Genomic DNA, 57671 nt, shown 5'->3' on the forward strand with positions numbered 1-57671 from the left:
ATCGCAGCGCGGTGCCGGTGCAACTGCCGGTGCAGGAACAACTGCTCACCCAATTGAAGGCCTTCGCAATTGCTCCGAACGACATTCGCACGGTGATCATTTCGCACTTCCACAGCGATCACATCGCCGGGCTACGAGACTTCCCCCAGGCTTCGTTCATTGCCCTGGACGCCGACCGTCGACACATCGAAAGCCTGCGCGGCCACCGCTGGCGCGCCACCCTCGGTGGTCATTTGCCCGCGTTGCTGCCGGACGATTTTAGCGCTCGCCTGACACTGGCCGACGCCTGCAAAAGCACCGCACTGCCGGAGTGGATGGCGCCCTTTAGCCAAGGCCTCGACTTGCTCGGTGACGGTAGCCTGATCGGCGTGCCGCTGCCGGGGCACAGCGAGGGCCAGCTCGGTTTGTTCATCCCGGATGCTCAGGGTCGCCCGGTGTTTCTGGTAGCGGACGCCTGCTGGTCGGCTCCAGCTTGCCGCGCCGAGCGCCTGCCCGCTCCACCTGCGTTATGGTTGGCCAGCCACGATGCCAAACAGTACCGCCAGACCTACAGCGACCTGGGCACGCTGATCCGCCGTGAGCCGGCCGTGGCGGTGTTGCCGTCCCATTGCACGCAGGCCTGGGAGACGTTCAGCAATGAGAAGTGAACGGTTAATCGGTGCGTTGCGCAGCGCACTCAGCTTTATCCACAGCCGCTACCGGCTGCGGTTCACCCGTCGCGAAAAACTGGAAGCCTGGCAGGCCAAACAGTTGAAGCACTTCCTGCAACGCGTCTTGCCCAAGGCCCGACGCTTCAAAGACCTGAGCGCCACCGATCTCACCGACTTGCCGCTGATGGACAAAGCGACCTTGATGGACGACTTCGCCGGATTCAACACACGTGGCCTGAGCCTTGAACAGGTGTTGCCAGTAGCGCGTCAGGCAGAAAATTCCCGCGACTTCAGCACGACGCTGGGCGATATCACCGTTGGGCTGTCGAGCGGCACCTCGGGTAATCAAGGTGTGTTTCTGGTCAGCACGCTGGAGCGCCAACGCTGGGCCGGCATCTTGCTGGCGCGCACCTTGCCCAGCCATTTGCTGCCACGCTTGCTGTGCCCTTGGCGCGCACCGCTGCGGATCGCGTTTTTTCTGCGTGCCAACAGCCGCCTCTACACCACCCTGTCCAGTCGCCGGATCGACTTCGCCTTTCACGACCTGACCCTTGGCCTGGATGTGTCGCTTGAGCGTCTCAATACACAGAGGCCCGATGTGCTGGTGGCCCCGGCCACCGTACTGCGCGGCCTCGCCCAAGCGGCGCTGGCCGGGCGCCTGACAATACGCCCCACGCATATCCTGTCGGTGGCCGAAGTGCTCGAAAACGCTGACGCCGATGCTGTCAATACAGCGTTCGACGTCGCACCGCAGCAGATTTATCAGGCCAGTGAAGGCTTCCTCGGCTACACCTGCGAGCAAGGCACCCTGCACCTGAACGAAAGCCATCTGCACATCGAGCCAGACTGGCTGGACGCCGGGCACACACGGTTTCAGCCGATCATCACTGACTTCTCCCGGAGCACGCAGATGATCGTGCGCTACCGCCTCAACGATATCCTGCGGGTTGCCGAAACGCCTTGCGCCTGCGGGCGGGTCGAACGAGCGATTGCAGAGGTCGAGGGCCGCGCCGATGACGTTCTCTGGCTGCCTGACCTGGCCGGGCGTCAGTTGCGGGCGCTCTATCCCGACGTGTTGCGCCGCGCCTTGCTGATGCACGGCGCCTCATTGCAGGAATATGAAATCCACCAGCAAGGCCTTCACTGGCAGATCAACCTGCGCACCGCTGACGACCACACCAACCTGTGCGCGGCCCTCAGCGCCAGCGTCCATGCGCTGTGTGCCCAACAGGGCCTGCGACCTCCGGCGCTGAGCTTCGGCCATTGGCAGGCGCCGCCGCTACACACCAAGCGCCGACGCCTGAAACTCCTTCAATTGCCCGAGGGTCTGCCATGCACGTACTGATTCTCGGTGCACGTGCGCCTGCCTGCCTGGAATGGGCGCGAGCCTTTGACGAAGCCGGATGGGCCGTCAGCGTCGGCGATTCGCTGAGCCAGCCGCTCAGCCGTTTCAGCCGCTCGGCGCAGCACTACGTGCGCTTGCCCGAGCCACGACAGGACCCAGCGGCCTGGGTCGAAGCCCTCGCGACGGTGATAGAAACCCAACACATCGACCTGCTGCTGCCAACCTGCGAAGAAGTGTTTTACCTGGCCCACGGCCGGGAACGCCTGGCACCGTTGTGTCGGGTGCTGACCAGCGACTTTGCGCTGTTGCACCGCGTGCATCACAAGGGCCACTTTGCGGCCATGACCGATGGCTGGACCCTGGCCGCTCCCGAAACCCGTGAGCTAACGGATCGTCAGGCATTGCTAGCACTCGCCGACGAAACCGCGCTGTGGGTGTTCAAACCAGCGTACTCGCGCTTCGCCTCGCAGACTTTGATTCGCCCGTCGGCCCAACAGATGAACAACGTGCATCCCACTCCCGTCGCGCCGTGGGTGGCGCAGCGATTTATCGAAGGGCGGGAGCTTTGCAGTTTCAGCGTGCTGATCGACGGCGAACTTCGCGCCCACAGCTGCTATCACCCGCGCTACCGAGTGGGCCGTGGTTCGGGGATCTACTTCCAACCGAGCGCGCCGGAGTCGGTACACAGGTTCCTCGAACAGTTTGGCCGCGAAACAGGCTACACCGGCCAGGTGGGTTTCGACTTTATTGAGGACCACGACGGCCGCTTCCATGTGCTGGAGTGCAACCCACGAGCCACCAGCGGCGTGCATCTGTTCGACAACCAGCGCCAGCAGTTGGTGAGTAGCTTGAACGACAAACCCGAGTTTTTGCTTAAACCGACCATGGAACCGCGCATGATCGCGTTGGCGATGCTTTTGCTGGCGGCGCCGCAACGCGCCTTTAGCGCTCCGTTCTGGCGAGACTACGCCAGCGCCCGCGATGTAATCGTCCAGAAAGGCGACTTCTGGCCGCTGGTCGCGCAGGTGTTGAGCCTGGGAGAAATCATCGCCCGGGCTGCGTCCCGGCGCTGCGGATTGCTGGCCGCGTCCACCGCGGACATCGAGTGGAACGGCCAACCGTTAAGCGAGCGCACACCATGAAGCTGCTGCTCGCAGAGCAACTTCTCAGCGAACCTGCCACCCCCAATGACAGCCTCGCCCGGCGCTATGTTCGCACCTGCGCCGGCGAGGCCTTGATCGGCAATGTCAGCGCCCGCATGGCGCTGCTCGACACCGGCGCGCAGCAGTTTCCAGTCAGCATTACCGAAGGCAACGAACCAGACGACAACTGCTATGTGGTGTCGCCCCAAACAACCTACAGCGGTTATGCCCGCGAAGAGCTCAAGCGCCTCGGTCGGCCATGGCTGACCTGGCCACTTAAGCTACTGACCCAAGGCATTGAACGCCTGCTGAGCGCGGCCAAGGTCGACAAACTGGTGCAGATCAACAACTGGCTGCTGTCGACCAACCTTTACCCAGCTGACTGGAACGTCGCCGAACTGCCAGCGATCACCGCGCTGATGCGGCAAACCTTTCCCGACCACGGGATTGGCTTTCGCTCGCTCAATGACTTCAGCAACCGGGAATTGCGCCAATGCCTGGAAGCCCTCGGCTACCTGAGCATCCCCAGCCGCCAGGTCTATCTGTTCGACGGTCGGGCCGGGGCGCAGGCGCCGTTTCTCAAACACCACAACTCTCGGCTGGACGCCACACTGTTGCGGCGCAGCCCGTATGACGTAGTGCCGGGCACAGCGCTGAGCGACACCGACTTCCAGCGCATCGAACACCTCTACAACCTGCTTTATCTGAACAAGTACTGCACACTGAACCCGCACTACAGCGCCCAATGGATGCAACGCGGCCAACACGAAGGCTGGCTCGAATTGCGTGCATTACGCAGCCCTGAAGGGCGTATCGACGGCGTGCTGGGCTGGTTCGCACATTCGGAGATCATCAGCACCCCGATAGTCGGTTATGACACTGCATTACCACAGCAGGCCGGGCTCTATCGGCAACTGACCCGCCTATGCCTGCAAGAAGCCGTCGAGCGCCGCCAAGTGCTTAATTTCAGCTCCGGCGCCGCCGAGTTTAAACGCTTGCGCGGCGGGCAGCCGCAGATCGAATACAGCCTGATCCACGTCGCTCATTTGTCCTGGGGCCGACGGCTGGTATGGACGGTGCTAAGCCGCCTGCTGCATGGCATCGCCGTGCCCATGATGAGGAAGCTCAAACTGTGAATCCGCTTGATCACTGGTGGCCAGTGGCACTCAGCCACGAACTGCTAAACACACCGTTGGCGTGCCAAGTGCACGACATGCCACTGGTACTGTTCCGCGCCAGCGAGGGCCGCCCTGCCGCACTGCCGGATCGCTGCCCGCACCGCTTCGCGCCATTAAGCGCGGGCCAGGTCCGCGACGGGCAGATCGAGTGCCCTTATCACGGCTGGAGGTTTGCCGCCGACGGGCGTTGCACCCGCGTGCCCGGCACCGACTTGGCGCCGTGCAGCAAGCCGCTGCTCGACAGTCTGCCCAGTTGCGAAGCCCATGGGCTGGTATGGGTCAGCCTGAACACCGAGAGCCCGTTGGCGCCGCCCGTTGCACCCGCCGAACACCGGCACAAACTCGATACGTTCTGGATCACCGATCAAGTGCAGTGTTCGATGCAAGACGCGGCGGAGAATTTCCTCGACGGCTTCCACACCCATTTCGTCCACTCCGGCTGGATCCGTCATGACAAAAAACGACAGAAAATCAGTGCCTGGGTTCGCCCGCTCGTCGATGGAGTCGAAGCCCAGTACAGTGAAGAAGGCAAACAGTCAGGGCTGATTTCACAACTGCTCGAAGGTGAGCGCGGCACCAGCATGGGACGTTTCCGCCTTCCGGGCCTGGCGGAAATAGAGTATCTCGACCGCAAGGGCGACCTCAATCTGCTAGTCAGCGCCTGGCTAACGCCTTCTGCTGACGGCCAGCTACGCTTGTTTGCACGGATCGCCACAGCGCGTGGCTGGATTCCTGCGATGCTCAAGCGCTGCGTATTACGCAAGTTGTTCCGGCAAATACTGCGCCAGGATCAACAGATCCTGGAACAAGTCAGCACCAATCATAGGCGCTTCCAGACAATGCCAGCCAACCCGCTGGACGGCCCGCAGGACCTGCTCGGGCCGAGTATTCGGCAATTGCTCGAGCACGGCCAGCCGCAGGCTTTTGAAGCACGTCAGATCGACATCTGGCTCTAAAAGGCAAGCGAGTTAAAATTAAATAGAACTAGAAGATCCATCCTGTATGGTTAGCGCTTTGTGAAAATTGGTTTCAGCTTATTAATACTTCTCTGCACTCTACTTGCTCGTTGGGCCAATGGCTTGGTCGTTATGTTGGGCGGAGGAATATTGCTGGTGAATCCACTGCACAAACAAGAAGGTTCCTAACACACCAGGCGCGCTGAAACGCAAAGACGCGCTGTGGCCTTGCCCCTTCAAAACTGCACTCTGCACCCACCTGATTCAGCCGGAACTGATTTGATGGAAAGTACACACCCGACCGATGCCAAGGAGCGTTTGCTGGAAAGCGCCCGGCGTTTGTTTTGCCGCGAAGGCATTCACGCGACAGGCGTTTCTCGCCTGCTCGGTGAGGCCAAGGTCGCGCGGCGCACGCTGTATGAAAGTTATGGCTCCAAGGAGAACCTGCTGCGCGCGGTGTTTGATCGTGAGGCGGCGATGTGGTTTGGCTGGTTTGATCATTCCCTGCCCCAGCACACGGATGACCCTGAGCAACGTCTGATTTTTCTGTTCGATCTGCTCGAAGAATGGTTCGCCAGCGGGCGGTTCTTTGGTTGTCTGTTCACTAACGCGGTGGCCGAGCACGATAAGTCGTCCAGTTGGGTACGGGACTTGGCACAAGCGCATTTTGATCGGGTGCATGCCCGCATCGAGGCGCTGGCCGCAGCGTGTGGGCTGCGTGATCCAGACTGGGTTGCACAGCAGATCTCGCTGCTCATAGACGGCGCTATCGCCACCGCCATGGTCACGCGCAATGCACAGAGTGCGCAGGTGGCACGCTCGATTTTGTTGACCCTGCTGCGCGAGGCGAAAGCCGTCTAGGCTGAGCCTCCCGGCATCACTTATTCCATAAAACACTAAGCTAAGCTGAAAATGTTAGTTCTGCTTATATTGCAGATCTCACATACTTCACACACCTGCCGAGAACGATCGGTCTACCTATTTTGGGATGCGTGTGATGAGAGATTTTTTTCAGCGGTTGTTCTCCACTTCTGACGCTCAAGCGACGTCCGCACTCCAGCCCAATCTGAGTCGCCGCTCGTTCATGTGCGCCTGCGGTTGCGGGATGCTGGCGTTGAGCAGTGTCGGCACTGCCCTGCTGGCCGCCGCCAGTAAAGTCGAGGCCGCGACCGGCGGGCCGCTGCTGCGTGTCGGGCATATGCCCGCAGGCTGTGTCTCGCATTTGCTGCTGGCGAAGTTGCGCGGTGATTTTGCAGCGGCAGGCATTCAGGTCGAACTGACCCAGTTCAACAGCCCGAGTGATGCCTTGCAGGCCTTGCTGGCAGGCCGTCTGGAGCTGATGCACGGCCCTTGGACGATGACTGCCGCCGCTTATGCCAAAGGCACTCAGGACCTGCGCATCATCGGTGGCTCCGGCCAAGGCGGCATCGAGCTGGTAGCGCGCAACGGCTCGGTCGCCAACCTGGACGAGTTCATTGCCGCCGCCGGTAGCGGGTTGCGCGTGGGCACGCTGCGCCTGGACACCCTGGAGCTGGTGGGTTACGGCTCCATGGCGCGCCACGGCAAGTCCTATAACGATTACCAAATGACTTTTTTCCCAAGCATGGCGGGCATGGGCGAAGCCATCGCCAATGGCCGCCTGGACGTCTGCACCCTGGCGCAGCCGTATGCGCAGAACGTGGTCAGCACCACCGGTGCGCGTTACTTGAGCGACTCCAATGCGGTGTGGGGCCCGGAAGCGGCCGACTGCGTGATCACCACCCAAGTGCGGACCAGCGAAGAGCAAGCACCGCTGCTTAAGCGCTATCTGGAGTTGCTGCAAGCGTCAGCCAACGCGATGAAGGCCGACTTCGACGGCGCCATTGAGCAGTTGCAGCCGGTGTACGGGGTGTCCAAAGACGTGCTCAAAGTGGCCCTGGCGCGCCAGTCGCCCAACCCGGTCATCAGCCCGGTGGGCGTGGCGGGTCTCAAGCGCGGCGCGGGCTATCTGGTCGAGCTGGGCTACTTCACAGACAACCCGATCGATGCAGTGCTCGACCTGCGCCATCAACCGGCAGCTCAGGTGACGGGATGAGCGAAAGCATTTTGACCCTCAACCCGCCGCTCCAAGCGCGACGCCCCTCGCGGTACTTGCACGCGCTGCGCGACACGTTGTGGTTCTTGCTGGCCTGGGCGTTGTTGATCGGCGCATGGGAACTGGCCGTGCAGGTCGGCTGGCTGGACGGCCGCGTGTTGCCGCCGCCCAGCGTGACGCTGCCCTATGCCTTTTCCGGTGAAGCGGTAGTGGGTTTCGGCCAGCAGCGCAGCGGTTTGCTGGAAGCCTTGCTGGTGACCTTGATGCGGGTCAGCGGCGGGTTGCTGGCGGGCAGCCTGGCGGCGTTGTTGATGGCTGTGGTGATCACCGAAGTGAAGCTGTTGCGGCGTCTGCTGCTGCCGCTGGTGCAGACGCTGGCGCCCATCTCGCCGGTGGCCTGGGTGCCATTCACCATCGCGGTGATCGGCATTGGCGGCCAGGCCGCAGTCTTCGTGGTGTTCCTCGCCGTGCTGGGCACCATGACGCTGTCACTGGTGGCCGCGCTCGACGCCATCGACCCGCAGTACCTGAACATTGCCCACAACCTGCGTTGCACCCGCCAACAAATCTGGCTGCGCGTGCGTTTGCCGGCCATTGCGCCGAGCGCGATGACCAGCCTGCGCATGGCGTTTTTCGGCGCGTGGATGGCGGTGTTGGCCGGGGAAATGGCGGGGATCAATTCCGGGTTGGGCTACATGATCATCATGGCCCAGCAGATGTACAACATGCCGTTGGTGATGGTGGGTGTGATGACCATTGGTGCCGTGGGTTTCGTGGTAGATCGCTTGTTGCTGTTGCTCGGGCGCCGCTTCACCGGGTGGACGTCATGAATCGGGGCGCCACGCTGAGTTTTCGTGGCCTGAGCAAGCAGTTCGAGGGCGGCACCCGAGTCGATGTAGGTGACCTGGACATCAAGCCCGGCAGCTTCACGGTCCTGTTGGGGCGCAGCGGCTGCGGCAAAAGCACCTTGCTGAACATCGCCGCCGGCTTGCAGCAACCCAGCACCGGGCACCTGCTGTATGACGGTCAGCCGTCCACCGGCAACCAGCCCGACAGCGCGCTGATCTTTCAGCAAAACAATTTGTTCCCGTGGATGAGTGCGGCCGAGAACATCGCCATCGCCCTGCTCAACCGCGGGCTGAATCGCCAAGACGCCCACCGGCGCGCCGAGCAACTGTTGGCGGAGGTCGGTTTGGCTGACTTCGCCCACCATCGCCCTGGCGCGCTGTCCGGTGGCATGTGCCAGCGCATTGCCCTGGCCCGTGCACTGGCGCTGGAGCCGCGCCTGCTACTGCTCGACGAGCCGTTTTCGGCACTGGACGCCCAAACCCGGCGCCTGATGCAAGAGCAGCTGCTGCGTGCCTGGAGCACAAGTGGCGCCACCGTGCTGATGGTCACCCATGACCTGCAAGAAGCGTTGCTGCTGGCCGACCGCATCGTACTGATGTCCAGCACACCCCATGGGCACATTGCGCAGATCCTCGAAATCGACCTGCCGCGCCCCCGCCTTGGGCGCTCGGACCCATTGCTTGACCTGCAAGAACGGCTAGACGCGTTCCTGACTCACGAAACCCGGCTGGCCGAGCATTTTTAGTTAACACGGGACCTCCCGACTTACTTGATTGGCAACCGGTCATTCGACCGACACGCCGCCCCTTGAAGAGCAAAGACCATGAGTGAAACCACACACCGCGTGACCATCAACGGACTTCAGGTCAACGCAGGCCGAGACGTTCGCGAACGCATCCGCGCCGATGGCGAAGGTGACATCGCCCGCCCGCTCTACCAGACCTCCGTGCAGTGGACCCAGGGCTACCAGACCGAAACAAAGGTCAAGTCCGGCGCCGTGCTGCACGGCGACGAACCCTGCGCCTACGGTGGCGCCGGGCTGGGTGCGACACCTCAGGAACTGCTGCTGGCCGGGATCGGCAACTGCCTGGCGGCCACCTATATCGGCGGCCTGTCGGCATCCGGGGTCAAGGTCAACAGCCTGGTGCTGGACGTCTCAGGGCGCGTGGATTTTCGTGCAGCGTTTGGCGTGACCACCGGCAACCCGGGGTTTGAGAGCATCCAGGTGCAGGTGAAGATCGACACCGAAGAGTCGGCCGAACGCGTAGAAAGCTTGCTGGCCAAGTTGCTGCCGACCGCGCCGATCCCCGACACCATCATGCGCCCGGTGCCGCTGACGGTGGAGGTGAAACACACGGGCGGCGCCAGCCATGGCTGACCACGAGCACTCGGTTCTGGTGGTGGGTGGCGGGCCTGCAGGGTTGTCTTGCGCTTTCGAACTGGTGCGCGCGGGCCTGAGCCCGCTGGTGCTGGAACGCACTCAGGCGGTGGGTGACGTGTGGCGCAACCACTATGACGGGTTGCGCCTGAACACCGGGCGCTGGTTTTCCGGGCTGCCGGGCCTGCGCTTCCCGTGGGCGGCGGGCCGTTGGCCGAGCCGTGACGACCTGGCCAAGGAGCTGGCAGCACTGCCAGCCCGTGGCGGCTTTAATGTGCTGACCGGGTGCGAAGTGGTGTCTGTCCAATACCTGGCGGCGCGCGGGCTGTGGCAAGTGCGCTGCCGTGATGACCGGGTGTTCAGCGCTTCGGCGCTGGTGGTTGCCACTGGCACCTCGTGCGTTCCGTCGATTCCGCAGTGGCCGGGGGCGCAGCAGTTTACCGGGCAGATCGTCCACGCCGCGCACTTCGGCAATGCCCGCCGCTACGCGGGTAAGCACGTCGTGGTGGTGGGCAGTGGTAACTCATCGTGCGAGATTGCCAGCCGTCTGGTGCCGCATGCGGCGTCGGTCACGTTGTCGGTCAGGCGTGCGCCGCACTTTCTGCCCAAAAGTCTGTTCGGCGTACCGCTGGCGGCGCTGGGCACGCTGATCCGTCGGCTGCCGACCCGCTGGAGCGATGCGGTGCTGAGCGGATTGTCGCGGCGCTGGGTCGGGGATTTGTCCGCCTATGGCCTGCCGCCTCCGGCGCAAGGTGTCTCCGGCCTGGGCAGCGTCACCCCGACGCTGTTCATGCCGGTGATCGACGACCTGAAACAAGGCCGTATCAAGGTCGTCGGGCCGTTGCTGGAACTGAACGAAAAAGGCGCCGTGGCTTACACAGGTCTGGATCGGACGCAGCGGAGCACGCTGAACCTGGACGTGATCGTGGCAGGCACCGGTTACACCACGGGCTTGGAATCACTGATCCACTATCCGGAGCCGATTACTGCGGACGGCAAACCGATGGTCGATGCCAACGGTCAGTCGACCGTTGCCAATGGGCTGTTTTTCATCGGTTACCGCAACCCCATCAGCGGGCAATTACGTGAAATCGGCTTACAGGCACCGGGCGTGGCTGCGGGCATCAAGCGTTATCTGGAACCCCAGCTGAAACCTGTCGTCGCTGCCGAAAATTGAGGCCGCGTTGGGTTCAACCTGTAGAAGCGAGCTTGCCTCGCGATCTTTTAAAAGATAAAAAGATCGCGAGGCAAGCTCGCTCCTACAGGGGTCAACAGCTGTCTGCTAAACGCTCGAACGCTTGCAGCACTTGCTCCGGGCGTTCGAGCATGAGTTGATGGCCGCACGCCAACACCTCGTAGTGCGCGTTGGGCAGTTGCCGTGCCAGGGCTTCGCCGCCGCTGGCAGGGGTCAGGCCGTCGGTTTCGCCAGACACCACTTGCACCGGCAAGTCCAGCCCGGCAAGGGCTTGGGCATCGGGCCATTGCGCGTTGTTCATCAGGGCCTTGAAAACGTCCAGCCGGTTGCGCTGGGCCAGGCCGTCTTCATAGTCGACCAGTGCCGCGTCGGCCTGCGGATGCCAGGCGCGGGCGCGGAAATCCTTGGCCAGGATCGGGCGTAAAATCTTCAGCAGCCAGTTCGGCAAACTCAGGATGCCCCCCGTCACAACCGGTCGATGCAATACGCTGCCCAGCAGCATGGCACCGTCGATGCGCAGTGGCGGCTGTTGGTGCGACAGTTCAATCAAGGTGCTCATGGCCAGCCCGGTGCCGTAGGAGTGCGCCACATACAGGTTGCGCGGCCCGGCATAGCGACGCAGCACCGCCAGGTTGTCGGCCACCAGTTCGTTCCAGGCGTAAGCGCTGGCGCCACGGGGTTTGTCACTGTCGCCGTGGCCGAGCAAGTCCCAGGCCACCAGGGTGTAGCCCTGCTCGCTCAAGTTGCGCCACAGCTCGCGCCATTGGTCTTTGTTGCCGCCGCTGCCATGGCCCAAAAACACCACGGTGTCGCGGTTGCCCTGATGCACGGCCACGCTCAGCCGTCGTCCGGGGCGCACTTCGATGAGTTGGCCGCGCACCAGCGGCAGGTGGGCGAATCGATTCGGGTCAGCCATGGGCACCTAAGGCCTCCTGAGGGGCAAAGTAGTCGGGACGGGGCAAGCCCAAATGATCGCGCAAGGTGCGGCCCTGATAAGCACGTCGGAACAGCCCGCGACGCTGCAACTCGGGGACCACCTTGTCAACAAACGCATCCAGTGAGCCGGGCAAAAACGGCGGCATCACGTTGAAGCCGTCGGCAGCGCCTTCGACAAACCATTGCTCCAGAGTGTCGGCGATCTGCCGGGCATCGCCCACCAGCACCAGATGCCCGCGTGCCGCCGCCATGCGCAAGTACAACTGGCGAATGCTCAAGCCTTCTTCGCGGGCCACACGAATCAACAGGTCACGGCGGCTGACACCCGACTCGGTGGCTGGCAGCTCAGGTAGCGGGCCGTCCAGCGGGAAGGCCGACAGGTCGGTGCCTCCGGCGATATCCGCGAGCAGCGACAGGCCGACTTCGGGCTGCACCAAGCCCTGCAACTGGTCAAACAGCGCCTGGGCCTCGTCCACGGTGTCCGCCACAATCGGCATCACGCCCGGCATGATTTTCACCTGCCCGGCGCTGCGCCCGTACTTGGGCAACAAGGCCTTGAGTTCACGGTAGAAGCGCTTCGCGCCCGCCAACTCAGGTTGGGCGGTGAACACCACTTCAGCATGGGCCGCCGCCAACTCACAGCCTTCGCGCGAGGCACCGGCCAACACTTGCACCGGCGCCACGCCCGCGCTGGCCCAGCGTTGCTGCACGTCCGCCAGAAAACGGTAAGCCAGCTCATAACGCCGCGCATGTTCAAAATGCCCGTCGCGGCCGAAGTTGAAGGCTTCGTTGGCATTGCTTGACGTCACCAGGTTCCAGCCGCTGCGCTGGCCGCTAAGGGCTTGGAGGGAAGTGAAAGACTGCGCCAGCGTCTCGACCTGGTTGTATGAGGTGGTGACGGTCGCCACCAGGCCGATGCGCTCGGTGACCGCGGCCAGCGCCGCCAGCAGCGTCAAGGGCTCAAAGTGTTCGGTGCGCGACATCCGGCTCAGCGTCTCCAGGCTACCCGGCAACATGGCCAGGGTGTCGGAGAGGAACAGCGCATCAAAACAACCGCGCTCGGCGGTGCGGGCCAGTTGCTGATAGTGGGCGAAATTCAGCCCGCCATCGGCCTGCGCACCGGGGTGCCGCCAGCCAGCGATATGATGCCCGGTGGCCATAAGAAACGCGTTGAGGCTCATCATGCGCTGGCTCATGGCGTGGCCTCCAATGCGGGGGCATGCACGGCAAAATCCTGCAGCAGCCTGCGGGTGTAAGGATGGCTCGGATGCCCCAGCAACTCAGCCGTCGCGCCCTCTTCCACCACCTGCCCGGCCTGCATCACGGCGATACGGTCACTCAGGCGCGCGGCCACGCGCAGGTCGTGGGTGATAAAGACGATGCTCAACTTGAGCCGTCGTTGCAGGTCTTCCAGCAGCTCAAGAATCTGCACTTGGATCAGCGCATCCAGGGCCGACACACACTCGTCGGCGATCAGTACTTTAGGTTCCACCGCCAAGGCTCGGGCAATGCCGATCCGCTGGCGCTGACCACCAGAAAACTCATGGGGATAACGTGCCAGCGCGGTTTCTGGCAGGCCCACCAGCGCCAGCACCTCGCGGGCTTTTTCGGCGGCTTGCTCCGGGCTGCGACCTTGAGCCAGCGGCCCGGTCATCAGTTGCGTGCCGATGCGCTGACGCGGGTTGAGCGAGGCAAACGGGTCCTGGAAGATCATCTGCACCTCACCCCGCAGCCCGCGCAACTGCGCTTCGGGCAGATCGGTCACTTCGCGTCCGTGCCATTGCAGGCTGCCGCCATCGCTGCGTAACAGCCGTACCAGACAGCGGCCCAGAGTCGACTTGCCCGAGCCGGACTCGCCGACGATGCCCAGGGTTTCGCCTTGCGCCAAGTGCAGATCGACACCGGCCACTGCCCGCGTAGTCCGACGCCCCCACCAGCCGATACGGCGGCTGAAGTGTTTTTCCAGTTTCTTCGCGTGCAGCACCGGCTGCCCCGGTGCCAGCGTCGGGCGCGGATGCGCTGACGTGGCCGAGACAGCTGCAATCAACTGCCGCGTATAGTCTTGCTGCGGCGCGCCCAATACCTGAGCCGCCGAGCCTTGCTCCACCAGATGGCCCTTTTGCAACACCAGCACGCGGTCGGCAATCGCCTGGACCACGGCAAAGTCATGGGTGATAAACAGCATGGCCATGCCCTGCTCACGCTGAATGCGACGCAGCAAATCCAGAATCTGCCGCTGAGTGGTGACATCCAGTGCCGAGGTCGGCTCGTCAGCGATCAGCAGCTTGGGCGCAAAAGCCAACGCCATGGCGATCACCACGCGCTGGCGCTGCCCACCTGACAGCTCGAACGGGTAAGCGTGATAGAGGCGCTCCGGGTCCGGCAGGCCAACATAACCGAGCAGTTCGAGTACCCGCGCCCGGCGCTGGGCGCGGTCTTTCACGCCGTGGGCCTGGAGCGTCTCGTCGATCTGTCGGCCCACGCTGAGCAGCGGGTTGAGCGCGCTCATCGGCTCCTGAAAGACCATGCTGATGTCTCGCCCGCGCAGCGCACGCATGGCCGGCTCGTCCAGTGTCGCAAGGTCCTGGCCACGCCAGCGCAGCCTGCCGTGTTCGACTTTCAAGGGCGGCGGTAGCAGGCGCAGCAGGGCTTTGGCCAGCATTGACTTGCCCGAGCCGGACTCGCCGACCACGCACAGGCATTCGCCTGCGCGCACCTGCAGCGATAAATCATGCAGCGCATGGCTGCGGTCGCCGCCCGCAGGCAAGGCAATACGCAGATGCTCGACGTCGAGCAAAAGGGGTTGGGCGGCACTCATGACGATTCTCCAGGGCGGCGAGCAGGTTCCAAAGCAATGCGCAAGCCTTCGCCCACGCGGTTAACCGCCAGTACACAGAACAGAATCGCCAGCCCCGGCATCAGGCTCATCCACCAGGCCTCACGCAGCATGCCGCGCGAAGCGTTGATCATGTAGCCCCAGCTCATCGCGTCCGGATCGCCCAGGCCGAGAAAGGCCAGTGCCGCCTCGGTGAGAATCGCCGTGGCCATCACAAAACTCAGGGTTACCAGCAACGGTGCCAAGGCGTTGGGCAGGATTTGCCGGAACACGATTGCCAACGGCGATTGCCCCAGCACCCGTGCTGCTTGCACAAACTCACGCTGGCGCAGGCTGAGAAACTCGCTGCGCACAAGGCGTGCCACCGCAGGCCAGGCGACCAGCGCAATGGCCAACACGATGGTGCCCAGCGACGGTTCCAGCACCGCCACCAGAATCACCGCCAGCACCAGTTGCGGAATAATCTGGAAAAACTCGGCAATACGCATCAATACCGCGTCCACCCAGCCGCCGAAATACCCGGCCAATGCCCCAACCAGCAAGCCGGTGAGCAAGGTCGCCAGGGTCGCCAGCACCCCCACCGACAGCGACACCCGTGCGCCATACAGCAAACCGGTGGCCAGATCGCGGCCCAGCAGGTCACTGCCCAACCAATGCGCAGCCTGAGTAAACGGCGCGAGCATCGGCGTGGTGTTCATCTCCCAGGGCGAGCCGGGGGAGATCCACGGTGCTGCGATTGCCAGCAGGCCCAACAGCAACAAAAAGACCGCACCGACCAGCGCCGCGGGCTGCGCGCTAAAACGTTGCCACACACTTGAATCCTTCATCGCGCTGCCCCTTCGGCGCCAATCCGCGGGTCGATCAGACGGCACACCACATCCGTCAGCAGGTTGAAACCGACCACCAGAATCGAGATCAGCAAAAAGCCGCCCAGCAGTACGCTGTAATCGCGCTGGGACAAGGCGTCGTACATCAGTCGGCCAATGCCCGGCCAGGAATACACCACTTCGATCAACAAGGCGCCGCTGGCCAGTTGGCCGAGTTGCAACCCGGCGAAGGTCACCACCGGCAGCAACGCATTGCGCAGCACATGGGCGAAGACAATACGGCTCGGCGCCAAGCCCTTGGCGCGGGCGGTATAGACGTGCTCTTGCTGCAACGCTTCAAGGGTCGCGGCGCGGGTCAGGTGCACGTAAAGGGCCAAAAACAGAAAGCTCAGCGACAGGCACGGCAACACCAGATGTCGCAGTCGGTCGCCCAGCCAGGCCAATCCGCTCAGGTCGGTGGCGACGGTCTGCATGCCAAACGCTGGCAGCCAGTCGAGCTTGACCGAGAACAACACGATCAACAGCATCGCCAGCCAGAACGGCGGCGTGCCGTACAACAGCAGCGCACCGTTGGAAATCAGCCCATCGAGCCAGCGTCGGCGCTGGCGGCTGAGCGCGGCGAGCGCACCCAGTGCCACGCCGAACACCGAGGAGATGACAAACGCCGAGCCCATCAGGCTCAAGGTGGCGGGCAGGCGCTCGGACAGCAGATCCCACACCGGCGCCTGATTGCGGTAGGAGTAGCCCAGATCCAAATGCGCCACTTGGCCCAGGTAGTGCACCAACTGTTGTGGCAGCGGCTTATCGAGCCCCATGTCACTGCGCAGCTTGGCGATGTACTGGGCATCGTCGACGCCCGCCTCACCCGCCATCAGCAACGCCGGATCACCCGGCGCCAGGCGCACCAGCAAAAAGCTCAATACCATCACACCCAGAATCATCAGCAGCGCACGCCCAAGACGTGCGCCGAAGAACCACACGCCACTCATGGCGTCGGGGCGTCCAGGTAGACGCTCTCGTAGTCTTCGTTGAGGCTGGTGGCGGTTTGCAGCAGGTTCTTCACCTGGCTATGGAACAGCGTCGGGTAGCGCATTTCAAAGATCGGCGCGACCGGCAGATCATCGTTCAGCACGCGCTCCAACTGGTTGTACACCTGGGTGCGCTGCGCCCCTTCCGGCGTATCAGCGACCTTGCTCCACAGGCTGTCGACTTCGGGGTTGCTGTAGCCGCCAACGTTAGCGAACGGCGAGGTTTTGAGGATGTAGTCAGAGCGGTACAGGTAGGCGTTGGTCAGGTACGGGTCGCCAATCTGGAAAATAAAGTTGTAGGTCAGGTCGAAATCCCAGTCGCTGACGCGCTGGAACCAGGTCGCGGCATCGGATGTCACCACCTGCACCTTGAAGCCCAGCGGCTGCAAGGCCTGACGGGTGTACTCGGCCAGGCGCTCCCAGGCGCCGCCCTTCTCACCGTTGAGCAGACGAATACGCACCGCGCCCACGTCCACACCGGACTCGGCAATCAGCGCCTTGGCCTTGGCCAGGTCATAGCTGTACTGCGGCAATTGCGGGTCGTGGTAAGGCGAGCTGGACGCGAACGCGCCAGGCGAGACTTTACCGGCACCGAAGAAAATGTTGTCGACGATAAACGGACGGTTCAGCGCATACAAAATCGCCTGGCGTACTTTGGGGTTGTTCAGCGGCGGTTTACGGGTATTGAACTGCAAATAGGCCAGCCCGGAATACAACTCCCAGCCTTTGTCCGACGACTCCACGCCCGGCAGCGCGCCCAGTCGCTTGAGGTCGGAATAATCAGCATCGCCGCTGCGCAGCACCTGCACGTCATTGCGCTCGAAAGCCGCTGCGCGTGAGGAACCGTCCGGGATCACGTGAAAGACAATCGCATCCAGGTGCGGCAAGCCTTTCTTCCAGTAGTGGGGGTTTTTCACCAGCTTGATAAAGGCGCCACGCTTCCACTCCTGGAAGACAAACGGCCCGGTGCCCACAGGCTTGAGGTTGTAAGGGTTGCTGCGAAAATCCGTGCCCGCATAAAGGTGCTCAGGCACGATCGGACGCAGGCCGCTGCCCAGCATGGAGAGGAAGGGCGCGAACGGTTTTTTCAGGTGGAACACCACCTTGTCCGGCTGGCTGGCGTCAATGTTGTCGAGGTATTCCTCAAGCACGCTGGCAATGCGTTTGTCGACTTCGGGGTAGAACGTGCCAAAGCTGAACTTCACGTCTGAAGCCGTGAATGGCTTGCCGTCATGCCACTGCACGTCGGGCTGCAAATCAAAGCTGTAGGTCAGGCCGTCGGGGGACACTGTCCAGCGACGCGCCAAGACCGGCTGGGGCTTGAGATCGGTATCAAAGGTCAGCAGCCCCTGCATGATCTTGCCACTGACGTATTGGGTCGACACGTGGGTGACCACCCCGTGCATCAGCGACGGGGGTTCAGGCTGGGCGATGAGGTTCAGCACCCCGCCGTCCTGCGGTGCGGCATGAACACTGGCCGCAAAAAGCGCGGCACTGGCCAGCAGGCCCAGGCGTTTCAGGGCAAGGCGCAGCGGCCCGGGGCGAGGCGGATGGCGGTGGGCTTGACTGGGCATGGGAACTCCTGGCGTTAATTGCTCGGGGCTCGCGGCCCCACTGTCAGCGGTTTTGCAAGGGGTGTGCCACTCGCCTGCAGGCCGGTGTACAGGCGGTACAGCGGCACAGGGCATGGCGCCATTGATGAAAAAACCACAGCCCCGGGCCTGACTGTGGAAAAAGCAACAGTGTCTCTGGCCCCACTTTTTGTTCAGTGCAGCAGATACCGAAGGTCTGCGAACTGGCACAGCCCTTGCCCTGTACAACGCATCGACCTTTGACCGGACACCTCGCATGTCACACGACTACCTTGGCACCCCCATCGACACCGATCATCCCCAGGCCCGTCAGGCACTGGATGATTTCACTCTCGGTTTTCTCAGCTACCACCCGCGTGCCGAAGGGATTCTGGCCAGTGCCGAGCGCCATCCCGAATCGGCATTGAGCAATGCCCTGGCCGGCGTTTTGCTGATGTTCAGCGAGTCGCCCCAAGGCCCGGTACTGGCCGAGCGTTTCCGCCAGCGGGCCGCACTGGTGGCCGATCCGCACCCACGGGCGGCACTGTATCTGACGCTGTTGCAGGCGTGGATCGACGAAGACCTGGACCAGGTGCTGCACTTGAGCGAAACCCTGCTCGACCGCTACCCGCATGACCTGTTCGCGGCCAAGCTCAACCAGTACGTGGAGTTCAACCGCGGCAACTGGCCGGCGTTGCTGCGCATCGCGCTCAAGGCGGTGGCGGCCAATGATGATGTTGCCTACAGCCACGGCATGCTGGCCTTCGCCTACGAGCAATGCCATTTGCTCGACGAAGCCGAAGCCAGCGCGCGCCGGGCGCTGGCGCTGCAAGCTGATGAGCCGTGGGCGCAGCATGCGTTGGCCCACGTGATGCTGACCCATGGGCGGATTGAAGAAGGCATCGGTTTTCTTGAAAGCGTCAGCCACCATTGGCAGGGGCTGAACTCGTTTATGTACACCCACAATTGGTGGCATCTGGCGCTGTTCTATCTGGCGCGCGGCGACCAGGCGCGCGTGCTGGAGATCTATGACCGGCATGTCTGGGGCGTGTTGCCGGTGTATTCGCAAGACCAGATCGGCGCGGTGTCGCTGCTGGCCCGCCTGGAGCTGGCCGGGGTTGATGTGGGCGAGCGCTGGCAAGCTCTGGCACCTTATTTACAAGCACGGCATGCCGACACCGTGCAGCCGTTTTTGAGTGTTCAATACCTCTACGGGCTGGGCCGCGCGGGCAAGCCCGAGGCCGATCAACTGCTGGAAGCGCTGCGTCAACGTGCATTGGCAGCGCCGGACTTCAGCCGTGCGGTGTGGGCCGAAGTGACCCTGCCGCTGGCCGAAGGCTTGCTGGCCCATGCGCGGGGCGAGCCTCGGCGGGCGCTGGAGCGTCTGGGCGTGGCGCTGCCACGGCTCAACGACATTGGCGGCAGCCATGCCCAGCGCGACCTGTTTGCACAGATCGAACTGGATGCACGGCTGGCAGCAGAGGACTGGGCGGGAGCGCAGCAGGTGCTGGAATTGCGCCGGCGTTATGACGCGCAGGACGTGCCAACCAACCAAGCGCTGACCCGGGTGTATCAGGCGCTTGGCTTACCGACATTGGCGCACGCCGCCGCAGAGCGGGTTAAGGCGGTGCTCATAACGCAGTAGGAGCTCGCCTCGCAATCTTTAAGGATCAAAAGATCGCGAGGCAAGCTCGCTCCTACAGGGGGTGGTGATCTTTATTCCGCTAGAGGCGTACCACCCTCAATACCCGGCAAAAAACCCGCAAAGCTGCTGCGGCATCGGCGGCACAGGCGTGATCTGACGCCACATACCTTGTAGGAGCGAGCTCGTCTCGCGATCTTTTGATCCTTTAAAAGATCGCGAGGCAAGCTCCTACAGAGTGGTGTTTCAACGGCGGGCTTCGTACACGCCGCGGGCAATCGCGCGGGCGACGCAGGTAGCGGCTGCGGAGCCAATGCGGCCGATATCGACCTGGCGCCGCGGCCCTGGGCTCAACTCAACCTCACCGCTGGCCAGGGCAAACACGGTGTCGCCATCGAACGGCAAATGCGCCGGGCGCACGGCCATGGCAATGCCGTCCTGAGCCATGATCGCCACGCGCTTGCAGTCCGCCGTACTCATCTGCGCATTGCTGGCGACCACCACCAGCGTGGTGTTGGCCCCGGCCTGCAAGCGCCCCATCGAATCCAGCCGCGACAATTCCGGCATCGGGTCATTGCATGCCTGTTCACCTTGCGGCCTTGCTCCACCCGCCTCGCCTTCGATCTCCCACGGCCACGCCCAGAAGGTTTCGCCATCGGGCATGTACACCGAACCAATCGGGTTGGCCACCACCAGCGCCGCGACAACAAGCCCGTCGCCCAAGTCCAGCGACGCCGAACCCAGCCCGCCTTGCAGCACACCGGCCATGGCACCACGCCCAGCGCCCGCCGCGCCCAGGGCGAAATCAACGCCGCAGTTGTCCAGCGCTTCAAAGCCCAGCCGACGATAAGGCGGCTCCAGCCCCCAGTCCTTGTCGCCGTCGTTGGCCAAATCATGCAGCACCGCCGCCGGGACGATGGGGATGGCTGGCGCGCCCGCCTTCAAATGCAGGCCAACACCTTGCACCGACAACGCCGCCGTGACCGCATCCGCAGCGCCCAAGCCAAACACCGAGCCACCGGAAAACACCATGGCATGCAGTTGGCCCACCATGTTCTCCGGCTCCAGCGCCGCCGACTCGCGCCCGCCCGGCCCACCGCCACGAATATCGACGCTGGCTGTCCAGGCACGTTCGGTACGGATCACCGTGACGCCCGTGTCGACACGCTCATCGATGGCGTGGCCGACCAGCAGGCCAGGGATGTCAGTGAGCAAGTTGCGGGGTCCGGGATGTGGCATTGAATCGCTTCCTGAATAGGTGGTGGTGCCTGAGGTGGAGCAAGTCATGTGCCAACGCCCCCCAAGCCGTCAAGCCCCCGGTTCGCCCCTCATCCCCCCTGTAGAAAAAGCAACACCCTGATCGGCCATTGCTACAAAAACACCACTACCCGCTGCACGAAGCCTGCAAGCCGTTGTTAACAAAGGCTTTTCAACAATGGCACAGGCCTTGCTCAAGGGACCTGTACCAGAGCTTGAGACCGATGACCCAGAGCATCCGCAACAAGCCGCCTTTACCTACTTTTTCGCGACGCTGACCCCGTCGCCTTACCCAAAAGGTTGGCCACCCAGCAGGGCGCGAACCGGGGAACATACTGGAGCCTTCGTACCATGACTTCTTCACGCATCACTGGTTTACGCCAGCCGCGCAAGACCTTCGCCCACAGCCTGCTGTTTCTGGCGCTGTGCGAAGCCGCGACTGCCGGGAGCCCGCTGCTGGCCGCCGAGACCAAGACCGATAACCCGCTGGACACCGTGGTGGTGGTGGGCAACCGGGGCCAGGCCCGTACCCTGGCAGAAAGCACGGCGCCGGTGGATGTGATCTCCTCCCAGCAGTTGCTGGCCACTGGCGAGCCGGACCTGACCCGTGCCCTGAACCGCGTGTTGCCGTCCATCAACCTACCCGCCTCGTCCGGTTACGGCTCGGCCTCGGTGGTGCGCCCGATCAGCTTGCGCGGCCTGAACGGCGACCAAGTGCTGGTGCTGGTGAACGGTAAACGCCGCCACAACAGCGCCCTGCTCAACAACGGTACGTCGCTGAACTCCGGCTCGCAGCCGGTCGACCTGGACATGATCCCCACCGCGTTGATCGATCATGTCGAGATCCTGCGTGACGGCGCTTCAGCCCAGTACGGCTCGGATGCCATCGCCGGGGTGATCAACATCGTCCTCAAACAGACCGACCACGGTGGCAGCCTTAAAACCACCTACGGCCAGAACTACCAAAACGGCGACGGCGAAACCATCCGCCAGACCGGCGACGTCGGCCTCGCCCTGCCCAACGACGGTTTTATCAACTTTGGCCTGGACGTCAGACACCAGAAAGTCTCCGACCGCTCCGACAAAGCCCCGTACACCGACAGCGCGGGCAACACCAGCCTGGAACACACCTACTACGGCACCGGCCTGCCGGAAGCGCGCAACTTCAGCATGGGCTACAACGCCGAATTGCCGGTCAGCGATGACCTGACCCTGTACTCGTTCTCGACCTACACCCGCCGTAACTCTGAAAAACCTCTGGCATTCCACCAGCCTGCAAGCTTTGACGGCATTGCCACGCCATTCCCGGACGGGATTGAAGACACCCTGCGCTTTATCGAAAACGACTTCCAGGTGGCGTTCGGTGGCAAAGGCACCGTGGCTGGCTGGGACTACGACCTGTCCAGCACCTACGGTCAGGACCACGCCGAAGCGACCCTGCGCCATACCTATAACCTGAGCTACGGCCCCGACTCGCCGACCTCGGTGGACACCGGCGTGAAGACCTTCAGCCAATGGACCAACAACCTCGACCTGACCCGCTCATTTGACTTCGGCCTGGCCAAGCCGACGCAAATTTCCTGGGGCCTCGAGCAGCGCTACGAGAACTACAAAATCGGCAAGGGTGACTACGCCTCCTACGCCAGCGGCCCGTTCGACACCGGCGCCAGCGGTAACCCGATTGCACCGGGCACCATCTCCGGGGCCGGTACCACGCCCGCAGATGCTGACCAAAAAGGCCGCACCAGCCTGGCCGCTTATGGCGAGGTCGGACAGGACCTGACCGATAAATGGCATGTCGATCTGGCAGGCCGTTACGAGCACTACAACGACGGTTCGGGCACCACCACCAACGGCAAGATCGCCACTCGCTACCAGTTGACCCCGATCCTCGCCGTGCGCGGCAGCGTCAGCACCGGCTTCCGTGCACCGTCGCTGGCCCAGCAGATCTACAGCTCGACCTCGCAGACCAGCGTCAACGGCAACCTGTTCAACTACCGCAACGTGGCGGTCGACTCTGACGTGGCCAAGGCCTTGGGCGCCACCACCCTCAAGCCAGAGAAGTCCACCAACTTCGCCTTGGGCCTGACCCTGCAACCGACCGATGCCACCAGCATCACCCTTGATGCCTACCAGATCAAAATCAAAGACCGCATCGACCAGACCGGCTACCTGGGCGGTACGCCGCAAATCGACGCGATCCTTGCCGCCGCCGGGCTGCCGACCAACCAGGCGGTGACTTACTTCACCAACGCCCTGGACACCACCACCCGCGGGATCGACCTGATCGGTGACTACCGCCAGAACCTGGGCGCCTACGGCAACCTGCGCTACACCCTGGGCTTTAACTGGAACACCACTGAAATTGACGACATCCACGCCTCGCCACTGGCCCAGGCAACCCTGGGCGCGGACGGCGGCTACAACCGTCAGCGCCAGGGCAACCTCAAGCACGGCAACCCGGAATCCAAGCTGATCCTGGGCACCACCTGGACCATCAACAAGTTCGATGTCGGCCTGAACTTGACCCGCTACGGCGAGTACACCCAGTACGGCACCGCAGAAATCTACGACCGCACCTTCTCGCCAGCCTGGATCACCGACCTGAACGTGGACTACCACCTGACCTCGAGCCTGACCCTGACGGCGGGCGCCAACAACCTGTTCAACATCTACCCGGAACGCACCCACCTGCCGAGCAGCTCGGGCGCCTTCCCATACGGCAACTTCTCGCCGTACGGCACCACGGGTGGTTACTGGTACACCGGCGTGACATACAACTTCTGACCCATTGCCCTGCCGCCCCAGCGGCGGCAGGGTTTTGCCGAACACTTGCACGGAGGCTGTCATGACCCGCCGTACCGACCCACTGATACTGGGCGCTTGTTTCACCAGCAACAGCCCTGGCCTGGACGTCGAACGCCTCAAGGTCCTCGTCCGCAGCGCCGAGCGCGGCAAGTTCGATGCACTGAGCTTCAACGCACTGCCTGACTATTTTGAAGCGCTGACCTTGCTGTCAGCCCTGGCCGCCGTCACCGATCGCATCGGCCTGATCGCCACCCCAAGCGACACCGAGCCTTTCCACATCGCCCGTAAACTCGCCTCCCTCGACCACCTGTCCCAAGGCCGCGCCGCCTGGGGTGTCAGCGAACTGCATCGCGAGCGCGCTGAAGAGCTCCATGATGTGGTCACCGGCTTGTGGGACAGCTGGGATGACGAGGCTTTTATTCGCGACAAGGCCAGCGGTCGCTACTTCGACCCGGCCAGGCTGCACACCCTGAATCACCGGGGCGAACACTTTTCGGTACGCGGCCCACTGAACGTCGCCCGCCCGCCACAAGGCCATCCCGTGCGGGTGCAGGTCGTCACAACAGAAACAGACATCGCTCTGGCCGCCCGCGTGGCAGACGTTATCGTCACCGCGCACGACGCACTCCCTGCCGCCCAAGGCTTCTACCAAGCCATCAAACAGCGCGCTGCCGCGTTGGGCCGTGACCCGAAACACCTCAAGATTCTGATCACTGACCACTCACTCTCGGGCACGCCCAGCGAGGTCGCCGAACGCTTCGAGCAGTGGTTTCAGGCCCGCGCCTGCGATGGTTTTCAGGTGCACTTCCCCTCTTGCCCTGATGCCCTCCACCGCTTTGTCGATGAGGTCATCCCGCTGTTGCAACAACGCGGTCTGTTCCGCCACGACTACACCGCCAGCACGTTGCGCGAACACTTGGGCCTGCCGCGTCCGGCCAACCGTTTCAGTGCCAGCACACCGGCGCAGGCAACGGTAAGATGACGCCAGCGCACCCTTTTTCACCCTCGACGGAACCTGCCCATGGCCCTTGAATTTAGTTGGCAACTGCCGCTCTGCGAATCGGGAGCGAGACCCGACTGGACAGTGCAGCCGGGGCACTGGATTCAGGTGGCCCAGGCCGTCGAATACGCCGGGCTTGATGGCCTGTGGATTCCCGGCGGTGCTCAGTGTGCCGACAGTCTGGGGGTCGCCGCCGCGCTGTGCGCACATACCCGGCGCCTGCACCTCACCGTCAGCGTGCCGCCGCAAGTGATGCTGCCCGCCGCGCTGGCCAGCACCGTGCAGAGCCTGCAATCAATCAGCGCCAATCGCGTGCGCCTGCACTTGCCCGACAGCCAGCAGAGCCATTTGCGCCACACCTTCGACGACTGGCTCAACCGTGACCAGCGCAGCGAAAGTATCGGCGAATACCTCGACATCCTTAACCGTCTGCTGCGTGGCAGCGAACGTGGCTTTACCTACAGCGGTCGCTATTTTCAGCTGGAAAATGCCGGTTACGCCCGACGCGATCTCCCGGCTCCGGCCATTATTCTCAACGACAGCCAGAGCCCGGCACTGATCGCCAGCCAGGCCCAGATGTGCCTGTTGAGTGCCGCGCCTCCGGGGCGCTTGCGCCAAGCCATCGAGCGTCAGCGCGACGCGAACCCCTCTGCGCCACTGACGTTTGCCTGCACCTTGGGGCTGATCCTCGCGGACACCGAGGCGCGGGCCTGGGAAGCAGCCGCCCGACAACTGTCAGCGCCGCCTGCCGTCGCGGCCAGCAGCGATGACAGCGTGTTGCGGTTGCAACGCGACGCTCATCCGCTGCGCCGTTTCGAGGTCCATCCCAACCTGCTGCAAGTGGAATCAGGGCAGCCGGTCTATCTGATCGGCACACCCCAGCAACTCGCGACCCGCCTGCAAGAGCTGCACGGCCTGGGCATCGAACACATTGTCATTCAGGGCCAGCCGTCGGTCAGCGACGTGCTGCGCTTTGGTGAACAGGTCCTGCCCCTGCTGGCGGCCCAGGGCCTGCGCAAGGAGAACACCTGACATGACCACATCGGTTAACGGCCCCATCGAGCTCAACTGGTTCCTGCCCACCAACGGCGACGGCCGGCACCTGACCAGCAGCGGCCTGCCCAGCGTCGGGCTGTTCCAGCAAGGCGAACGCGCGCCCACCCTCGACTACTTGCGCCAGGTGGTGCGCGCTGCCGAACTCGGCGACTTCGACGGGATCATGGTGCCGACCGCCAGCGGTTTTGAAGACCCTTGGCTGATCACCGCCGTGCTGGCCCAAGAGGTGCGCCGCCTGCGCTTTCTGCTGACGTTACGGCCAGGGCTCGAACTGCCCGCCTACAGCGCCCACCGTGCGGCGACCCTGCAGTTGCTCAGCGATGGCCGTCTGGACCTGCACGTGGTCAGCGGTTCAAGTCGTTTCGAGCAGCGCTCGCTGGGAGATTTTCTTGAGCACGACGAGCGTTATGCGCGCACCGCCGAGTTTCTCGAGGTCTTCCAATCGGTCTGGCGCGGCCGCAGCCAGCCCTTCCATGGGCGCTTTTACCGCAGCGGTGGCGGCGGCCCGATTGCGCCCCAGGCCCAGGCGCCGGCCATTTACTTCGGCGGTGCTTCGGACGCTGCCGAGCAAGTCGGCGCAGCCCATGCCCAGACCTACCTGATGTGGTGCGAGCCCCCGGCGATGATCGCCGAGCGCATCCAGCACATGCGGGAACTGGCCGCCGCACGCGGGCGTGCCCTGCGTTTCGGTCTGCGCGTGCACGTGTTTGCCGCGCCTACCGATGATGCCGCCTGGGCGCATGTCGAGCGGTTGCTGGAAGAGATCCCCAAAGAGGCCATCGAACAGGCGCAGTTGCAGATGGCGACCTATGAATCGGTGGGGCAAACACGCCAGACCGGGCTGGTCAAAGGGCGCGGACGACGCGCGCGGGAACTGGAAGTGTCGGCCAACCTCTGGGCCGGGGTCGGTCTGGTGCGCGGCGGTGCAGGTACTGCGCTGGTGGGCAGCTACGAACAGGTGGCCCAGCGGATTGAGGAGTACTACCAACTGGGCGTGGAGTGCTTCGTGCTATCGGGCTTCCCGCATCTGGAAGAGGCGATTCACCAAGGCGCGGAATTACTGCCGCTGTTGCGCCGCATCACTCACGCGCAACGCGGCTGACAACAGGCGGCGCACTCAGCCCTGAGTGCGCCCCTTGAGCATCCCGTGATTGACCAGCAAGGTGCGCATCGCATTGCGGGTGATGCCCAGCAGCGCGGCGGTGCGCAGTTGATTGAAACCGCAAAAGGCAAACGCCTCGCGCACAATCAAATCTTCAATGTCGTGCAGCAGCGTATCGCCCGGCACCTCGAACAGGCGCAACAACTGTTCACGCATCACTTCTTGCGGCAGCCTGTTAACACTGCTCGCGCTCGCCTTGGCCACGCTCAGCCCGCCGGAAAACTTCAAGTGCTCCGGACGAATCGGCTTGTCACCGGCCACCAGCAACGCCAGGTGCACAACGTTTTCCAACTCACGAATATTGCCCGGCCACGGGTACTCGAGCAGCGCTTGCGTGGCTGACTCAGAAAGCATCGGTTCATTGATCTTCAACCGCGCGCTGTAGATGCGGCGGAAATGCTCCACCAGCGGCAGGATGTCCAACGGTCGCTCGCGCAGCGGCAACACGCCCACTTGAGCGACGTTGATCCGGTAAAACAGGTCAAGACGGAAATTGCCCGCCTCCACCGCTTGCTCCAGATCGACGTTGGTGGCCGTCACCAGCCGCACATCAATCTTCACCGGCTTGCGCGACCCGACGCGCACCACTTCCTGCTCCTGCAACACCCGCAGCAGTTTGACCTGCAAGGGCAGCGGCAGATCGCCAATTTCATCGAGGAACAGCGTGCCGCCATCGGCCTCTTCAAACCAGCCTGCGCGGCGTCCGGTGGCTCCGGAAAAAGCACCGGCTTCGTGACCGAAAAACTCACTCTCGGCGAGGGTTTCACTGATCGCCCCGCAGTTAACCGCGACAAAAGCGCCCGGCCGACCACTGGCGGCATGCAGATAACGCGCGACCAGCTCCTTGCCGGTACCGGTTTCACCGTTGATCAACACCGGCACCTCGCTCGGCCCCACGCGCTGCAAAAACTCCAGCAACTGGCGCGAACGCGGGTCAGCAAAAACCAGGGCCTTGGCCCGGATGGACAGGGGGTCCTTTTCACCCTGAGGGAACGTCAAAATCGGGGTCGGATGTCCCAGGGGGCCGCTCATGGCAAGGCATTCCAGCGTAGGTAACTGTCGGAGAGTGATACTTTACCGAGCGGGAGTTATAGCTAGAAATACTTAAAAAGAATTACTACCAAACTTTTCAAGATATTGGAGAAGATAAAAAACAAGGCACCTGTAGGAGCAAGCTTGCCTCGCGATCTTTTGATCGTTTAAAAGATCGCGAGACAGTTGGCTCCTACAGTCAGTGCAAGGCAGGCTTGGTTAAGCCTTTTGCGACGCCGGGATCTTCACGATCCAGCCAGCCGGTGCTTCAACGTCGCCGGACTGGATGCCGGTGAGTTCGTTGTACAAGCGCTGGGTTACCGGCCCTACGGTTTCCTGGCTGTGGAAGACGTGCAGTTTGCCAGCGTACTGAATGCCGCCAATCGGGGTGATTACGGCCGCGGTGCCGCAAGCGCCCGCTTCGGTGAAGCGGTCCAGCTCGTCTGCACGGACGTCGCCTTCAATCACGGTCAGGCCCAGGCGGTCTTTGGCCAGAGCCATCAACGACAGACGGGTGATGCCCGGCAGTACCGACGCCGAACGTGGGGTGACCAGTTCGTTGTCTTTGGTGATTGCAAAGAAGTTGGCCGAGCCGACTTCTTCGATGTAGGTGTGGGTCAGCGGGTCCAGGTAGATGCAATCTGCAAAACCGGCCTTCTTGGCTTCGGAACCCGGCAGCAGGCTGGCCGCGTAGTTGCCGCCCACTTTGGCTGCGCCGGTGCCGTTAGGGGCTGCGCGGTCAAAGTCGGAAATGCTGAAGTCGCACGGTTTCATGCCGCCTTTGAAATACGGGCCAACCGGGATGCAGAACACGCTGAAGATGAACTCAGGGGCGGTGCGCACGCCGATGTTGTCGCCTACGCCGATCACGAACGGACGCAGGTACAGAGCGCCACCCGAGCCGTATGGCGGGATGAAGTGTTCGTTGGCTTTGACGACCTCGGTGCAGGCATCGATGAACTGCTCGACCGACACACGCGGCATCATCAAACGGTCGCAGCTGCGTTGCATGCGCAGGGCGTTCTGGTCCGGGCGGAACAGGTTGATCGAGCCGTCCTTGCAGCGGTAGGCCTTCAGGCCTTCGAAGCACTGTTGCCCATAGTGCAGAGCGGTGGACCCTTCGCTGATGTGCAGCACGTTGTCTTCAGTCAGCACACCGTTGTCCCACTTGTCGTCGCTCCAGCGAGACAGGTAGCGATAGTCGGTTTTGATGTAATTGAAGCCCAATGTGCTCCAGTCGATACTCGGGACAGACATGATTACCTCGAAAGCGGTTCTTGGCAGGTTATGCGGCATCGGCAAGGTCGATGCCTTTATCACGGGCCAGTGTGCCAGCCACTCACGGCCAGCGCACCGGGGTCATTAAGTATTTGCGAAAAATAACGTGCGGTTCGTCGTGTTGAGCCCTGAAGGCCGAACCAAAGTGGCCATTTTTATTGCACGGAAAAACCGGTTAGGCAAGTGTCTCGATGGGGCTGACTGCCATCAATGGCCCGCGTTGTCGCCCGGTTCAATCCCCAGTGACTTGATCAGGTCATCTGCCCGCTCGTCGGCACCCGGCTCATCGGCGCGCCACCAACGACTGGAAACACGCATGGTGTAGCGTCGCCGGTATTCAGAGGGCGTAACCCCGGTGGCGCGCCTAAACAGGCGGCGAAAGGCACTGGCATCTTGGTAGCCGCAATACTCCATGACCTCAGTCAGGTCGATCAGTGTCACTTCCAGCAGCTGTTTGGCCCGTTCCACCCGCAGGCGGTGCAGGTAGTCCAGCGGGGTCATGCCTTCGACCTCCTTGAAATGCCGCAACAAGGTGCGCGGGCTGGCGGTCGCGGCCTGAGCCACGCGCTCAAGGCTGTAGGGGGTCTGAATATGCTGCTGAATCCAGTGCTTGGCTCGAAACACCACACTGTCGCGGGTTTTCACCGAGATGCCGGGGAAGTTCAGGCCCGACTGCTCAAAACGCATGGGGTGATAGAGCAGCCCGTTGGTCGCAATTTGCGCCATTTCTTCGCCCGCAAAATGGCGAATCAGTTCAACCACCAGGTCACAGACCGCCGCCGGTGCCCCGGCAGTAAAAAACGGGCCATCCACCACCACCGGGCCTTCCATCGCCATCTGCACGCCGGGGAAGCTGGACGCAAACCAGTTGGCAATCATCCACGTAACCGTGGCACGCCGACCATTGAGCACACCGGCACGCGCCAGCATCACCGGGCCGTTGAAGCTGGCCGCAATCACCCGGCCTTGGGAGTGGTAGCGGGCGATGCAGTTCAGCTCTTCGCTGCATTGATCGAGCACATGGTTGAGGTCCGGGACGCTTTTCATCTGCACGCCCGGGACAAACAGCGCAGTTTGCGAGGGCCGTAAGGTTTTGCGCCCACCGGCAGGCGACTGCATGGCCGTCATCCAGTCGGGCAGCGGCAGCTCCTTACCCACCGCATTAATCAGCCGCCAGTGAAAGAACGCCCCCCGCTTGTCGGGGTTACGCATCTGCCAGAGCGTGTTGAAGGTGCGCAGAATATCGATAACGCTGAACAGCGTCCCGGCCATGCTATGCGGGCCGTGGAGTAAATCAATTCGGACGTTCATGGGCTAACCCGGCGATATTGGACTTATTGTTGGCGATATTAGCTTTATCTCTATGCCCTGTCTGCCAGCGGCACTCGTCGCACCTCCCTCGCACCCTACGCCTACACGTTCAATCCACCTGGATAAAGCGCACGCCAAGCGCGGCGCCCGTTGTTTAGCCAGCGTTTTGGCTGGCGATATTGGCCCTATTGCTGTCGGTATTCGCCGTATTAGCGCCCGACCTTGGGCGATAGACTGAAAACGCCTGGCATCCCACAAAAACAAAACGAAGGTAGTGCTCAGTGAACACAACAATAAGAAAAGCGTGGGCCAAGGCTGGCAAACCCGTCATGACTGGACTCTCCACGGCGCTGCTCTGCGCAGGCATGACAGCACCGGTATCAGGGGGCGAACTGGTGTTCGGCGACCTGCGGTCCGGGCTCGGCCCAGGGATCGAATGGCAGCAGGACGACACCCACCTGAGCGTTAAAGGTGCCGTGAAGCTGGGCACGGTGCGGCGCATGGACAACCCGAGCCACCGCCTGACCAGCACCGAATACGGCATGAACCTGTTCAATGACGGCGACCTCAACTACAAGCGCGGCGATGCCGTGTCGACGTCGCTGGAAACCTATCTGCAAGCCGACCTCAGCCACCGTAACCTCGGCGTGTTTGTCAGCGCCAAAGGCTGGTACGACTACGCGCAAAAAGATCAGGGCGTGGACTATGGCAGCGTGCCGAACGGCTATCGCTCCGGCAAACCCTTGAGCGATGACGGTTTCGACTCGCTGGCGCGGTTTTCCAACGCGGTCATCGACGATGCCTACGTGTATGGCAACTTCCAACCGGGCGGGCATGACCTGTTGGTCCGACTTGGCGATCAGGCGATTCCTTGGGTGACACCGACCACCATCGGGGGCGGCCTGCAGGCCGTGAACGCATTCGACTGGGCCGCCGCCCGGCGCAGCACCTCGATTGCCGAAGCCCGCACCGTGGCGATGCCCGCGCTTTACGCCAAGCTGGCCCTGACCGATAACCTGAGCGTCGATGCCTTTAATCAGTTTGAGTTGCGCCCCAATGCCTACCCCGGTTGCGGCACTTTCCTGTCGACCAGCGATTACGCGCAACCCGGGTGCAACCAGTTTTTACTCAACGGCAGCATCCTCAGTTCGCTGGCCGGCCGCCCGATCTTTACCCCGGACGGCCAGGCCCTGAATAACCCCCTGGACAGCGTGGCCCGCGGCCCGGACCATCGCCCCAGCGACAACCAATACGGCGCCGGCCTGCACTACTTGTGGGATAACGTCGGCATGTTTGGCTTGTATTTCGCCGACTACACCAGCCGCGATGCCATCACCCAAGTGGTGCGCACAGGGCCCGGTGTGCTGACACCCCCGGCCGCTAACCTGGGCCAGGCCGCCCCCACCGGCGTGGCCGCGTATTACCAGCGCGCCTTCCCGACCCACATCCGCCTCTACGCCCTTAACTTCAAGACCCGGCTCCCGGACGGCACCGGGATTTATGCCGAATACAGCTACCGGCCCAACCAGCCCATTGCCTGGAACGGTTCGGACTTCATTACCGGTTTGCTGGGCGGCAGCGGCCCCTTTGCTTATCTGACTAAAACCCCAACCGGCTATTTGGCACCCGGCTACGACCGCTTTCGCGTCAGCCAATTCAACCTTGGTGCCAGCCGCCCGCTCGGCCACGTGTTGGGCGGTGACATGAAGCTGTCGGCCGAAGCCGGGTTCAAATATGTGCACGATCTGCCGGACACCGACGAGCGCCGCTACGGCCGCCCCGGTTTTGGCAGCGCGCCCTACGGTGATAACGCGAAATGCACCGGCCCGGCGGCTAAATGCTCAATGGACGGGTTTGTCACGCCGTTTTCCTGGGGCACCCGCGCCAAAGCCGAAATCCACTATAAAAATGTGTTGCCGGGGCTCGACCTGACACCTTCGCTGACGGTGCTCTATGACGTTAAAGGGCATGCCTATGACGGCGTTTTTTCCGAAGGCCGCTACGCACAGGTGCTGGGCGTGCATGGCGAATACCAAAAAACCTACACCTTCAACGTCAGCTACCTGAACACCGGTGGCGGCGATTACAACCTGGTCGCCGATCGCAGCATGTTAGAGGCCAGTGTCGGCATCCGCTTCTGAGCGCCCCTATTGAAAAGGCCATACCCATGCACTCATTGACCGATAAACGTCGCCCTCTGGTGGTCGCGCTGTTGATGACCGTCGTCATTATCAGCGTGCTGGATAAAACCATTTTTGCCTTTGCCGGCCCGCAGATCATTGACGAACTCAAGCTCACAGCCGAGCAGTTCGGCTTTATCAGCAGTGCGTTTTTCTTTTTGTATTCGATCTCCGGCGTGCTGGTGGGCTTTGTGGCCAACCGCATGCCTAGCCGCTGGATCCTGTCAGGCATGGCCCTGGTGTGGATGACCGCACAATTGCTCGCGGCCCTGTCCACGACGTTCATCAGCCTGTTAGCCAGTCGCGTGCTGCTCGGTGCCGGTTGCGGGCCGGGCACCGCCGTCACCCAGCACGCCTGCTTCAAATGGTACGCCACCCGTGAACGGGTCTTGCCGGCCGCGCTGATTCAGGTGGCAATCATGCTTGGCGCCATCGCCGGGGCGCTTGCCTTGCCCAAATTGATAGAGCATTACGGCTGGCGCACGGGGTATGTGCTGCTGGCCGGGATTGGCCTGATCTGGCTGCTGCTGTGGCAACTTTATGGCCGCGAAGGGCAGCACGATGACACCAAAACAGCCAACGGCGAGACCTTGCCGACGCTGCCTTATGGCCGTTTGTTGCTCAACCGCACCTTTGTCTGCATCACTCTGGTCGCCTTTTGCAGTTACTTGCCCAACGCCCTGCTCTACAGCTGGCTGCCGACGTACCTGCAAAAAGGGTTGGGCATGACGCCCATGCAATCCGGTTACCTGGTGCTTGCCACCACGCTGGGGGTGATTGCCATCAACCTGCTGGTCTCCAGCCTGGCCCAACGCGCCATGAAACGTGGCGCCAGCATCCGCAAAGCGATGGTGGTGCCACCGTTGCTCGCCTGCCTGATTGCGGGCGTGGCGTACATCGTCATGGGCTTTACCACCACGGCCCTGACCGTGACGCTGGGCTTGTTTTTGCTGGGCAGCATTCTGCTCAACCTGTTGTCTGCGTTTGGTTTCAGCATCGTTGCCCACATCGCACCGGCCCGCCAACGCGGCAGCATGCTGGCCATCCATATCGCCTTGATGACCACGGCCGGCATGCTCGCGCCCCTAGTGGTCGGGCAGGCCATTGGCTGGCAGCACGGCAACCTGGTGAACGGCTTCGAACTGGCCATCGGCCTGTTTGGCATCACCCTGTTGGTCTTCAGCGTACTTGGGCTGCTGTTGATCGACCCGGAGCGCACCCGCCGCGAGCTCAATGCCGACACTCCCCTTGCAGGTTTACCGGCCGCCAGCCCGGCCTAGCCTGCGCGTCATGACACCTCCCGACTTTGCATAGGAACTGCTTGATGGACTTATCCTGCTTTTCACAGAGCTACGCCCAAGCGCGGCAAAAATTCCTTGAGGCCTGCTCCAATGCTGACCTCAAGGTGGAATCTCACCTTCACCCGCTGACCGGCAAGGAGGGAGAAGAACTGGCCATTGATGTGGCGCTTTCAGGATCGCCCTGTGCGGCCAATTTGCTGGTTGTGAGCAGCGGCGTCCACGGTGTTGAAGGCTTTTGCGGCTCGGCAGTGCAAGTCGATCACCTGCGTGACCGCAACTGGATGCATGACAGCCACCGAGAGAATGTGGCCGTGCTGTATCTGCATGCGCTCAACCCTTATGGCTTCTCTTGGCTGCGCCGGGTCAACGAAGACAACGTCGACCTCAATCGTAACTTCAATGACTTCAGCCAGCCGCTGCCCGTTCACTCCCCTTACCGTGCCGTCGCCCCGTGGCTGGTACCAAAGCGCCAGCCGCCTACGCTTCTCAGCACCCTGAGGTTGGCGGGTTACGCCTTGCGACACGGGCCTAAAGCACTGCAAGCAGCCATCACCAGCGGACAGCACATTGATCCGCGCGGTCTATTTTTTGCGGGCACTCAACCCACCTGGAGCAACCTGCAACTGCGCCAGATCATCCGCCGTCTGGGCAGCCATTGCCAACGCATCGGCTGGATCGACGTGCACACGGGGCTCGGCCCTTATGGCGTAGGCGAGCGCATTTACAAAGGGCACACCACCTCAAACGACATTGCCCGGGCGCGTGAATGGTGGGGGCCGCAGGTCACCTCCAGCGAAGACGGCTCGTCTTCCTCTGCCGTGCTCAACGGCACGTTGGACCTGGCCGTGATGCAAGAATGTCCCTTGGCTCAGTACAACGGCTTGACCCTGGAATACGGCACCAAACCCGGCCCTGCCGTGCTCAACGCACTGCGCGCCGATCAATGGTTGCAGAACAATCCACAGGCTAATGACACCCAACGCACTCAAATCAAGCGACAACTTCGCGATGCCTTCTACATTGATAGCGATGACTGGAAACGACGCGTGCTGGAACAAGCGCGAGAGGTCATGGCACAGACCCTGAAAGGGCTTTCCATGACGTAGCAATCTGTTACATCAGCGCAAATCTCCAGTGCCATTGCTGGACTAAGTTGATGGTGCCCTCGCCAGCACGCCGTCGATGGAGTCACCTCTCAAGCCAAAAAGGATATTCAGGATGAATGCATATTTGATGGAAGCGTTAAGACAGATCATGCAGCAGCTCAAGACCACACTTGATGAGCATGGCGATGAGATCACCACCACCCTTCAGCGTGTGGCGCTGGGGGAGTTAAAGCCTGTCGAGACGCTCACCCCCGAAGAGCTTGAATGCGCGCGTGAGCTGTTTGGCTGGGTGGCGCAACATGACCCGCTCAAGGTCTGGGCCAAGGTTGAGCCACTGTTGCCGGAGTTGATCGGCTCAGCCTCTGACATCGCCCTGGATGAGATCTTTGTCGATCCGGGCTTCGGCGAGTTGCCGCCTTCGCTTAAAAAACTCAAGAACAAGCGCACCCTGGCCCGGCTTGGGGTGCTGTTGGCGAGCTACATCTGCTATGACCAGTTCCACTACCCGCAGCCTGAAACCGGGGTGTACAACATTTCGGGCAGTGCATTCGAAAAGCTCAAGTGGGTGTACCGGTACTGGTTCAATCAGCTGGAAGTTGCTGAACTGGGCTCGGGGCTGGAAGAATTTTTCGCGTCCCAGCGCTTTGAGTTTTTCAACCTGACAGACCCGTCGCCAGACGCCGACAACACAATTGCTTCGGTGTCGGTGTCTTGCGCCGGGGATTTGCTTGCGGTGGATGTACTGACGCCAGAAAACACCGAGCACTTGTTCGATGCAATCACCGATTTTTACAGCAGCGCCGACATTGTCAGCGCCAACCTCGAATCCACGGTAGATAAAAACCAGAAGCCTACCCGTAACCAGCAGCCCGGCGAACCGGCACGGATGAACACATCCCAGGCCATGTTCGACAAGTTCCGCCACGAGGCCAAAATCAACTTCTTCAGCACCGCGACCAACCACGCCATGGACTATGGCGAACCGGGCGTGCTGGCCACCCTCGACGTGCTCAAAAGATCGGGCGCGCTGTATGCCGGTACGGCCGCCAGCCAGGCAGAGCAGAACGAGGTGGTGATCTTTGAAAAAGACGGCATCAAGGTGGCGCTGCTGGCCTACACTTTTGACCTTAACGGCCACTTGGTGCCCGAGGGCAAGTCTTACTTGGCCAACGAAGTGCGCTTTAACGATGTAAACCCGCCGCCTGATTACACCTTGATCAAAAGGCAGGTCGCTGCGGCGCAGGCCAAGGGCGCGGATTGGATCATCGCTTATTGCCACTGGGGCTGGGAGTTTGAAATGTACCCCCACGTCAATATCGTCGATGCCGCGCACAAGGTCATTGAGTGCGGCGTCGATACGATTCTGGGCAACCACCCACATGTCAGCCAGCCCGCGCAACTGATCCCGCGTACCGGCAAACAGGACGCGCTGGTGATCTACGCGTTCGGCGATTTTGTGAGTTACCACCCTGACAGCCGCAACTCCAAGCTGGCATACAGCGTGAAGTTCAACATCGGCAAGGTGAAGGGCACTACCGGGCTGTTCAATTTGCAGGCGCTGCCGCTGTATATCGTCAACCAGAAACTAAAGCCGGAGGACCCCGAAGATGACCGTTTCGACTGCCGCATCGTCAAGTTCTTCGACGTGCTGCAAAGGCCGAACGCGTTTGGCCTGACCGAGCTGGAAAAGAGCCAACTGCCGCACCTGCGTGACAAAGTGTGGAACGACATCCTGTCGCCGCTTTCGAGCATTGCCCAACGTTTTGACGCGTAACACCCTCCTCTTATAACCACCTACCTGTAGGAGCGAGCTTGCCTCGCGATCTTTTAAGATCAAAAGATCGCGAGACGAGCTCGCTCCTACAGAGGCCGTGTCGGCAGAAAAAAATCTCTCGCCACAGCAGTCGTCATATCCCCATGAAAACTCAAAAGATCGCGAGACAAGCTCGCTCCTACAGGTGGGCTTTGGCCTGCATTCACGGACATAACAACTGAAAATAATTTCAATAAAGCACCAAAGCGCTATTGAAGATATTTTCAGTATTACCTAGCATTGCCCTCAGCCTGACAAGAATAAGATGAGGTGTTGCAGTGCCAGAGTTGAAAGATCAAACCTATTGGCTCGAAAAAGCCCGAACGCTGCCACTCGAAGGTCGAGCGTTTATTGATGGCGCTTATGTCGATGCCCAAAGCGGCGCCACGTTTACCTCATACAGCCCAATAGACGGCGCCCCCCTAGCAGCCGTTGCGCAGTGCGCCAGTGCCGATATTGACCTGGCCGTCGCTGCTGCCCGCCGCAGCTTTGAGGCCGGGGTGTGGTCAGCCATCAGCGCTCAAGCGCGTAAAGCGGTGTTGCTGAAATGGGCGCAGTTGCTGGAAACACATACGCGAGAATTGGCCTTGCTGGAGTCTCTGGACAGCGGCAAGCCTATTGCAGACACCACGGGCGGCGACCTGCCCGGCACGATTTATTGCCTGCGCTGGTTCGCCGAGCTGATCGATAAGGTGCACGGCGAAGTCCCGGCCATCGACCCGCAGTTTTTCGGCACCGTGACCCACCAACCGCTGGGCGTGGTGGCCGCCGTAGTGCCGTGGAATTACCCGCTGTTGATGGCCGCCTGGAAGTTCGCCCCGGCCTTGGCCGCAGGTAATAGCGTGGTGCTCAAGCCTTCTGAGAAAACCCCGCTCAGCGCCTTACGCATTGCCGCGCTGGGCCTGCAAGCCGGGCTCCCGGCGGGTGTATTCAGCGTGGTGTGTGGCGACGGCCAAGCCGGCCGAGCCTTGAGCCTGCACACGGACGTCGACTGCATCGCCTTCACCGGCTCGGGCAAGGTAGGGCGTGAAATCGCGAAAAATGCCGCATCTTCAAACCTCAAGCGCGTGTGGCTGGAGCTAGGCGGCAAGTCAGCCAATATCGTCATGGCCGACTGCCCGGATATCCCGCAAGCCGCGCGTTCTGCGGCCGCCGCGATTTTCGCCAACATGGGCCAAGTGTGCAGCGCAGGCTCGCGTCTGCTGGTGCAGCGTTCGATTGCCGATACGCTGATAACAGAACTGCTGCAGGCCGCTGAGCACTATCAACCCGGCCATCCTCTAGATCCTGCATCTGTCACCGGCGCGATCATTGATAGCGTGCAACTCGATCAGGTCTGCCGCTACATCGAGATCGGCGAGCACGAGGCGCAACTGCTCACCGGCGGTCGCACATTAACGTTGGCCGGGACGGGCGCGTATCTGCAGCCCACGATATTCCTGGCCCACGACGCCAACGCACGCATCGCCAACGAAGAAATCTTCGGCCCGGTGCTGACGGTCATTGTCTTCGACACGCTGGACGAAGCCATCGCCATTGCCAACCAGACCGAATACGGCCTCGCGGCAGCGATCTGGTCCTCGGACATCAGCACCGTACATAACGCTACCCGCCGCCTGAAGGCCGGGACCGTGTGGGTCAATTGCTATGACGAACTGGTGGACATGAACTTCCCGTTCGGCGGCTTCAAGGCGTCGGGAAATGGCCGCGACAACTCGGCCCACGCGCTCAGCAAATACACCGAGTTGAAATCCACCATCCAGCGTTGCCGTTAAGGTGAGTCCTGTGCAAAACACTCTTTCCGCATTAATCCCACAAAAATGGACCGTACCCTTGCCGATGGAATACGGCCCCGGCGCCCGTCACGAATTGGTCGCCCTGTGCAAACAATTCAACATTCAGCGGCCGTTCATCATCACCGACCAAGGCTCGCTGAACCTGCCATTCGTAGCCGAGATTCAGCACGCCTTGAACGACGCAGGCCTGGCCTGCGGGCTGTACGGAGGTATAGAGCCCAACCCGACCGACCGCACTATTGTTGCCGGAGCGCAGGCTTACCAAGCCTGGGACGCGGACGGCATTATCGCCCTGGGTGGCGGCAGCGGCCTGGACGGCGCCAAAGCGGTGGCCCTGATCGCCCGCCAGCAGCGTTGCGACCTGTGGGCGTTCGATTTTGATCAACCAGTGCCACAGGGCTTTCACGCAGACGACTTTGCGCCGGTCATCACGATTCCAACCACGGCTGGCACCGGTGCCGAAACTGAAAGCACGGCGATGGTCACTGACACCCGGCGCGGCATTAAAGGCTGCGTCTGGCACCCGCTGGCACGGCCTTCAGCGGTCATCCTCGACCCGGAACTGACCCGCAGCCTGCCCGCCAACCTCACTGCCTGGACCGGTCTGGATGCCATCATCCACGCGCTGGAAGCCTACTTCGTGCCCAGCTTCAACCCGCTGAGTGACGGCGCGGCCCTGCAAGCGCTGGACTTGCTGTGGCATTCCATCGACACCGCCGTGCATCAGGGGCAAGACCTGGAAGCGCGCGGCAAAATGCTGATCGGCTCGTGCCTGGCGGGCGTGGCCTTTCTCAAGGGCCTGGGCCTGGTGCACGCCCTGAGCCACATGGTCGGCGCGACCTACAACACCCATCACGGGCTGACCAACGCAATTATTTTGCCGGTGGTGTTGCGCTTCAATCAGGCCCAGATCAGTGCGCGGCTCAAGCCGGTGGCACAGGTGCTGGACCTGCCGGATGACCGTTTCGACACGTTCTACAACGCCGTATGCACACTGCTAGACCGTCTGAACATTCCCAAGTCTTTAGCCGCGCTCGGCGTTCAACACGCCGACATCGACGCGCTGGCCCTCAAATCCATGGGCGACCCCGCACGCCTGACCAACCCTCGCGACAGCTCCCTTGAGCAACTCAAGGCACTATTGGCCCACGCCATCGACCACGCCCGCGACTGATGACCTGAAACACCCAACCATTGCTTTGTCGTGTAACCACAATAAATAAAACAGGTGCCACCGCGATGTCTGACTCTACCCAAGCTGCGTCCAAAGGACGCCTCAACCTTGAAACACGCTCCATCGATTATGTCCCGCTGGCCGAGCGACACGGCAAAGCCTGGCACTTGTGGCCGATCTGGTTTTGCGGCGAAGCCCACCTCACCACCCTCGCGGTGGGCATCATCGGTATCGGCATGGGCGCCAACCTGTTCTGGTCGGCGATCGCTATTTTCTTCGGGTGTGCGTTCGGGACGCTGTTCATGGCCGGCCACTCCACCCAGGGCCCGCAAATGGGCCTGCCGCAACTGATCCAGTCTCGACCGCAGTTTGGCTACCTGGGCGCGCTGTTGGTATACGTGGTGGCCATCGCTACTTATGTGGGCTACAACGCGTTCAACCAATTGCTGGTCGGGCAAACCCTGCATGAGCTGTTCAACGCACCGGAGCATGGCTCGGCCATTGCCTTCTCGCTGCTGGCCATTGTCATGGCTATTGCCGGGTATAACACCTTCCACAAAGTGCAGCGGTTTCTCGCCTTTGTGCTGATTGCCGTCATGGTGGTGTTCACCATCGGCTTGTTTATTTTCGTCAAACTGCCCGCCGAACAACTGAGCATGTCGGGCTTCAAGGCCACGCCGTTCCTCGCACAATTCTTTGTCGCTGCGGCGTATCAGTTGAGCTGGGCGATCTATGTGTCGGACTACTCGCGGTATTTGCCGGCCAATGTCAGCGTCAAATCATCGTTCTGGTGGACCTACTTCGGCGCCATGATCGGCGGCGTATGGATGATGCTGATCGGCGCCCTGGCCGCGGCCTTGAGCCCCGGTCAAAACCTGGCCAAAGGCTTGGTCATGCTGGGTAACTCATTGTTCAGCGGCTTCGGCGAAATCCTCCTGATTCTGGCCGTGCTCAGTCTGGTCACCAGCGCGGCGCAGAACTTCTACGGTGCCTCGATCACCCTGCTCAGCATTGCCGACACCGTAAAAAGCCAGACCTCTACCCTGCTCAAACGCATCGTCTCGATGCTGATTGTGGGCGGCACGGCCATCGCCATCGCCATGACCGCCTCGGATAACTTCGTGAAGGACTTCGGCGACTTCCTGGCGATCCTGCTGTACCTGTTCACACCGTGGACGGCCATCAACCTGGTGGACTTCTACAAAGTCCGCCACGGCAAGTTCTCGATCACCGAAATCTTCAAACCCAACGGCATCTACGGTCGCTGGAACTGGCGCGGCATCGGCGCTTACGTCGCAGGTTTTGTCGCCATGCTGCCGTTCTCCAGCACCGGCCTGTACACCGGCTACGTCACCACTCTGCTGGGCGGAGCCGATATCAGCATGATCGTCGGGTTGATCGTCTCGGGCGTGGTCTATTGGTGGTTGTGCCGCTCGCAGAACATCCAGCAAGAGCTGTCGCAAATCGACCATCTGGACAAGGACCTGGAAGCCCGCTTACAGGCAAGCTGATCGTCGTTTGAACACGGTTCACTGGCTGCAACGGGCAGTGAACCGCTAGCTCCGACTAATTCCTGCCACTCGCCCGACAAAAAATTGCTAAATTGGCGCCCTGTTTTTAAGCGTCGGTTGAGTGTCGGAGAATGGAAGAATGAGTGGTGACGCCGCAGTGCCTGAGCTCAAAAAGCGCCGAACCCGCATAGACCCGGAGTTGCGGCGCAAGGCGATTATCGAAGCCACCATGCAATGCATCACCCAGTACGGCCACAGCGGCAGCACACTGGAGCGCATCTGCGCACAGGCCGGTGTTTCCATCGGTTTGATCGGCCATCATTTTTCCAGCAAGGAAGAGCTGATGCTGTCCACCTATCAGGCGCTGACCGACCAACTGCGCGAAGAAACCCGCAAATACCTGGCCAGCCAGGGCGGCTCATCGCAAGACCGGTTACTGGCGATTATCCGCTCCTCGTTTCGGGGGCAGATCTTCAACGAATTCATCCTCACCACCTGGCTGGGCTTCTGGGGCGCGGCCGTGTCGTCAGACCAATTGCGCGCGCTCAACAAAAAGCTCTACGCCGACTACCGCAAAGAGCTGGAAGCCGTGTTCAACGACATCGCCCGCGAAAACGGCACCCACATCGACGCCAAAAGCGCAGCCCTGACCATCACCGCCTTGATCGACGGTTTTTGGCTGGAATGGGCCCTCGACCACAAAGCCTTCAGCTCCAAAAAAGCCGAGAAATGCTGCATCACCACGGCGCAAATGTTTGTGAACAGCGCGCAGCCACTGCCCGCTTAACAGGCAAAAACAAAACCTGTAGTTGCTGACCAGATACGAGGCTGCGACTACCGGGTGAGCGGTCAGCCTTTGAAATCAGCCATTACACAAAGGGACAGCCCCTAGGAGTTGTCCCCCTGAAAGAATCAGTTCCCGATCCACCCAACGCGCCTGAGTGCAAGCAGGCACCTAAATTTCAAAGGCTTTTCTGTAGGAGCGAGCTCGTCTCGCGATCTTTTGACCTTGAAAGATCGCGAGGCAAGCTCGCTCCTACGGGTTTTGTGGGTTAGCGGAAGACTAAGCCACCGTCGATCAGCGGGGCTTGGCCGGTCATGTAGTCGGCGTCCGGGCTGGCCAGGTAGGCGACGAAGGCCGCGACGTCTTCCGGGGTTTCGGCACGGCCCAGGGCGATGCCGTTGACGAATTTATCGTAGGTGGCGCCAATCGGCGCGCCGGTGATTTCTGACATGCGTTTGTCGATGTCGACCCACATGTCGGTCCCCACCACGCCAGGGCAGTAGGCGTTGACGGTGATGCCGTGCACCGCCAGTTCTTTGGCCGCCGCCTGGGTCAGCGCGCGGACCGCGAACTTGGTGGAGGAGTAAACACCCAGTAAGGCATAGCCTTCATGGCCTGCGATGGAGCTGGCGTTGATGATTTTGCCTTTGCGCTTGAGCGCCTGGAACTTCTCGGCCGCGGCCTGGATGCCCCACAAGGTGCCTTGTACGTTGATGCGGTAGATGCGCTCAACTTCTTCAGCCGTTACGTCCAGCAGCGGCTTGACCTGCGAAATGCCCGCGTTGTTGACCATGATGTCCAGCCCGCCGAGCGAGCTGTGGGCATGCTCAACAGCCTGGAACACTTGCTCACGGTCGCCCACGTCGGCCACAAAGGTGCTGGCTTTGCGGCCCAGCGCCTGAACCTCTTCGGCCACTTGGCGCAGTTTGTCCTGGTTGATGTCGACCAGCGCAATGTCGGCGCCGTCTTTTGCCAAGCGCAGTGCGATACCACGGCCAATGCCCTGCGCGGCTCCTGTGACCAATGCCACTTTTGCAGTGAGTTTCATTCGTTGGGCTCCTTTCAACAGTTAGCGGTGTCTGCGGCCTCAACCTTAGTCCAGACCGCCGACGTGTCTATTGATGTAGCGCACGGTCTCGGGCTGCGAGCACGGCTTCATGCATCGCTTCACTGAGGGTCGGATGGGCAAAGATGACCTCACTCAGCGCCTCATCAGTGGCTTCCAGCGCCTGGGCGATACCAAAGCCCTGGATCTGTTCGGTCACGTGCGGTCCCACCATGTGGGCGCCAAGCAGTTCACCGCTTTGGGTGTCGAAAATGGTTTTCACAAAGCCGGTGCTTTCGCCCATGGCCAGCGCTTTACCGTTGGCTTGATAGTCGAAACGCCCCACGCTGATGGTGTGGCCCAAGCTGCGCGCCGCCGCTTCGGTGAGGCCCAGGCTGGCGACTTCCGGTCGGGCATAGGTGCAGCCGGGGATGCGGCTTTTGTTCAGCGGGTGCACACCTTCGACACCGGCCAGTTTCTCGACGCAGATCACCCCTTCATGGCTGGCCTTGTGCGCCAGACATGGCGCGCCGGCCACGTCGCCAATCGCGTACAGCCCGGCCACGCTGGTGCGCGACCAGGCGTCGGTTTTGATAAAGCCTTTGTCGAATTCAACACCCAGCGCTTCAAGGCCCATGTCTTCGGTGTTGGGCACAATGCCCGCCGCCAACAGCACTTGTGCCACCTGCACGGTCTGTTCGCTACCGTCACCGAGAGTGAGCTGGCAGCTCAGCGCGCCGGCCTCGCCTTGCACGGCGCTGACTTTGGTCTGGGTCAGGACACGAATCCCGCGTTGCTCGAATTCACGCTGCACCAGGCTGGCCACGTCGTGGTCTTCGACCGGCATGATTTGCCTGGCCACTTCCACCAGCGTCACTTGGCTGCCGAGGTCGTTGTACAGGCTGGCAAACTCGACACCGATGGCGCCAGAGCCAATCACCAGCAGCGACTCGGGCACAGTCTTGGGCACCAGCGCGTCGAAGTAGCTCCAGATCTTTTGCCCGTCGGCCACCAGCCCCGGCAACGGCCTGGGCCGTGCGCCGGTGGCCAAAATGATATGCCGCGCCTGGTACACCGCCTCGCCCTTTTCGCCGGTGACGGTGACTTCACCTTTGGCGCTGACGCGGCCACGGCCATCGATCACCGTGACGGCGTTTTTCTTCAGCAGGTAAGCGATGCCGGCCGTCAGTTTGCGCGACACGCCACGGCTGTGGGCCACCAGTTGCGCAATGTCGAACTGGATGTTGTCCGCGCTAAAACCGAAGGTATCCAGGTGCTTCAAGGTGTGCCCGACTTCGGCGCCTTTGAGCATGGCTTTGGTGGGGATGCAGCCCCAGTTCAGGCAGATGCCACCCAAATGCTGCTGTTCGACCAAGGCCGTGCTCAGGCCCAGCTGGGCGGCGCGTATGGCCGCCACGTAACCGCCGGGCCCGCCGCCAATCACCAGTACATCGTATTTATCGGTCATGGTGGCTCCTAGAGCATCATCAGGCTGGGGGTCTGCACCAGGCGCTTGAGTTCTTTGAGGAACGCCGCCCCCAGCGCACCGTCTATCACCCGGTGATCACACGACAGGGTCACGGTCATTTGCGTGCGCACGGCGGGCTGGCCGTTGTGCGCGACCACCCGCTGCTCGCCTGCGCCAATGGCTAGAATCGCCCCTTGCGGCGGGTTGATGATGGCGTCGAACTGGCTGACCCCGAGCATGCCCAGGTTGGAGATGCTGAAGGTGCCGCCCTGGAACTCTTCGGGTTTGAGCGTGCCCGCTTTGGCTTTGGTCACCAGGTCGAGCATTTCTTGGGAGATGCTCGACAGGCTCTTGCGGTTGGCCTGACGCACGATCGGGGTAATCAAACCGCCGGGCAGTGCCACGGCCACCGAAATATCCGCGTCACTGAAGCGCAGCACTGCTTGGCGAGCTTCGTCGAACTGCACGTTGACGTCCGGCACTTTGACCAGCGCCAGGCCAACGGCCTTGATCAGCAGGTCGTTGACCGACAGTTTGACCGCCGGCGCCGAGGCGTTGATTTCACTGCGCAGCGCCAGCAGCGCTTCCAGGTCCAGATCGGCCTGCAGGCGGAAGTGCGGTGCCGTGCGTTTGGACTCTTGCAAGCGCGCGGCAATCGCTTTGCGCATGCCGTTCATGGGCAGAACTTCCGCTTCGGGCGCCTGCGCAGCGGCGGGTGCAGGTGCAGCCAGCACTGGATTTTGCGCGGCGTTGACTTCCAGCACGTCGGCCTTGCTGACCCGGCCACGGCTGCCCGTGACGCGGCAATCGTTGAGGTTGACGCCCAGCTTGGCCGCCAAACGGCGAGCCACCGGCGTGGCCACGATGTGGCTGTCATCGGCCCGCGAGCGCGCTGGCCCCTCGGCCCGGTGCGCCGGTTGCAACGTCGCGACCTTGCCGCCGTGGTCCTTCACGGCCTGCTCGATGTCGGTCACGCTGATTCGCCCTTGCGGGCCGGTGCCGCTGACACGCGCCAAGTCGATGCCCAATTCTTTGGCCAGACGCTTGGCATGCGGCGTGGCGAACACGGTTTCGGCGCTGTCGCCAAGCAAGGCGTGCGGTACTTGCCAACCGTGGGTGGTCTTGGCCAAAGGGGCTGGCGCGGGCGTCGGGGCTTTTGCCGCCGCGGCCGCAGGGGCCGGGGCAGCAGGCGCGGGGGTGGCCGCTTCAGGTGCCGCAGTGGCTGCCGGAGCCGCGCCGCGTTGAGCGATAAACGCATCAATCTCGGCATCACTCACCGAGGCATCGGCCACGATGCCCAGCAAGCCGCCCACCGGCAGGGTTTGCCCGGGCTGGGCCACTTTGCGCCGCAGCACGCCATCAAACGGTGCTTCCAGCACGTTGGAGATTTTGCTGGTTTCGATGTCGCACAGTTCCTGATGCTGTTTGAAGGTGTCGCCTTCTTCAATCAGCCAGTTATTGAGGGTGCCCTCTTCCATCGACAGGCCCCATTTTGGCACCTCGATGATTTTGATCTCGCTCATGGTCAGGCCTCCATCACTTTGCGGACAGCGGCTTCAATGCGATCGACACTCGGAATCCAGGCTTGCTCCAACACCGGCGAAAACGGTACGGGGGTGTGCGGCGGAGTGACCATGATGATCGGCGCTTTGAGCTGGTAGAACGCTTTGGTAGCGATCAAGGCGGCCAGGTCGTGGGCAAAACCCAGGCGCGCGGCGGACTCGTCGACAATCACCACGCGGCCGGTGGAGGTTACAGATTCGAGAATGCCATCTTCGTCCAGCGGTGACACGGTACGCGGGTCGACCACTTCGACCGAGATGCCTTCAGCGGCCAGTTTGTCGGCCACCTGGTTGGCTTTGTGGACCATGGCCGCCAGGGCGATGATGGTCACGTCGGTGCCTTCGCGGGTGTAGTTGGCCACGCCAAACGGGATGGTGTACGGCTCTTCGGGCACTTCGCCCTTGATGTCATAGAGCGCTTTGTGTTCACAGAACACCACCGGGTCGTCGTCGCGAATCGCCTGGATCAACAAGCCTTTGACGTCGTAAGGGGTCGATGGAACCACTACTTTGAGGCCCGGCGTGGTGGCAAAAATATGGTACGGCGATTGCGAGTGTTGAGCGGCGGCCGAGAAGCCCGCGCCGATCATGCCGCGCACCACCATTGGCGCCTTGGCCTTGCCGCCGAACATGTAGCGGAACTTGGCCGCCTGGTTGTAGAGCATGTCGTGGCAGACGCCAAAAAAGTCCATGAACATCAGCTCGGCCACCGGGCGCAGACCGGTCATTGCTGCACCCGCCGCCATGCCGATAATCGCCGACTCGGTGATCGGAGTATCGATGACCCGCGATGAGCCGAACTCGGTCCACAAGCCTTTGGTCACGCCCAGCACACCGCCGAACGCTTCGCCTTTGCTGCCCACTTCTGCAGTACCGGCCTGACCGCCGCACACGTCTTCGCCGATCAGCACCACACGATCATCGAGCGCCATTTCTTGAGCCAGGGCTTCTTTGACCGCTTCACGATAAGTACGAATTGCCATGGTTCAACTCCTCAGTAAGACACGTAGACGTCGGTCAGCAAGCTTTCTACCGCAGGGAAATCTGCCGCACGGGCCTTGGCCACGGCGTCATCGACCAAGGCAGTGACCTCGTCGTCGATGGCTTGCAGTTCTTCTGGGGAAATCTGACCGGCAACGCGTTGACTGAAGATTTTTAATGGATCGCTTTCCTGGCGCAGACGCTCGACTTCGCCGTCTGCGCGATACAGCATCGGATCGCCTTCAAAGTGGCCGTACCAGCGATGGGCCACCGCCTCGATAGAGGTCGGGCCGCCACCGTTGCGGGCGCGCTCGACGGCCTCGGCAACCGCTTCATGCACGGCAAAGAAGTCTGTGCCGTCGACCTTGACCGCCGGCATGCCGAAGCCTGCCGCACGCTGGGTGATATTGCGCCCACCCACCGCATAGTCATGCCCGGTGGCTTCGCCGAAGCCGTTGTTCTCGAACATGAAAATGACCGGCAGTTGCAGCACCACGGCCATGTTCATGGCCTCAAACACCAGACCCTGGTTGGAGCCGCCATCCCCCGTGAACGAAACAGCCACACCATGGTTGCCCAGGGTTTTGGCGGTCAGGGCTGCACCGATGGCCAGAGGTGGCGCACCACCGACAATGGCGTTGGCGCCGAGCATGCCTTTGCTCAAATCGGCGATGTGCATCGACCCGCCCTTGCCTCGGCACAGGCCTGAATCCTTGCCAAAAATTTCTGCCATCATGCCGTGAATGTCACAACCTTTTGCAATGCAATGGCCGTGTCCACGGTGTGTAGAACCGATGTAATCGGTGTCTTTGAGGTTCTCGCAAACCCCTACCGCAATCGCCTCTTCACCGCAGTAAAGGTGAATGAAACCGGGGATATCACCGGAAGTGTTCTCTTGGTGAAGGCGCTCTTCGAACACGCGAATTTCGCGCATTTTGCGGTAGGCCTTAAGCAGTTCTGACTTGCTAAGCGACATGGGTTCGCCCTCTTGTCTTGGCTTTTTTATTGGATTTATCGAACACCTTGTAGTGAACGACGATGGCGTTCCCTTACGGTAAGAGTCTAAAGTCGCAGCCATAACTACCCGGATGGGGGGGCGCGATTCCCGCCTCTGGGGGGTATTCTTTAACCCCCCCAGGGACGGCGTCATCAAAACGCTAGAGGGATAAATAACAACAATGACCCAGGCTAATTTTTCCAACCCGATTGAGCGTCAGACTGCGTTTGGTCTTGACCACGGCTTGCCCCTGATCGGCACCAAACTGGTGCCGCCCCGATCAGCCGGTACGGTGCTGGCGCGCACACGCCTGTTGGATAAAATCAGCCTGATGCAAGGGCGCTGCATGGCGCTGGTGTGCGGCCCGGCCGGGTTTGGCAAAACTACGTTGCTGGGGCAATGGCGCCAGTGCTTGCTCGACCAGGGCCACAGCGTGGCGTGGCTGAGCCTGGATCAACAAGACGACACCCCGCAGACTTTTCGCCGCTATCTGCTGGCAGCCTTGAGCCATGCCAGTGGCCAGCCGCTGACGCCTGTGGATGCGCTCACAGAGAGCCTTACGCTGGCAGACAGCCGGTTTATCCGGGAGTTGATCAACCTGATGCTGCCCCGGCAAAACGCCCTCTATCTGGTGCTCGACGACCTGCACCTGGTCAATCACCCCGGGATCATCAGCGACCTTGAGCAATTGCTGCAGCACGCCCCTGAGTGTTTTCACGTGCTAGTGGGCAGCCGTAGCGTTCCGCCGCTCTCGCTGAGCCGTCTGCAGGCGCACAATCAGTTGCTTGAGATCGACACCAACGCCTTGCGATTCAACGTCGAAGAAACCCAACACTACCTGGCCAGTGCCAACCCTCAGCGCTTCCCCGCCACCGAGCTTCAACGGGTACTGAACCTGACCGAAGGCTGGATCACCGGGATTCAAATGGCGGCACTGGCGCCCAGCGACCCGCTGCGCAACCTCAACCGTCTGCATCTGGGCAGTCGGCAGATCGGGCGCTACCTCTACGACGTGGTGTTGGCGCCGCTGCCGGTGCGGCTACAAGAGTTTCTGTTGAAAACCTCGATCCTCGGGCGCCTGACGCCTTCGCTGTGCAATGCCGTCACCGAGCGCGACGACGCCGAGCACATGCTGGCCGAGATTGAGCGCCACAACCTGTTTCTGTTCTCGCTGGACAGCCAGGGGCATTGGTTTCGCTACCACGCCCTGTTTGTCGAAACCCTCAACGAGCGCTTGCAGCACAGTGATATTGCGGTGATGCATTTGCATGAGCGGGCCAGCAATTGGCTGGCCCAGCACCACTACTGGGCCGAGGCGATTCGCCACGCGCTGGCGGCCGGCAAGCTTGGCAGCCGCAATGATTTCGCACCTCAGGGCGCGCAGTCGCTGGCCGAGGAAGGTGATGTCGATACGCTGGTGCGCTGGTTGCAGCAGATGCCGGAAATGGCCAGCCAACCCTTGGACGAGCAACGCATCGACCTGCAACTGAACCTGGCCTGGGCGTTGGGGCATCACTTTCATTTCACCGCGTCTCGCGGCTTGCTCGACAGCCTGCGGCCGCTGTTCAGCACGTCGCAGCTCAACGCTCGACTGCACATTAAATTTCAAGTGATCGGTGCCATTACCGAAGCCTTCGCCGAACATATCAGCCAGAGCATCGAACGCGTCGAGCCGTTGCTGGCTCACGTACCTTGCGGCGATACCTGGGTCGACGGGCTGATCTGCAACATCCTCAGTTATGGCTACATGACCCAGGGCCATTACCCCCGGGCGCAAGCGGTGCAGCGCCACATGCCCTGCCCGACCACACCCTCGCACAACCTGTTCGTGACGGTGTACCGGGCCTATGTGCTGGGCTTGAGCCACTTTCGCCAAGCGGACTTGCACAGTGCCGAGCAGTATTACCGCCTCGCGCTGACCCCGGCGCAAGACCTGACTGGCCCGCAATCGAGTGGTAGCGCGACGTTGGCGGCACTGTTGGGCGAATTGCAGTACGAGCGCGGCGAGTGGCAAGACCTGCAAACGCTGGTGACACCACGTTTAGACCAGATCGATGCGATTGCTCCGCTGGATGCCTTGTTTGGTGCCTATGCGAGCCTGGCGCGCCAGGCGCTGCTGGTGGGTGAGCCGACTCAGGCCCGTTACCTGCTGGAGCATGCACAACAACTGGCCACCTTGCGCCGATGGCCGCGTTTACAAGCCTGGTTGCTGGTGGAGGAAATCCGTATTCACCTGGCGTGTGAGCAACTGCCCCAGGCGTTGGAGTTGCAAGCGCAGTTTGAAGCGCTGGACCCGCAGCGCACGCATGCCGAGATCAACCGTGCGCGTACCGAAGCCCACTGTCATATCCTCGCGGCACAAAAGAACTGGTCCGTGGCGGCTTCGTTGTGGCAAGCCCTGTTGCAAGACGATGAGCGCCAGGGCCAACTGCTGCGCGCGGTTCGCAGCCGGGCGGCGCTGGCGTGTGCCTTGTGGCCGGACGACCCGTCAGGCGCCCTGCACATCTTGCAGCCGGTGCTGAACCTGGCATGTCGGCAAAACCTGCGACGCAGCTTGCTGGATGCCGGTAAAGCGATGCCAGCACTGCTTGAAGCAGCCATAAAAACGGCCCGCAGCGAGGGGGCGGAGTACCTGCGCAGCCTGCTGGAAAACCTCGAGACGCACATCGGCCCGCAAGAACTCCAGCCCCCTGAGCCGAGCTTGAGTGAACGTGAATTGCAGATATTGCGACTGATTGCCCAGGGCCAGGCCAACAAACAGATTGCCCGCAGCCTTGATATCTCGGCAGAAACCGTGAAATGGCACCTCAAAAACCTGTTCAGCAAACTCCACGTCACCAGCCGTATCCAGGCGATCACCCGGGCGCAGAAACTGAGTTTGCTTGAGTAATGCGGCGGCCTTTCAGCCATCAAAAGATCGCGAGACAAGCTCGCTACAGATTAGGATCAGGGCGAAATCAGTCCTCACCCCCAAAACCCCGGTTTGGTCGCCAGCGCTTCATGCAGTTGCGCTGCGCTGATACCGCGTTTTCCGGGATCAGGGGCCAGGGCTTTTCGTACCCCCCGCCACACGTGTCGCGGTAGATTTTTTGGGCGCTTTGGCCGGGCGTGGGTCGCGGGCATCCGGTTGAATGGATGTTTGCCGCTGGCCAGTTCATACAGCACACAGCCCAGCGCATAGATGTCAGCAGCGCGGGTCAACGCCGCGCCCTCAAGGATCTCAGGCGCCGCGTAACCCGGGGTCCAGGCGTTGACCCGATTTCGACTCACATGGGCCAGCCCGTCCAGCGTCCCCGCCTCGGCCCGGCCCAGGCCAAAGTCGAACAAGCGCACACCGTCGTCACTGAGCAAGACGTTGCTCGGTTTAATGTCACCGTGCAGCACGCCCCGTCCATGGGCATGCACCACGGCTTCAAGCAATGGCAAGGCAATGTCACGCAAGGCAGGCCACGTCAGGCCCAACGGGTGTTCGCACAACAGACGGTCAAGGGTCGGACCGCGCAACAGCTCCATCACCACGAACACCCGCTGGTGCGCTGTATCGACGTCAAAACTGAAGTGACGCAATACGTTGGGGTGATGCAAATGGCGCATCAGCGCGTACTCATTGAAAAGTAATGCGCTGGCATCCGGCGACTGGTCATAGGCTTCGCTGAGCACTTTGAGCGCGACGTAAGGCTGCGGATCACCGAACTGTTGCGCCAGCAGATCACGTGCCCGATACACCGTGCCCATGCCTCCGGCGCCCAGCAGGCATTCGATGCAGTAACGTCCGCCAAGTACGTCCGGCATCGTACGAAAAGCCAAGGGGGCCGCCGGTGCTTGCACGGGGTGTGCTAGCTCGCTCATTGGCGGATCACCACGGCGCTGAAGTTGTCGCGGGCCTCCCCTCGCAGCACGCCATCAAACATTCGCGCCAGCGCCACTTGCGGGGAGATCAGGCTCAAGGCGTTGCCGATCTCGCTGTGGCTGAGGTTCTGGTACAACCCGTCGCTGCACAGCAAAAACACGTCGCTCGGCAGGACCTCGAATTCCACCACACTCAGGCTCAGATGCTCGCTGGCGCCCACCGCGCGGGTCAGCGCACGGGCGCCTGGGTGAGCGAGCGCCTGCTCGCTGCTCATGGCTTGCTCATCCATCAGTTGCTGCTGCAGCGAATGGTCCCGTGACAATTGGTACAACTGCTGCCCGCGCCACAGGTAGCAACGGCTGTCACCCGCCCAGACACACGCGCCGCGCGGGCCTTCGAGCAGCAACGCGATCACGGTGCTGCCCATCAGGGTATCCGCCTGCTGAGCATTGATCGTCAACTCCTGGCCCATGCGGCGATTGAGCCAATGCAGACAATTACGCACGGCAACCAGACGCTGCTCAAAGGTCTGGGGCTGTGTCAGTTCCCCCAGGCTGGTCACGATCAACTGGCTGGCGACATCGCCCGCCCGATGACCGCCCATGCCATCCGCCACGGCCCAAAGCCCATGCTGCGGGCAATCGAGAATGGCATCTTCGTTGCGCCTACGCACCTTGCCCTGGTCTGTTCCGGCTGCACTGCGCCACTGCGCCATCACAGTTGCTCAGTCAGACGCAAGCTGCGCAGCACGTCCATGTCAAACGGGTTGGGCGTGCGCTGGCTCATCAACAGGTAATTGGCGCGCAACCCGCCTACGTCGGCCTTGAGGACCATCACATCGCGACCGCTCAGGTAGTCGGTCTGCATCAAGTCCAACAAGCGAAACAACGACCAGGGACCGGTGCTTTTTTCGATACCGACCGGGCGTCCGGACGCCTTTTCCATGACCAGGCTGGTGCGACCGTTTTCGGCCTCGGTAGGCCACTGCAAGGTGACCGGTACAATCGGACCATGCCGGTATTCGATGGACTGGTTGCCGAAGCGGAACTCCGAACGGCTGACACTGGAGTCCAGGTTGTAGGGTTCGAGGGTGAATTGCACCTGCGGCTCTGCCGGATTTTGCGCGAAGAAGCTTTGCCGAATGACTTGGACCGCCGCCATTTGCTCCAGATAGGTCCTGCCCATCGGCAACCCTTGCCCGTCCAAGCTGCGCAAACGGTAATTTCCCGCCTCACCGCTGACGAAAGGCCGCATGTAGGTGTCGAAAAAGCGGTCGCTGATACCTTGCCCGCGGAAGAACTCACGGAAGTCATTGAGAGCGACGTCGCTGCTGCTGTGGGCGTTGAACGGGTAACGCTGCTTTATCGCCCGCACGTAAAAGCTGTACAACTCACGCTGATAACGCTGATTGATAAAGTGATAGGCGTCGCTGAGTACCAGGCGCCACGTGTCTTCGGCCAGACCGTTGAACCAGCCATTAAGCGGGCTGGGCAGGCGCTGCGAGGCCTGGCGCAGTTGGCTCAGTGCATCGCGCTGGCCGGTCATGCGTGACTTGGCCATTTCGAAGGCGGCCTGATCCGGCGTGCTGGCGCGCGCCAGGCTGGCCAGTTGCAGTTGCACATCGTTAAGCCCCAGCAAGGCTGGCGTGAGGTCTGCCGCCGGGCCGTCGTTGTCATCAAGTAAACGGTGCAAGGGCTCGAAGCGACGCTGAAGGGCTTTTTTCGCGGTATCGGGCAGGCTTGCCGCCAAGGCATCCGAGGCTTTTTGCGCGGTTGCGGCCGCCACGGCGTCCAGTTTTTGAGTGGCTTTTTCGCCAGCCTCGGCCGGTGTTTCAAGCGCCTCAATCAGACTCGGAAAGTATGTGTTTTCCCGCACTTGGATCAGCAAATGCAGCACCGCCGAGTTGGCCGATGTCAGCCCGGCAAATTGCTCGGCACCTTCGAGGGCGGTGCTGAACGGCTGCAACGCCAATTGGCCGACGGCCTCGCTCCAGTGCGTGGCGTAATCGCGGAAGTACAACTGCTCAAGCTCGACCATCAGCTTGCGCAAGTCCATGGCACTGATGGCGCTGCCCTCGCCCAGGACCCAGTTGTCCCGCAGGATTTCAGTGACCAGCGCCGCGCCCTGAACCGAGAAGTATTGCCTGTAGCCTTGCTGGGTATAGAACCCCGGGATCGCATAATCCGCACCACTGAATACGCTGCCCTGCAGCCCCAAATGCTGATCGAAACGGTAGGGAGCCAACGTATGCGCCTGTTCCCGCAACATGCGGTACACCACCGAAGCCAGCGACTCATTGCGCAAGGCCTGGCGTGCCTGGGCGATCAGGGTGTCGTTGAGCGGGTAATTGACCGTGAGGCCCAGCAGCCTGGCGAAGTGCTGATTGAGCCCATTCTGCACGGCGGTATTGCCGGGGTAACGCGCCGACCAATCGGTCGCGACCCAGGCCGCCAGCCAGCCATTGTCACGCCGTTCCGGCATGCCCAGCATCAGGTAGGCGCGCACACTGTTGAGCAGACGATCACGGTTGTTGAGGTTGGCGCGAATCTGACTCTCAAGCTGCTGGGCAACCCGTGGCAATAACTGGGCCTGGAGCTCGCGCTCGTAGGCCTGAGTGACCACCGGATGGCTGGCGCCGCCTTGGTACAGCCCCGTGCGCTCAAACAATGAGACGTCGATCAGCGACGGGAAAACCCGTGTCGCGGCATATTGGGTATCGAGGGTGCCAAGGATCGCCCGCGCATCGTCGCGCGAGCTCAGCATGGAGCGCTGCTTGCCCCATTGCTGGGCCAGTTCACGTAGTTTATCCAGGCGTTCATGGTTGCTTGAAAAGCTCGCCGTCCACAGCACACCCATGCCACCCAGCACCGCCAGCGCCCCCAGGTACATGGCGCGTTGGCCCCAGTGAAGTCGTCGCCGCTCACGCTTGTCGAGCCCCGCCAGTTCAGCCTCGGGAAAAATGACTCGGCTTAACAGATGATGCACAAAGTGCGAGCGACCACTGTGCAAGGTCGGCAGCACCTGGGTTTTCATGTCGAGCCGGGCGCCGACTTCGGCTGTTGTCGGGTCCAGCTTTTGTTTCACATGCGGCGAACTGGTGAGGTAAAAGCCGCGCAGCGGGCTGGCACGCTGGTAGCGATTACCCGTGAACGCCATGTCGACAAACAGACACAGGCGCTCGCCAATACCGCCCAGTTGATGCGGAAAGTCGAGGATACGCCCGCGTCGCTGGCTATCACGCTCCTGATGCATACGCGTGATGACTTGGCTGTTGAGTCGCCCCAGCAATGATTCGAATTCAGCGCGCAGCAGGGACACGTCGGCACCGCTCTGCCCTTCGGCAAAACTGGCGCCAAACACTTGGTCGCTCTCTTCACGGGTCAGCTGTTCAAAAAATTCGGTGAAGCCCAGCAGCTTATCGGCCTTGCTCAGCACCAGATAAACCGGCACTTCGACGTGCAGGGTTTGATGCACTTCTTGCAGGCGCAGACGAATCTGCTCAGCCAGGTCAGAGACGCTGTTTTCATCGCTGGCGAGCAACGCATCCACTGGCAAGGTCACCACTACACCATTAAGCGGGCGCACACGCCGACGCTTGCGCAGCAACTCAAGCAGAGTACGCCAACTGCTGGTATCGGCAGCGGTGGCGTCCTGGGTCAGAAACCGCCCGGCGGTGTCGATCAACACGCCGTCTTCAGCGAAGTACCAGTCGCAATCACGGGTACCACTGGTATCGCGGGTGAGTTTGCGATCAATTTTGTTGAGCGGGAAATCCAGCCCCGAGAAATCCAGCAAGCTGGTTTTGCCGCTGCCTTTAGGGCCGATCAACAAATACCAGGGCAGCTCATTGCGCCAGCGCTCGCTGCGCCCGCGGTACACACTGGACGTCTTGAGCGTACGCAACGCGTCTTTGAAGCGGGCCCGCAGCTCTTTGTGCGAGGCGTTGATCAAGGCTTCGCGGCGCTCGCGCTCTTTGCCGACCTCGCTGTCTTCAGCCTCTTTTTTACGCACACCGGCGCGCCAGCTCACAAAGACCATGACCAGGCCCCAGATCAGACACAGCCCACTGATGGTCAGCAGGCGCGCCGTAGCGTCGGCCCAAAACTTATGATCATTGACCGCCAGCAGCGGCCCGATCCACCACACCAGCAGCGCAACGGCGAGCAACAGTAGCAGCGTCCACAGCCAGGTCTGGCACACAAAGGCGCCCACCTTTTTCAGTACGTTTTTCATGACCTATTCCTAATTACAACTGCGGTCGGACAACCGGAGTGTCGAGCTGTTGATACGGTTGCAACACAACGTCGCGCTGTTCACTCAAGACCCAAGCAAACCCCGAAAACATGACCACCAGGCAGCCCGCCGTGAAGACTGCCAGCAACCACCCCGGCACGATGCGGGTCAGGCTGTGGCGGCGCGACTTGAGCCCTTGCCAGTGAGGGGAAAGCTCACGCGGAACATCCCCGCGCAAATGCCGGATTTGCCGGTACAGGGCATCACGAATGCCGTCGAGTTCATGCATACCGCGCTCGATCACCCGGAACTTGCCTTCAAACCCCAGGGCCAGGCACAGGTAAATCAGTTCCAACAACGAGAGGTTGTAGACCGGGTCTTTACACAGCTGATCGAGCACCTGGAAGACCTTCTCACCACCGAAGGTTTCGTTATGAAAACTGCTGAGCAGGCTGTGTTGCGACCAATCGCTTTCCTTGCCCCAGCGGGTCGTCACCACGGCCTCGTCGACCACCGTGCACAGGACGTAACGGGCTTTCATCATGTGCTGGCTGTCTACGCCACGGCACAGGGCATTGGCCTCGAATGCCTTCAGCGCGGCGGTGAGTTGGCCATGCAGGCCAACCAGTGTCTCGGGGGTGGTGCTGTGCTTGATATGCACCACGTACGACAACACTTCACTGGCGGCGGCTACCAGCGGGTTAACGCTGACGCTGAACGATTCAGCCGGCTTCACCCGGGCCGAATAGATCATGCGCTCTTCAAGTTGCTCGATTTTTGGCGGGGCCTGCGCGTCAGTGAGAGCCCCTGTCGCAGGCGCTTCACCATCACGAAAAACCATCACCGTATTGTCATCGGTTGGGTGTTGCGAATCCGTACGCATGGCGGTCAGTTCCTGATGGCCCAAAATTGCAGCTCAAGCGCTGAAAACTCGCCCGAGACATGAAAGGCAAACCCACCGGAACGCTCCAGTTGTGCCAGCTCTTCGTTACCCAATTCGAGGGTGAAATAGGTTTTGTTGGAGTGAAATGGGATCTGCCGAGGCGCTACGGGCAAGGGCTTGACCTTGAAACCCGGCAAGTGCAGGTTCACCAGTTGGCGGATGTTTTCGACAGCCCCGACTTTGAGGTGCGACGGCAAGCGATGACGCAGTTCTTCGCTGTCGCAATGGGCCTGGGCGGCCAGCACAAAGGAGGTGGTGGCGAGCAGTTTATGGTCGGTCAGCGGCGACACCAGCACCCCGTATTGGCGTTGTTCAAGTGCCAATTCCATGGCGTGTTGCTCCAGCACCATCGACAGCACGTGACGAATCGAGTCCATCAGGGTGCGAAAGCTCTCCCCTTGGTTGCTGTGCTGGTA

The 57671-nt window shown here is 61.6% G+C and carries 45 protein-coding genes (2 of these 45 only partly in view); 25 read left to right on the forward strand and 20 right to left on the reverse strand.

Annotated elements, in window-relative coordinates; translation table 11 throughout:
* From NTD86_RS12525 to NTD86_RS12575, 11 genes are all read left to right on the forward strand, one after another.
* Positions 1-647 carry the 3' portion of an MBL fold metallo-hydrolase gene (locus NTD86_RS12525; protein ID WP_262202598.1) on the forward strand. It extends 208 nt beyond the left edge of the window, so only the last 647 of its 855 coding nucleotides appear in the window; the start codon falls outside the window, past its left edge; the stop codon is at positions 645-647.
* Positions 637-1995 (forward strand): F390 synthetase-related protein, encoded by a 1359-nt coding sequence (locus tag NTD86_RS12530; protein WP_262202600.1) that lies wholly within the window; start codon positions 637-639, stop codon positions 1993-1995. The genes NTD86_RS12525 and NTD86_RS12530 overlap by 11 nt, the downstream gene beginning before the upstream one ends.
* A complete protein-coding gene (locus NTD86_RS12535) occupies positions 1983-3137 on the forward strand; it encodes an ATP-grasp domain-containing protein (RefSeq protein WP_262202601.1) in 1155 nt (384 codons plus the stop codon). Before NTD86_RS12530 ends, NTD86_RS12535 begins: the two co-directional genes overlap by 13 nt.
* Positions 3134-4273 (forward strand): hypothetical protein, encoded by a 1140-nt coding sequence (locus tag NTD86_RS12540; protein WP_262202603.1) that lies wholly within the window; start codon positions 3134-3136, stop codon positions 4271-4273. Before NTD86_RS12535 ends, NTD86_RS12540 begins: the two co-directional genes overlap by 4 nt.
* Positions 4270-5271: a Rieske 2Fe-2S domain-containing protein gene (locus tag NTD86_RS12545; protein ID WP_262202605.1), complete on the forward strand. Its 1002-nt coding sequence runs from the start codon at positions 4270-4272 to the stop codon at positions 5269-5271. The genes NTD86_RS12540 and NTD86_RS12545 overlap by 4 nt, the downstream gene beginning before the upstream one ends.
* A gap of 282 nt (positions 5272-5553) precedes the next feature.
* Positions 5554-6132, forward strand: coding sequence for a TetR/AcrR family transcriptional regulator (locus NTD86_RS12550; RefSeq protein ID WP_262202606.1), 579 nt, complete (start codon positions 5554-5556; stop codon positions 6130-6132).
* A 136-nt stretch (positions 6133-6268) separates the two neighbouring features.
* Positions 6269-7345 (forward strand): ABC transporter substrate-binding protein, encoded by a 1077-nt coding sequence (locus NTD86_RS12555; protein ID WP_262202607.1) that lies wholly within the window; start codon positions 6269-6271, stop codon positions 7343-7345.
* On the forward strand, positions 7342-8175 hold the full coding sequence (locus tag NTD86_RS12560; protein ID WP_262202608.1) for an ABC transporter permease: 834 nt from the start codon (positions 7342-7344) through the stop codon (positions 8173-8175). Before NTD86_RS12555 ends, NTD86_RS12560 begins: the two co-directional genes overlap by 4 nt.
* Entirely contained in the window at positions 8172-8939 is a 768-nt protein-coding gene (locus NTD86_RS12565) for an ABC transporter ATP-binding protein (protein WP_262202610.1), read from the forward strand. Before NTD86_RS12560 ends, NTD86_RS12565 begins: the two co-directional genes overlap by 4 nt.
* A 78-nt stretch (positions 8940-9017) precedes the next feature.
* Positions 9018-9572 carry an OsmC family protein gene (locus tag NTD86_RS12570; protein WP_262202612.1) on the forward strand — a complete coding sequence of 185 codons (555 nt, stop codon included), beginning with the start codon at positions 9018-9020 and terminating at the stop codon, positions 9570-9572.
* Positions 9565-10749 carry a flavin-containing monooxygenase gene (locus NTD86_RS12575; RefSeq protein WP_262202613.1) on the forward strand — a complete coding sequence of 395 codons (1185 nt, stop codon included), beginning with the start codon at positions 9565-9567 and terminating at the stop codon, positions 10747-10749. Before NTD86_RS12570 ends, NTD86_RS12575 begins: the two co-directional genes overlap by 8 nt.
* A gap of 91 nt (positions 10750-10840) precedes the next feature.
* Here the strand turns inward: NTD86_RS12575 and NTD86_RS12580 are convergent, their stop codons facing one another.
* The 6 genes from NTD86_RS12580 to NTD86_RS12605 are packed head-to-tail and all read right to left on the reverse strand — an operon-like array spanning position 10841 to position 17968.
* A complete protein-coding gene (locus tag NTD86_RS12580) occupies positions 10841-11683 on the reverse strand; it encodes an alpha/beta fold hydrolase (RefSeq protein ID WP_262202615.1) in 843 nt (280 codons plus the stop codon).
* Complete coding sequence (locus tag NTD86_RS12585) at positions 11676-12899, reverse strand: LLM class flavin-dependent oxidoreductase (protein ID WP_262202617.1); 1224 nt, start codon at positions 12897-12899, stop codon at positions 11676-11678. The genes NTD86_RS12580 and NTD86_RS12585 overlap by 8 nt, the downstream gene beginning before the upstream one ends.
* Positions 12896-14521 carry a dipeptide ABC transporter ATP-binding protein gene (locus NTD86_RS12590; protein ID WP_262202618.1) on the reverse strand — a complete coding sequence of 542 codons (1626 nt, stop codon included), beginning with the start codon at positions 14519-14521 and terminating at the stop codon, positions 12896-12898. Before NTD86_RS12590 ends, NTD86_RS12585 begins: the two co-directional genes overlap by 4 nt.
* A complete protein-coding gene (locus tag NTD86_RS12595; protein WP_262202648.1) occupies positions 14518-15366 on the reverse strand; it encodes an ABC transporter permease in 849 nt (282 codons plus the stop codon). The genes NTD86_RS12590 and NTD86_RS12595 overlap by 4 nt, the downstream gene beginning before the upstream one ends.
* Entirely contained in the window at positions 15363-16355 is a 993-nt protein-coding gene (locus tag NTD86_RS12600) for an ABC transporter permease (RefSeq protein WP_262202649.1), read from the reverse strand. Before NTD86_RS12600 ends, NTD86_RS12595 begins: the two co-directional genes overlap by 4 nt.
* Positions 16352-17968, reverse strand: a complete 1617-nt coding sequence (locus NTD86_RS12605) for an ABC transporter substrate-binding protein (protein ID WP_262202651.1) — start codon at positions 17966-17968, stop codon at positions 16352-16354. The genes NTD86_RS12600 and NTD86_RS12605 overlap by 4 nt, the downstream gene beginning before the upstream one ends.
* Before the next feature lie 274 nt (positions 17969-18242).
* Here NTD86_RS12605 and NTD86_RS12610 point away from each other — a divergent pair, with 274 nt between their 5' ends.
* Positions 18243-19610 (forward strand): tetratricopeptide repeat protein, encoded by a 1368-nt coding sequence (locus tag NTD86_RS12610; RefSeq protein ID WP_262202653.1) that lies wholly within the window; start codon positions 18243-18245, stop codon positions 19608-19610.
* Between the two features lie 243 nt (positions 19611-19853).
* On the opposite strand, the gene NTD86_RS12620 is transcribed toward NTD86_RS12610, so the two are convergent.
* Positions 19854-20846 carry a P1 family peptidase gene (locus tag NTD86_RS12620; RefSeq protein ID WP_262202655.1) on the reverse strand — a complete coding sequence of 331 codons (993 nt, stop codon included), beginning with the start codon at positions 20844-20846 and terminating at the stop codon, positions 19854-19856.
* A gap of 369 nt (positions 20847-21215) precedes the next feature.
* Between NTD86_RS12620 and NTD86_RS12625 the strand changes: the two genes are divergently transcribed.
* From NTD86_RS12625 to NTD86_RS12640, 4 genes are all read left to right on the forward strand, one after another.
* Positions 21216-23651, forward strand: a complete 2436-nt coding sequence (locus NTD86_RS12625; RefSeq protein WP_262202657.1) for a TonB-dependent receptor plug domain-containing protein — start codon at positions 21216-21218, stop codon at positions 23649-23651.
* 61 nt (positions 23652-23712) lie between these two features.
* Positions 23713-24654 (forward strand): LLM class flavin-dependent oxidoreductase, encoded by a 942-nt coding sequence (locus tag NTD86_RS12630; RefSeq protein ID WP_262202659.1) that lies wholly within the window; start codon positions 23713-23715, stop codon positions 24652-24654.
* Between the two features lie 39 nt (positions 24655-24693).
* Positions 24694-25704, forward strand: coding sequence for an LLM class flavin-dependent oxidoreductase (locus NTD86_RS12635; protein ID WP_262202661.1), 1011 nt, complete (start codon positions 24694-24696; stop codon positions 25702-25704).
* A 1-nt stretch (position 25705) separates the two neighbouring features.
* A complete protein-coding gene (locus NTD86_RS12640; protein ID WP_262202663.1) occupies positions 25706-26830 on the forward strand; it encodes an LLM class flavin-dependent oxidoreductase in 1125 nt (374 codons plus the stop codon).
* Between the two features lie 15 nt (positions 26831-26845).
* Here the strand turns inward: NTD86_RS12640 and NTD86_RS12645 are convergent, their stop codons facing one another.
* The 3 genes from NTD86_RS12645 to NTD86_RS12655 all read right to left on the reverse strand — a co-directional run bounded on the left by NTD86_RS12645 (position 26846) and on the right by NTD86_RS12655 (position 30511).
* The gene (locus tag NTD86_RS12645) at positions 26846-27922 is read right to left on the reverse strand and encodes a sigma-54 interaction domain-containing protein (RefSeq protein WP_262202665.1); all 1077 of its coding nucleotides are present in this window, start codon (positions 27920-27922) and stop codon (positions 26846-26848) included.
* Positions 27923-28141: 219 nt separating this feature from the next.
* Positions 28142-29179, reverse strand: coding sequence for a branched-chain amino acid aminotransferase (locus tag NTD86_RS12650; RefSeq protein ID WP_262202667.1), 1038 nt, complete (start codon positions 29177-29179; stop codon positions 28142-28144).
* 228 nt (positions 29180-29407) lie between these two features.
* Entirely contained in the window at positions 29408-30511 is a 1104-nt protein-coding gene (locus NTD86_RS12655) for a GlxA family transcriptional regulator (RefSeq protein ID WP_262202668.1), read from the reverse strand.
* Between the two features lie 329 nt (positions 30512-30840).
* On the opposite strand from NTD86_RS12655, the gene NTD86_RS12660 reads away from it, so the two are divergent.
* From NTD86_RS12660 to betI, 8 genes are all read left to right on the forward strand, one after another.
* The gene (locus NTD86_RS12660; RefSeq protein WP_262202669.1) at positions 30841-32652 is read left to right on the forward strand and encodes a DUF1302 domain-containing protein; all 1812 of its coding nucleotides are present in this window, start codon (positions 30841-30843) and stop codon (positions 32650-32652) included.
* Between the two features lie 26 nt (positions 32653-32678).
* On the forward strand, positions 32679-33971 hold the full coding sequence (locus NTD86_RS12665; RefSeq protein WP_262202670.1) for an MFS transporter: 1293 nt from the start codon (positions 32679-32681) through the stop codon (positions 33969-33971).
* Between the two features lie 44 nt (positions 33972-34015).
* Complete coding sequence (locus tag NTD86_RS12670) at positions 34016-35098, forward strand: M14 family metallopeptidase (RefSeq protein ID WP_262202672.1); 1083 nt, start codon at positions 34016-34018, stop codon at positions 35096-35098.
* 112 nt (positions 35099-35210) lie between these two features.
* Entirely contained in the window at positions 35211-36872 is a 1662-nt protein-coding gene (locus NTD86_RS12675; RefSeq protein ID WP_262202673.1) for a CapA family protein, read from the forward strand.
* Positions 36873-37189: 317 nt separating this feature from the next.
* Complete coding sequence (locus tag NTD86_RS12680; RefSeq protein WP_262202674.1) at positions 37190-38686, forward strand: aldehyde dehydrogenase; 1497 nt, start codon at positions 37190-37192, stop codon at positions 38684-38686.
* 10 nt (positions 38687-38696) lie between these two features.
* The gene (locus tag NTD86_RS12685; protein WP_262202675.1) at positions 38697-39881 is read left to right on the forward strand and encodes an iron-containing alcohol dehydrogenase; all 1185 of its coding nucleotides are present in this window, start codon (positions 38697-38699) and stop codon (positions 39879-39881) included.
* 65 nt (positions 39882-39946) lie between these two features.
* A complete protein-coding gene (locus NTD86_RS12690) occupies positions 39947-41392 on the forward strand; it encodes a purine-cytosine permease family protein (RefSeq protein WP_262202676.1) in 1446 nt (481 codons plus the stop codon).
* A gap of 139 nt (positions 41393-41531) precedes the next feature.
* Entirely contained in the window at positions 41532-42179 is a 648-nt protein-coding gene (betI, locus tag NTD86_RS12695; protein WP_262202678.1) for a transcriptional regulator BetI, read from the forward strand.
* Positions 42180-42444: 265 nt separating this feature from the next.
* On the opposite strand, the gene NTD86_RS12700 is transcribed toward betI, so the two are convergent.
* From NTD86_RS12700 to NTD86_RS12720, 5 genes are all read right to left on the reverse strand, one after another.
* Positions 42445-43224, reverse strand: a complete 780-nt coding sequence (locus tag NTD86_RS12700) for an acetoin reductase (protein WP_262202680.1) — start codon at positions 43222-43224, stop codon at positions 42445-42447.
* Between the two features lie 67 nt (positions 43225-43291).
* Positions 43292-44689, reverse strand: a complete 1398-nt coding sequence (gene lpdA / locus NTD86_RS12705; RefSeq protein ID WP_262202682.1) for a dihydrolipoyl dehydrogenase — start codon at positions 44687-44689, stop codon at positions 43292-43294.
* An 8-nt stretch (positions 44690-44697) separates the two neighbouring features.
* The gene (locus NTD86_RS12710; RefSeq protein ID WP_262202684.1) at positions 44698-46212 is read right to left on the reverse strand and encodes a 2-oxo acid dehydrogenase subunit E2; all 1515 of its coding nucleotides are present in this window, start codon (positions 46210-46212) and stop codon (positions 44698-44700) included.
* Between the two features lie 2 nt (positions 46213-46214).
* A complete protein-coding gene (locus NTD86_RS12715; RefSeq protein WP_048367731.1) occupies positions 46215-47234 on the reverse strand; it encodes an alpha-ketoacid dehydrogenase subunit beta in 1020 nt (339 codons plus the stop codon).
* 11 nt (positions 47235-47245) lie between these two features.
* Complete coding sequence (locus tag NTD86_RS12720) at positions 47246-48208, reverse strand: thiamine pyrophosphate-dependent dehydrogenase E1 component subunit alpha (RefSeq protein WP_262202686.1); 963 nt, start codon at positions 48206-48208, stop codon at positions 47246-47248.
* A gap of 202 nt (positions 48209-48410) precedes the next feature.
* Between NTD86_RS12720 and NTD86_RS12725 the strand changes: the two genes are divergently transcribed.
* Positions 48411-51119: a LuxR C-terminal-related transcriptional regulator gene (locus NTD86_RS12725; protein ID WP_262202688.1), complete on the forward strand. Its 2709-nt coding sequence runs from the start codon at positions 48411-48413 to the stop codon at positions 51117-51119.
* Between the two features lie 74 nt (positions 51120-51193).
* On the opposite strand, the gene NTD86_RS12730 is transcribed toward NTD86_RS12725, so the two are convergent.
* The 5 genes in view from NTD86_RS12730 to tssK are tightly spaced (at most 13 nt apart) and all read right to left on the reverse strand, a layout consistent with a single transcriptional unit that may run on beyond the window.
* A complete protein-coding gene (locus NTD86_RS12730; RefSeq protein WP_262202690.1) occupies positions 51194-52078 on the reverse strand; it encodes a serine/threonine-protein kinase in 885 nt (294 codons plus the stop codon).
* Positions 52075-52794 carry a PP2C family protein-serine/threonine phosphatase gene (locus NTD86_RS12735; RefSeq protein ID WP_262202691.1) on the reverse strand — a complete coding sequence of 240 codons (720 nt, stop codon included), beginning with the start codon at positions 52792-52794 and terminating at the stop codon, positions 52075-52077. Before NTD86_RS12735 ends, NTD86_RS12730 begins: the two co-directional genes overlap by 4 nt.
* Complete coding sequence (gene tssM / locus NTD86_RS12740; RefSeq protein ID WP_262202692.1) at positions 52794-56312, reverse strand: type VI secretion system membrane subunit TssM; 3519 nt, start codon at positions 56310-56312, stop codon at positions 52794-52796. The genes NTD86_RS12735 and tssM overlap by 1 nt, the downstream gene beginning before the upstream one ends.
* A gap of 13 nt (positions 56313-56325) precedes the next feature.
* The gene (icmH, locus tag NTD86_RS12745) at positions 56326-57195 is read right to left on the reverse strand and encodes a type IVB secretion system protein IcmH/DotU (RefSeq protein WP_262202694.1); all 870 of its coding nucleotides are present in this window, start codon (positions 57193-57195) and stop codon (positions 56326-56328) included.
* A 5-nt stretch (positions 57196-57200) separates the two neighbouring features.
* A protein-coding gene (gene tssK, locus NTD86_RS12750) for a type VI secretion system baseplate subunit TssK (RefSeq protein WP_262202695.1) crosses the window boundary here: on the reverse strand, positions 57201-57671 show its final stretch. It continues 861 nt past the right edge of the window; only the last 471 of its 1332 coding nucleotides appear in the window; its start codon lies off the right edge, out of view — the gene reads right to left on this strand; it ends in the stop codon at positions 57201-57203.

The sequence above is a fragment of the Pseudomonas sp. 7P_10.2_Bac1 genome (genome assembly GCF_025465935.1).
GTDB lineage: Bacteria > Pseudomonadota > Gammaproteobacteria > Pseudomonadales > Pseudomonadaceae > Aquipseudomonas.

Bases quoted from the DNA above. Each gene is read 5' to 3' on its own strand.
- betI (WP_262202678.1), top strand. From the start codon at position 41,532: ATGAGTGGTGACGCCGCAGTGCCTGAGCTCAAAAAGCGCCGAACCCGC.
- NTD86_RS12635 (WP_262202661.1), top strand. From the start codon at position 24,694: ATGGCCCTTGAATTTAGTTGGCAACTGCCGCTCTGCGAATCGGGAGCG.
- NTD86_RS12610 (WP_262202653.1), top strand. From the start codon at position 18,243: ATGTCACACGACTACCTTGGCACCCCCATCGACACCGATCATCCCCAG.
- NTD86_RS12725 (WP_262202688.1), top strand. From the start codon at position 48,411: ATGACCCAGGCTAATTTTTCCAACCCGATTGAGCGTCAGACTGCGTTT.
- tssM (WP_262202692.1), bottom strand. From the start codon at position 56,312: ATGAAAAACGTACTGAAAAAGGTGGGCGCCTTTGTGTGCCAGACCTGG.
- NTD86_RS12670 (WP_262202672.1), top strand. From the start codon at position 34,016: ATGGACTTATCCTGCTTTTCACAGAGCTACGCCCAAGCGCGGCAAAAA.
- NTD86_RS12535 (WP_262202601.1), top strand. From the start codon at position 1,983: ATGCACGTACTGATTCTCGGTGCACGTGCGCCTGCCTGCCTGGAATGG.
- icmH (WP_262202694.1), bottom strand. From the start codon at position 57,195: ATGCGTACGGATTCGCAACACCCAACCGATGACAATACGGTGATGGTT.
- NTD86_RS12550 (WP_262202606.1), top strand. From the start codon at position 5,554: ATGGAAAGTACACACCCGACCGATGCCAAGGAGCGTTTGCTGGAAAGC.
- lpdA (WP_262202682.1), bottom strand. From the start codon at position 44,689: ATGACCGATAAATACGATGTACTGGTGATTGGCGGCGGGCCCGGCGGT.
- NTD86_RS12735 (WP_262202691.1), bottom strand. From the start codon at position 52,794: ATGGCGCAGTGGCGCAGTGCAGCCGGAACAGACCAGGGCAAGGTGCGT.
- NTD86_RS12700 (WP_262202680.1), bottom strand. From the start codon at position 43,224: ATGAAACTCACTGCAAAAGTGGCATTGGTCACAGGAGCCGCGCAGGGC.
- NTD86_RS12555 (WP_262202607.1), top strand. From the start codon at position 6,269: ATGAGAGATTTTTTTCAGCGGTTGTTCTCCACTTCTGACGCTCAAGCG.
- NTD86_RS12590 (WP_262202618.1), bottom strand. From the start codon at position 14,521: ATGAGTGCCGCCCAACCCCTTTTGCTCGACGTCGAGCATCTGCGTATT.
- NTD86_RS12585 (WP_262202617.1), bottom strand. From the start codon at position 12,899: ATGAGCCAGCGCATGATGAGCCTCAACGCGTTTCTTATGGCCACCGGG.
- NTD86_RS12540 (WP_262202603.1), top strand. From the start codon at position 3,134: ATGAAGCTGCTGCTCGCAGAGCAACTTCTCAGCGAACCTGCCACCCCC.
- NTD86_RS12630 (WP_262202659.1), top strand. From the start codon at position 23,713: ATGACCCGCCGTACCGACCCACTGATACTGGGCGCTTGTTTCACCAGC.
- NTD86_RS12720 (WP_262202686.1), bottom strand. From the start codon at position 48,208: ATGTCGCTTAGCAAGTCAGAACTGCTTAAGGCCTACCGCAAAATGCGC.
- NTD86_RS12715 (WP_048367731.1), bottom strand. From the start codon at position 47,234: ATGGCAATTCGTACTTATCGTGAAGCGGTCAAAGAAGCCCTGGCTCAA.
- NTD86_RS12565 (WP_262202610.1), top strand. From the start codon at position 8,172: ATGAATCGGGGCGCCACGCTGAGTTTTCGTGGCCTGAGCAAGCAGTTC.
- NTD86_RS12645 (WP_262202665.1), bottom strand. From the start codon at position 27,922: ATGAGCGGCCCCCTGGGACATCCGACCCCGATTTTGACGTTCCCTCAG.
- NTD86_RS12570 (WP_262202612.1), top strand. From the start codon at position 9,018: ATGAGTGAAACCACACACCGCGTGACCATCAACGGACTTCAGGTCAAC.
- NTD86_RS12655 (WP_262202668.1), bottom strand. From the start codon at position 30,511: ATGAACGTCCGAATTGATTTACTCCACGGCCCGCATAGCATGGCCGGG.
- NTD86_RS12650 (WP_262202667.1), bottom strand. From the start codon at position 29,179: ATGTCTGTCCCGAGTATCGACTGGAGCACATTGGGCTTCAATTACATC.
- NTD86_RS12620 (WP_262202655.1), bottom strand. From the start codon at position 20,846: ATGCCACATCCCGGACCCCGCAACTTGCTCACTGACATCCCTGGCCTG.
- NTD86_RS12690 (WP_262202676.1), top strand. From the start codon at position 39,947: ATGTCTGACTCTACCCAAGCTGCGTCCAAAGGACGCCTCAACCTTGAA.
- NTD86_RS12675 (WP_262202673.1), top strand. From the start codon at position 35,211: ATGAATGCATATTTGATGGAAGCGTTAAGACAGATCATGCAGCAGCTC.
- NTD86_RS12595 (WP_262202648.1), bottom strand. From the start codon at position 15,366: ATGAAGGATTCAAGTGTGTGGCAACGTTTTAGCGCGCAGCCCGCGGCG.
- NTD86_RS12730 (WP_262202690.1), bottom strand. From the start codon at position 52,078: ATGAGCGAGCTAGCACACCCCGTGCAAGCACCGGCGGCCCCCTTGGCT.
- NTD86_RS12560 (WP_262202608.1), top strand. From the start codon at position 7,342: ATGAGCGAAAGCATTTTGACCCTCAACCCGCCGCTCCAAGCGCGACGC.
- NTD86_RS12640 (WP_262202663.1), top strand. From the start codon at position 25,706: ATGACCACATCGGTTAACGGCCCCATCGAGCTCAACTGGTTCCTGCCC.
- NTD86_RS12600 (WP_262202649.1), bottom strand. From the start codon at position 16,355: ATGAGTGGCGTGTGGTTCTTCGGCGCACGTCTTGGGCGTGCGCTGCTG.
- NTD86_RS12660 (WP_262202669.1), top strand. From the start codon at position 30,841: ATGACTGGACTCTCCACGGCGCTGCTCTGCGCAGGCATGACAGCACCG.
- NTD86_RS12530 (WP_262202600.1), top strand. From the start codon at position 637: ATGAGAAGTGAACGGTTAATCGGTGCGTTGCGCAGCGCACTCAGCTTT.
- NTD86_RS12665 (WP_262202670.1), top strand. From the start codon at position 32,679: ATGCACTCATTGACCGATAAACGTCGCCCTCTGGTGGTCGCGCTGTTG.
- NTD86_RS12710 (WP_262202684.1), bottom strand. From the start codon at position 46,212: ATGAGCGAGATCAAAATCATCGAGGTGCCAAAATGGGGCCTGTCGATG.
- NTD86_RS12580 (WP_262202615.1), bottom strand. From the start codon at position 11,683: ATGGCTGACCCGAATCGATTCGCCCACCTGCCGCTGGTGCGCGGCCAA.
- NTD86_RS12575 (WP_262202613.1), top strand. From the start codon at position 9,565: ATGGCTGACCACGAGCACTCGGTTCTGGTGGTGGGTGGCGGGCCTGCA.
- NTD86_RS12605 (WP_262202651.1), bottom strand. From the start codon at position 17,968: ATGCCCAGTCAAGCCCACCGCCATCCGCCTCGCCCCGGGCCGCTGCGC.
- NTD86_RS12625 (WP_262202657.1), top strand. From the start codon at position 21,216: ATGACTTCTTCACGCATCACTGGTTTACGCCAGCCGCGCAAGACCTTC.